The organism is Bradyrhizobium elkanii WSM2783, assembly GCF_000472865.1.
In the GTDB taxonomy this organism is placed as follows: Bacteria; Pseudomonadota; Alphaproteobacteria; order Rhizobiales; family Xanthobacteraceae; genus Bradyrhizobium; species Bradyrhizobium elkanii_A.
The window spans coordinates 56242-103969 of the sequence record NZ_AXAP01000029.1 but is presented as its reverse complement, the minus strand read 5'-3'; the positions used below and the strand labels follow the sequence as shown (position 1 = coordinate 103969).

General features: G+C 61.9%; 59 protein-coding genes and 1 tRNA gene (1 of these 60 cut by a window edge). 15 read left to right on the top strand and 45 right to left on the bottom strand.

From position 1 onward, the window contains the following. Positions 1 to 363: 363 nt before the first annotated feature. From YY7_RS0124300 to chpT, 6 genes are all read right to left on the bottom strand, one after another. Positions 364 to 1236 (bottom strand): CheR family methyltransferase, encoded by an 873-nt coding sequence (locus YY7_RS0124300; protein WP_028165521.1) that lies wholly within the window; start codon positions 1234 to 1236, stop codon positions 364 to 366. Continuing rightward, the gene (locus tag YY7_RS0124295) at positions 1233 to 2396 is read right to left on the bottom strand and encodes a protein-glutamate methylesterase/protein-glutamine glutaminase (RefSeq protein WP_028165520.1); all 1164 of its coding nucleotides are present in this window, start codon (positions 2394 to 2396) and stop codon (positions 1233 to 1235) included. Before YY7_RS0124295 ends, YY7_RS0124300 begins: the two co-directional genes overlap by 4 nt. An 85-nt stretch (positions 2397 to 2481) precedes the next feature. Next, positions 2482 to 2847: a response regulator gene (locus tag YY7_RS0124290; protein ID WP_028165519.1), complete on the bottom strand. Its 366-nt coding sequence runs from the start codon at positions 2845 to 2847 to the stop codon at positions 2482 to 2484. A gap of 81 nt (positions 2848 to 2928) precedes the next feature. After that, entirely contained in the window at positions 2929 to 3399 is a 471-nt protein-coding gene (locus YY7_RS0124285) for a chemotaxis protein CheW (RefSeq protein ID WP_027578765.1), read from the bottom strand. 28 nt (positions 3400 to 3427) lie between these two features. Beyond that, on the bottom strand, positions 3428 to 6166 hold the full coding sequence (locus YY7_RS0124280; RefSeq protein WP_028165518.1) for a hybrid sensor histidine kinase/response regulator: 2739 nt from the start codon (positions 6164 to 6166) through the stop codon (positions 3428 to 3430). A gap of 292 nt (positions 6167 to 6458) precedes the next feature. Then, the gene (gene chpT, locus YY7_RS0124275; protein ID WP_028165517.1) at positions 6459 to 7103 is read right to left on the bottom strand and encodes a histidine phosphotransferase ChpT; all 645 of its coding nucleotides are present in this window, start codon (positions 7101 to 7103) and stop codon (positions 6459 to 6461) included. Positions 7104 to 7243: 140 nt separating this feature from the next. Between chpT and YY7_RS0124270 the strand changes: the two genes are divergently transcribed. Beyond that, complete coding sequence (locus YY7_RS0124270; RefSeq protein ID WP_028165516.1) at positions 7244 to 8068, top strand: 3'(2'),5'-bisphosphate nucleotidase CysQ family protein; 825 nt, start codon at positions 7244 to 7246, stop codon at positions 8066 to 8068. Between the two features lie 10 nt (positions 8069 to 8078). Here YY7_RS0124270 and YY7_RS0124265 read toward each other — a convergent pair whose 3' ends face one another. Next, the gene (locus YY7_RS0124265; protein WP_028165515.1) at positions 8079 to 8585 is read right to left on the bottom strand and encodes a YHS domain-containing (seleno)protein; all 507 of its coding nucleotides are present in this window, start codon (positions 8583 to 8585) and stop codon (positions 8079 to 8081) included. A gap of 110 nt (positions 8586 to 8695) precedes the next feature. On the opposite strand from YY7_RS0124265, the gene YY7_RS0124260 reads away from it, so the two are divergent. The 4 genes from YY7_RS0124260 to YY7_RS0124245 all read left to right on the top strand — a co-directional run bounded on the left by YY7_RS0124260 (position 8696) and on the right by YY7_RS0124245 (position 11299). Next, a complete protein-coding gene (locus tag YY7_RS0124260; protein WP_028165514.1) occupies positions 8696 to 9301 on the top strand; it encodes a DUF1134 domain-containing protein in 606 nt (201 codons plus the stop codon). A gap of 117 nt (positions 9302 to 9418) precedes the next feature. Further along, positions 9419 to 10705, top strand: a complete 1287-nt coding sequence (locus YY7_RS0124255) for a hypothetical protein (protein ID WP_028165513.1) — start codon at positions 9419 to 9421, stop codon at positions 10703 to 10705. Positions 10706 to 10812: 107 nt separating this feature from the next. Next, positions 10813 to 10887: transfer RNA gene (locus YY7_RS0124250), tRNA-Val, on the top strand. A gap of 187 nt (positions 10888 to 11074) precedes the next feature. Next, a complete protein-coding gene (locus YY7_RS0124245) occupies positions 11075 to 11299 on the top strand; it encodes a hypothetical protein (RefSeq protein ID WP_028165512.1) in 225 nt (74 codons plus the stop codon). 12 nt (positions 11300 to 11311) lie between these two features. Here YY7_RS0124245 and YY7_RS56720 read toward each other — a convergent pair whose 3' ends face one another. Further along, complete coding sequence (locus YY7_RS56720) at positions 11312 to 11734, bottom strand: hypothetical protein (protein WP_051396874.1); 423 nt, start codon at positions 11732 to 11734, stop codon at positions 11312 to 11314. A gap of 317 nt (positions 11735 to 12051) precedes the next feature. Next, positions 12052 to 12255 (bottom strand): hypothetical protein, encoded by a 204-nt coding sequence (locus YY7_RS0124230; protein WP_028165510.1) that lies wholly within the window; start codon positions 12253 to 12255, stop codon positions 12052 to 12054. Positions 12256 to 12648: 393 nt separating this feature from the next. On the opposite strand from YY7_RS0124230, the gene YY7_RS0124220 reads away from it, so the two are divergent. Together YY7_RS0124220 and YY7_RS0124215 are read left to right on the top strand one after the other, a co-directional pair. Further along, complete coding sequence (locus YY7_RS0124220; RefSeq protein ID WP_155255304.1) at positions 12649 to 12981, top strand: hypothetical protein; 333 nt, start codon at positions 12649 to 12651, stop codon at positions 12979 to 12981. An 85-nt stretch (positions 12982 to 13066) separates the two neighbouring features. Continuing rightward, on the top strand, positions 13067 to 14002 hold the full coding sequence (locus tag YY7_RS0124215) for a sialate O-acetylesterase (protein WP_028165508.1): 936 nt from the start codon (positions 13067 to 13069) through the stop codon (positions 14000 to 14002). A 634-nt stretch (positions 14003 to 14636) separates the two neighbouring features. Here the strand turns inward: YY7_RS0124215 and YY7_RS0124210 are convergent. From YY7_RS0124210 to YY7_RS0124170, 9 genes are all read right to left on the bottom strand, one after another. Beyond that, complete coding sequence (locus YY7_RS0124210) at positions 14637 to 14882, bottom strand: hypothetical protein (protein ID WP_028165507.1); 246 nt, start codon at positions 14880 to 14882, stop codon at positions 14637 to 14639. Positions 14883 to 15190: 308 nt separating this feature from the next. Further along, a complete protein-coding gene (locus YY7_RS0124205; protein ID WP_245287375.1) occupies positions 15191 to 15496 on the bottom strand; it encodes a hypothetical protein in 306 nt (101 codons plus the stop codon). Between the two features lie 26 nt (positions 15497 to 15522). Next, positions 15523 to 15645 carry a hypothetical protein gene (locus YY7_RS64455; RefSeq protein ID WP_283807019.1) on the bottom strand — a complete coding sequence of 41 codons (123 nt, stop codon included), beginning with the start codon at positions 15643 to 15645 and terminating at the stop codon, positions 15523 to 15525. A 79-nt stretch (positions 15646 to 15724) separates the two neighbouring features. Then, positions 15725 to 16225: a hypothetical protein gene (locus YY7_RS0124195; RefSeq protein ID WP_028165504.1), complete on the bottom strand. Its 501-nt coding sequence runs from the start codon at positions 16223 to 16225 to the stop codon at positions 15725 to 15727. Beyond that, on the bottom strand, positions 16222 to 17133 hold the full coding sequence (locus YY7_RS0124190; protein WP_035690704.1) for an N-acetylmuramoyl-L-alanine amidase: 912 nt from the start codon (positions 17131 to 17133) through the stop codon (positions 16222 to 16224). The genes YY7_RS0124195 and YY7_RS0124190 overlap by 4 nt, the downstream gene beginning before the upstream one ends. 72 nt (positions 17134 to 17205) lie before the next feature. Next, a complete protein-coding gene (locus tag YY7_RS0124185) occupies positions 17206 to 18282 on the bottom strand; it encodes a phage late control D family protein (protein ID WP_028165502.1) in 1077 nt (358 codons plus the stop codon). Further along, a complete protein-coding gene (locus YY7_RS0124180) occupies positions 18279 to 18485 on the bottom strand; it encodes a tail protein X (RefSeq protein WP_028165501.1) in 207 nt (68 codons plus the stop codon). The genes YY7_RS0124185 and YY7_RS0124180 overlap by 4 nt, the downstream gene beginning before the upstream one ends. Beyond that, a complete protein-coding gene (locus tag YY7_RS0124175) occupies positions 18485 to 18871 on the bottom strand; it encodes a phage tail protein (RefSeq protein ID WP_028165500.1) in 387 nt (128 codons plus the stop codon). The genes YY7_RS0124180 and YY7_RS0124175 overlap by 1 nt, the downstream gene beginning before the upstream one ends. 2 nt (positions 18872 to 18873) lie before the next feature. Then, positions 18874 to 21252 carry a phage tail tape measure protein gene (locus tag YY7_RS0124170; protein ID WP_245287374.1) on the bottom strand — a complete coding sequence of 793 codons (2379 nt, stop codon included), beginning with the start codon at positions 21250 to 21252 and terminating at the stop codon, positions 18874 to 18876. A gap of 28 nt (positions 21253 to 21280) precedes the next feature. On the opposite strand from YY7_RS0124170, the gene YY7_RS63360 reads away from it, so the two are divergent. Continuing rightward, a complete protein-coding gene (locus tag YY7_RS63360; protein ID WP_245287373.1) occupies positions 21281 to 21598 on the top strand; it encodes a hypothetical protein in 318 nt (105 codons plus the stop codon). Here YY7_RS63360 and YY7_RS0124160 read toward each other — a convergent pair. From YY7_RS0124160 to YY7_RS0124040, 25 genes are all read right to left on the bottom strand, one after another. After that, positions 21595 to 21876, bottom strand: a complete 282-nt coding sequence (locus YY7_RS0124160) for a phage tail assembly protein (protein ID WP_245287372.1) — start codon at positions 21874 to 21876, stop codon at positions 21595 to 21597. The two genes, YY7_RS63360 and YY7_RS0124160, sit on opposite strands and share 4 nt — an antisense overlap. A 60-nt stretch (positions 21877 to 21936) precedes the next feature. Further along, positions 21937 to 22440, bottom strand: coding sequence for a phage major tail tube protein (locus tag YY7_RS0124155; RefSeq protein ID WP_028165497.1), 504 nt, complete (start codon positions 22438 to 22440; stop codon positions 21937 to 21939). Between the two features lie 12 nt (positions 22441 to 22452). Further along, positions 22453 to 23865: a phage tail sheath C-terminal domain-containing protein gene (locus YY7_RS0124150; RefSeq protein WP_028165496.1), complete on the bottom strand. Its 1413-nt coding sequence runs from the start codon at positions 23863 to 23865 to the stop codon at positions 22453 to 22455. Positions 23866 to 23943: 78 nt separating this feature from the next. Further along, a complete protein-coding gene (locus YY7_RS0124145; RefSeq protein ID WP_028165495.1) occupies positions 23944 to 24510 on the bottom strand; it encodes a hypothetical protein in 567 nt (188 codons plus the stop codon). Then, entirely contained in the window at positions 24507 to 25385 is an 879-nt protein-coding gene (locus YY7_RS60610) for a hypothetical protein (RefSeq protein WP_051396873.1), read from the bottom strand. The genes YY7_RS0124145 and YY7_RS60610 overlap by 4 nt, the downstream gene beginning before the upstream one ends. A 6-nt stretch (positions 25386 to 25391) precedes the next feature. After that, positions 25392 to 28586 (bottom strand): DUF4815 domain-containing protein, encoded by a 3195-nt coding sequence (locus YY7_RS0124135; RefSeq protein ID WP_028165494.1) that lies wholly within the window; start codon positions 28584 to 28586, stop codon positions 25392 to 25394. Further along, positions 28586 to 29284 (bottom strand): hypothetical protein, encoded by a 699-nt coding sequence (locus tag YY7_RS0124130; protein ID WP_028165493.1) that lies wholly within the window; start codon positions 29282 to 29284, stop codon positions 28586 to 28588. Before YY7_RS0124130 ends, YY7_RS0124135 begins: the two co-directional genes overlap by 1 nt. After that, a complete protein-coding gene (locus YY7_RS0124125) occupies positions 29268 to 30119 on the bottom strand; it encodes a hypothetical protein (RefSeq protein ID WP_028165492.1) in 852 nt (283 codons plus the stop codon). Before YY7_RS0124125 ends, YY7_RS0124130 begins: the two co-directional genes overlap by 17 nt. Continuing rightward, positions 30119 to 30973, bottom strand: coding sequence for a baseplate assembly protein (locus YY7_RS0124120; RefSeq protein ID WP_028165491.1), 855 nt, complete (start codon positions 30971 to 30973; stop codon positions 30119 to 30121). The genes YY7_RS0124125 and YY7_RS0124120 overlap by 1 nt, the downstream gene beginning before the upstream one ends. Next, on the bottom strand, positions 30973 to 31386 hold the full coding sequence (locus tag YY7_RS0124115; protein WP_028165490.1) for a GPW/gp25 family protein: 414 nt from the start codon (positions 31384 to 31386) through the stop codon (positions 30973 to 30975). Before YY7_RS0124115 ends, YY7_RS0124120 begins: the two co-directional genes overlap by 1 nt. 54 nt (positions 31387 to 31440) lie before the next feature. Further along, positions 31441 to 32298: a phage baseplate assembly protein V gene (locus YY7_RS0124110; protein ID WP_028165489.1), complete on the bottom strand. Its 858-nt coding sequence runs from the start codon at positions 32296 to 32298 to the stop codon at positions 31441 to 31443. A 3-nt stretch (positions 32299 to 32301) separates the two neighbouring features. Next, entirely contained in the window at positions 32302 to 32829 is a 528-nt protein-coding gene (locus YY7_RS0124105) for a hypothetical protein (protein ID WP_028165488.1), read from the bottom strand. Position 32830: 1 nt separating this feature from the next. Then, positions 32831 to 33202, bottom strand: coding sequence for a head-tail joining protein (locus YY7_RS0124100; RefSeq protein ID WP_028165487.1), 372 nt, complete (start codon positions 33200 to 33202; stop codon positions 32831 to 32833). Then, positions 33202 to 33645, bottom strand: a complete 444-nt coding sequence (locus YY7_RS0124095) for a hypothetical protein (protein WP_028165486.1) — start codon at positions 33643 to 33645, stop codon at positions 33202 to 33204. Before YY7_RS0124095 ends, YY7_RS0124100 begins: the two co-directional genes overlap by 1 nt. Beyond that, the gene (locus YY7_RS0124090) at positions 33645 to 34703 is read right to left on the bottom strand and encodes a major capsid protein (protein ID WP_028165485.1); all 1059 of its coding nucleotides are present in this window, start codon (positions 34701 to 34703) and stop codon (positions 33645 to 33647) included. The genes YY7_RS0124095 and YY7_RS0124090 overlap by 1 nt, the downstream gene beginning before the upstream one ends. Positions 34704 to 34739: 36 nt before the next feature. After that, complete coding sequence (locus YY7_RS0124085; RefSeq protein WP_028165484.1) at positions 34740 to 35102, bottom strand: head decoration protein; 363 nt, start codon at positions 35100 to 35102, stop codon at positions 34740 to 34742. 11 nt (positions 35103 to 35113) lie between these two features. Then, positions 35114 to 36436 (bottom strand): S49 family peptidase, encoded by a 1323-nt coding sequence (locus YY7_RS0124080; protein ID WP_028165483.1) that lies wholly within the window; start codon positions 36434 to 36436, stop codon positions 35114 to 35116. Then, positions 36433 to 38046, bottom strand: coding sequence for a phage portal protein (locus YY7_RS0124075; RefSeq protein WP_245287371.1), 1614 nt, complete (start codon positions 38044 to 38046; stop codon positions 36433 to 36435). The genes YY7_RS0124080 and YY7_RS0124075 overlap by 4 nt, the downstream gene beginning before the upstream one ends. Then, positions 38043 to 38249, bottom strand: coding sequence for a hypothetical protein (locus YY7_RS0124070; protein WP_028165481.1), 207 nt, complete (start codon positions 38247 to 38249; stop codon positions 38043 to 38045). Before YY7_RS0124070 ends, YY7_RS0124075 begins: the two co-directional genes overlap by 4 nt. A gap of 52 nt (positions 38250 to 38301) precedes the next feature. Continuing rightward, a complete protein-coding gene (locus YY7_RS0124065) occupies positions 38302 to 38577 on the bottom strand; it encodes a hypothetical protein (RefSeq protein WP_028165480.1) in 276 nt (91 codons plus the stop codon). 15 nt (positions 38578 to 38592) lie between these two features. Next, positions 38593 to 40539: a phage terminase large subunit family protein gene (locus YY7_RS0124060; RefSeq protein WP_028165479.1), complete on the bottom strand. Its 1947-nt coding sequence runs from the start codon at positions 40537 to 40539 to the stop codon at positions 38593 to 38595. 171 nt (positions 40540 to 40710) lie between these two features. Further along, complete coding sequence (locus YY7_RS0124055; RefSeq protein ID WP_028165478.1) at positions 40711 to 41295, bottom strand: terminase small subunit; 585 nt, start codon at positions 41293 to 41295, stop codon at positions 40711 to 40713. Continuing rightward, positions 41295 to 41528, bottom strand: a complete 234-nt coding sequence (locus YY7_RS0124050; protein WP_028165477.1) for a hypothetical protein — start codon at positions 41526 to 41528, stop codon at positions 41295 to 41297. Before YY7_RS0124050 ends, YY7_RS0124055 begins: the two co-directional genes overlap by 1 nt. Next, a complete protein-coding gene (locus YY7_RS0124045; protein WP_028165476.1) occupies positions 41525 to 42124 on the bottom strand; it encodes a deoxynucleotide monophosphate kinase in 600 nt (199 codons plus the stop codon). The genes YY7_RS0124050 and YY7_RS0124045 overlap by 4 nt, the downstream gene beginning before the upstream one ends. After that, the gene (locus YY7_RS0124040; RefSeq protein WP_196237313.1) at positions 42121 to 42858 is read right to left on the bottom strand and encodes an HNH endonuclease; all 738 of its coding nucleotides are present in this window, start codon (positions 42856 to 42858) and stop codon (positions 42121 to 42123) included. The genes YY7_RS0124045 and YY7_RS0124040 overlap by 4 nt, the downstream gene beginning before the upstream one ends. A 585-nt stretch (positions 42859 to 43443) precedes the next feature. On the opposite strand from YY7_RS0124040, the gene YY7_RS61975 reads away from it, so the two are divergent. The 7 genes from YY7_RS61975 to YY7_RS0124005 all read left to right on the top strand — a co-directional run bounded on the left by YY7_RS61975 (position 43444) and on the right by YY7_RS0124005 (position 46331). After that, the gene (locus tag YY7_RS61975) at positions 43444 to 43689 is read left to right on the top strand and encodes a hypothetical protein (protein WP_196237312.1); all 246 of its coding nucleotides are present in this window, start codon (positions 43444 to 43446) and stop codon (positions 43687 to 43689) included. 19 nt (positions 43690 to 43708) lie between these two features. Beyond that, entirely contained in the window at positions 43709 to 44344 is a 636-nt protein-coding gene (locus tag YY7_RS0124030) for an antirestriction protein ArdA (RefSeq protein ID WP_028165473.1), read from the top strand. A 15-nt stretch (positions 44345 to 44359) separates the two neighbouring features. After that, positions 44360 to 44737, top strand: coding sequence for a hypothetical protein (locus YY7_RS0124025; protein ID WP_028165472.1), 378 nt, complete (start codon positions 44360 to 44362; stop codon positions 44735 to 44737). Between the two features lie 139 nt (positions 44738 to 44876). Next, on the top strand, positions 44877 to 45506 hold the full coding sequence (locus YY7_RS62565; protein ID WP_210164705.1) for a hypothetical protein: 630 nt from the start codon (positions 44877 to 44879) through the stop codon (positions 45504 to 45506). Between the two features lie 9 nt (positions 45507 to 45515). After that, positions 45516 to 45800, top strand: a complete 285-nt coding sequence (locus tag YY7_RS52570) for a hypothetical protein (protein WP_028165470.1) — start codon at positions 45516 to 45518, stop codon at positions 45798 to 45800. Then, complete coding sequence (locus YY7_RS0124010; protein WP_028165469.1) at positions 45797 to 46039, top strand: hypothetical protein; 243 nt, start codon at positions 45797 to 45799, stop codon at positions 46037 to 46039. Before YY7_RS52570 ends, YY7_RS0124010 begins: the two co-directional genes overlap by 4 nt. 106 nt (positions 46040 to 46145) lie before the next feature. Then, a complete protein-coding gene (locus tag YY7_RS0124005; RefSeq protein ID WP_028165468.1) occupies positions 46146 to 46331 on the top strand; it encodes a hypothetical protein in 186 nt (61 codons plus the stop codon). Between the two features lie 626 nt (positions 46332 to 46957). Here YY7_RS0124005 and YY7_RS0123995 read toward each other — a convergent pair. Then, positions 46958 to 47146, bottom strand: coding sequence for a hypothetical protein (locus YY7_RS0123995; RefSeq protein WP_028165466.1), 189 nt, complete (start codon positions 47144 to 47146; stop codon positions 46958 to 46960). 269 nt (positions 47147 to 47415) lie between these two features. Beyond that, positions 47416 to 47728, bottom strand: the 3' portion of a protein-coding gene (locus YY7_RS0123990; protein ID WP_028165465.1) for a hypothetical protein. 11 nt of this gene lie beyond the right edge of the window; only the last 313 of its 324 coding nucleotides appear in the window; its start codon lies off the right edge, out of view; its stop codon occupies positions 47416 to 47418.

Below are 47728 nucleotides of genomic sequence, written 5' to 3'. Positions count from 1 at the left end.
CGCCGCAGGCAAACATCCTTGCCCGCAACCATGCGTTCGACGAGCGCCGCCCCCCTTTATCGAGACGACGATCCCCGAACCGGCCCAACGTCCAGTCAATCCGTGGCGACATCGCGGCACCTCCGTCAAATCGAAGTGCCACAATAGAAATCACACAGATTCCCGATTCTGGAATCCCTCAAACCCGCCCCGAGTCAATCCGCCGCACCGCACCACATCTGTGCATGCCCTAGTGCTTTCGCAGGGACGACAATCGTAGGATGCGTAGAGCGGAGCGAAACCCATCATTGGAGCCGCGCTCTCGTCGCGATGCGTTTCGCTGCGCTCTACCCATCCTACGGGACTGGGTGTCGCCGCTTAACTCTATCGCGCCGCGGAAGCGACCGCCTTGAGCCCGATCGGCGCGCCGGTGCGCGCGACCGGCGCGGTGCCCAGGCAATAGAGACCGCGGCGGTCCGGATAGGGCTTGAAGACGCTGCTGATGCCAACCACGGATTCGGCCGCCCCCAGCGCCAGCACGCCGTCGGGCTCGAGCATTTTTGCAAGCCGCGCGAAGATATCCGTCTTCGTCTCCTGATCGAAATAGATCAGCACGTTGCGGCAGAAGATCACATCGAACGTGCCGAGATGGGAGAAGTCCTGCAGCAGGTTGAGCTGGCGATGCTGCACCATGGCGCGGATATCGGCATTGAGCTGCCAGAACTCGCCGATCTGGGTGAAGTATTTCACCAGGAACTGGATCGGCAGGCCGCGCTGCACCTCGAACTGGCTGAAGATGCCGGCCTTGGATTTTTCCAGGACTGCCTGCGACAGGTCGGTCGCGACGATCTCGAGCCGCCAGCCCGCGAGCGCCGCGCCCATTTCCTTCAGACACATCGCGATCGAGTAAGGCTCCTGCCCGGTGGACGATGCCGCGCACCAGATGCGCAGCGAACGCCGCGCGGCCCGCGCCTGGATCAGCGCCGGCAGCACCGCCTGCTTCAAATGGTCGAACGGAATCTTGTCGCGGAAAAAGAACGTCTCGTTGGTGGTCATCGCCTCGACCACTTCCGATGTCAGCGCCTCGGCGCCAGCGCCCTTCATCTTCTGGACCAGCTCCGGAATGCCTGATAATCCCGATTTGCGCGCAAGCGGCACCAGGCGGCTCTCGACCAGATATTGCTTGTCGGACGACAGGTCGAGGCCGGACCGCTCCTTCAGGAGCTTGCGCAGATAATCATAATCCAACGGCGTCACGAACGATCTCCCGCAAACAACCGGTTAAGCTTCGGTCCGATCTCCTTGAGCGGCAGCACGGCCGCGCATATCCCCGCATTCGCCGCCGCGCCCGGCATGCCCCACACGACACTGGTCGCCTCGTCCTGGGCAATCACGCTGCCGCCGGCGGCGACGATGTCCTTGCCGCCGCGCATGCCGTCCGACCCCATGCCGGTCAGGATCACGGACATGATGCCGCCCTGCCAGACATCGATCGCGGACATGAACATGGGATCAACCGCGGGCTTGCAGAAATTCACCGGCGGTCCGTCATCGAGTGCGATCGCGATCTCGGCGCCGCGGCGCGCAACACGCATATGGCGGCCGCCCGGCGCCAGATAGATCTGGCCGGCCTTGACGATCTCGCCGTCAACAGCCTCATGCGCCGGCCGGCGGCTGGCACGCGCGAGATGCTCGGCCAGGATCGTCGTGAAGGTCGGCGGCATGTGCTGGGTGATCAGGATCGGAAAGCGGTCGATCACCGGTCCGATTTCGGCGACCAGCACCATCAGCGCCTGCGGGCCACCGGTCGACGAACCGATCAACAGCACCTTCGGCGCCAGCATGCCGAAGGTGCGGCGGACCAATGCCTGCTGCGAAGTCGCCGGGCGGGTCGCGGCTTCGCGCGCCTTGTCCTGCACCGGCGCCAATGCCGGGCTTGCGGCGACGGGTGTCGCGCGCCGGCGCACCTTGGCGCCGAGATGGCGGATCTTCTGGATCAGGTCGTGCCGGAAGGTCTCTGCCGCGCCGGCCTCGCGCGTGCTTTCCGGCTTGGGGATATAATCGGCCGCGCCGAGCGACAGCGCCTTCAGGCTGATCTCCGCGTTGCGACGGGTCAGCGTCGAGGCCATGATGATGACGAGGTCGCGTTTCTTGGCGAGCAGCTTCGGCAGCGCCGAGATGCCGTCGAGCTCCGGCATTTCGATGTCGAGCACGGCGACATCGGGATTGACGCGCTCGAGCTGGTTGACGGCGTCGAGACCGGTGCGGAATGAGGCCGTCACCTCCATGTCGGATTCCGCGCCGATCCAGCGCGAGATCATGCCGCGGATGACGACGGAGTCGTCGACCACCATCACCCGCAACGGCTCCTCTCGCGTCGAAGTCCGGGACGGGGCATTTGTCAACGCAACACTCATCAATTCACCAACGGCTCAACGGCACGCCTTCTCCGGATCATGCTCCCATGCCGATGGCTTTCAGCCGCCGGATCGAACACGACACTCAGATCAGGCCGACCTCCTGGAACTTCGCGGTAACGATGTCCCGGTCGAACGGCTTCATGATGTATTCGTTGGCGCCGGCATGCAGCGCGCGGGCGATATGCGCAACGTCGTTCTCGGTGGTGCAGAACACCACCTTGGGCTGATCGCCGCCGGGCATGCGGCGCAGATTGCCGAGGAATTCGTAGCCATCCATCACCGGCATGTTCCAATCGAGCAACACGGCGGCGGGCATGGCGCGCTTGCAGGCTTCCAGCGCCTTCTCGCCGTCCTCGGCCTCGACAATCTGAAAATCGAGGCCTTCCAGGATGCGACGCGCGACCTTGCGAATGACGCTGGAGTCATCGACGACAAGACAGGTTCTCATGTTGGGCCTCTACTTCCTCATCCCGCGAGGGACGTTTCCGTTTCAGTTCTTCAATAGGCATGCCCGCCTATCGCGCGGAGACTAGGCCGCCTTCGCATCCGGCATCAGTTCGAGCACGCGGTCGACATCGAGGACGACCATGAGCTGGCCGTCCAGGCGATGGACGCCGCCGGCGAGCTTGGCCATCCGCGGGTCGAGGTTGACCGGATTCTCCTCGCGGCTGTCATCGGGCAGCCGCAGCACCTCGCCGATCTGGTCGATCAAGAGGCCATAGGATTCGCCGCGAAGATCGACGCCGACCGCCATCGGCGGCTTGCCGTCGTCGTTCTTTGGCAGGCCGAGCCGCGCGCGCATATCGACCACCGTCACGATGCGGCCGCGCAGGTTGAGCACGCCGGCGATCTCGCTGGAAGACAGCGGCACACGCGTCAGCCGCTCCGGCATGAACACGTCCTGCACGCGTGAGATCGGCAGGCCGAACAATTGCCCGCCGATCACGGCGGTGACGTATTCGGCCATGGTGCCTTCGATGGTGTCGGTCTTGCTGGTCATCGTTTCAATTCCTTGTGCCCGACTCAACCTATGCCGCTTTCCTGATCTCGGCGGTCTGTTCCTTCAACGCCGCGATCAGGCCGGGACGGTCGAATTTGGCGACGTAATCATGGAAGCCGGCTTGCCGCCCGCGCTCGATCGCGGCCGGCGAGACCATCGCCGACAGCGCGATGATCGGAACGCCGCTCAAATGCTGATCGGAGCGGATGCTCTCGGCGAACTCGAAGCCGTTCATCTCGGGCATCTCGATGTCGGTCAGCACCACGTCGAACGCCTGTCCCGAACGCAGCGCGGCCAACCCTTCCTGTGCATTCGGCGCGGTACGCACCTTGTAGCCGGCGGCCTTCAGGACCGGGGCCAGCATGTTGCGGAAGAACGCGCTGTCGTCGACCAGAAGCACCGATTGCGCGTTGGAGGACGGCCGCATCTCCTTGCGGCTGAACCAGTCGGAGAAGGCCATCGGCAGGAAGTGACCGACGTCGATCACTTCGGTCGCCTGGCCCTTGATCACGGCCGAGCCGAGAATGCCATCCTGCGAGCCCGCGACCTCGATGTGCAGCCGCTCCTCAACGATGTCGATGATCTCGTCGACCACGAGCCCCATCGAGCGGCCGTCGTCGGCGAACACCAGGATCGGCTGCGAGCCGGAGGTCTGCACATTGACATCAGCCATCTGCACCAGCGGCATCAACTGATCGCGGTACTGCACCATGTAGCGGCCGTTGGAGAGCTCGATCTTGTCGGTGGCGATCTCCTCCAGGCGCGTGACGAGGCCAAGCGGCACCGCCTTGGGCTGGCTGGTGCCGGCACGGAACACCAGGAGCGAGGTGAGCTGCTCGCCGCTGACATGGGCCGCAGCGCTGTCGTCCGCCATCTCATGGGCGGCCGAGCCGGCAGCACCGAGCGCCTTGGCGATGCCGTTGGGGTCGATGATCATGATGACAGCGCCATCGCCGAGGATGGTGTTGCCGGAGAACATGTCGATGTGACGCAGCTTGGTCGACATCGGCTTGACCACGATTTCCTCGGTGTGAAACACGCCGTCGACCACGATACCGAAAGTCTGGCTGCCGACCTGCGTCACCACGATGAAACCGTTCTCGGGATCGCTCGACGAACCGTCATCGATCCTGAGCAGCTTCTTCAGGTGCATCAGCGGCAAGAGCTTGTTGCGCAGGCGCAGCACGGCGGTGTCCTTGATGCGCTCGATGCGGTGCTCGGAATTGGCCCGCGCGCGAACCAGTTCAACGACGGAGAGCTGGGGGATCGCAAAACGGTCGCCGCCTGCTTCGACGATCAGCGCGGACACGATGGCGAGCGTCAGCGGGATCTTGATGGTGACGGAGCAGCCCTCGCCTGCGACCGACTTGATGTCGATGGTGCCGCCGATCTGGTCGATATTGGTGCGCACCACGTCCATGCCGACGCCGCGGCCGGAAACCGAAGTAACTTGCGCAGCCGTCGAGAAGCCCGGCGCGAAGATGAACTTGTGGATCTGCGCTTCCGTCATCTTCTCCAGTTCAGCCTCGGTGACGAGGCCGTTGGCCAGAGCTTTCGCCTTGATCCGTTCGGTGTTGAGACCGCGGCCGTTGTCGGCGATGCAGATGATGATGTGGCCGCCCTCGTGATAGGCGGAGAGACGGATGGTGCCCTGCTCCGGCTTGCCGGCCGCCGCGCGCTCGGCCGTGGTCTCCAGACCATGGTCCGCGGAGTTGCGCACCATGTGCGTGAGGGGATCCTTGATCAGATCGAGCACCTGGCGGTCGAGCTCGGTGTCGGCGCCGTGCATCTCCAGTTCGATCTGCTTGCCGAGTTCGCCCGAGAGGTCGCGCACGATGCGCGGCAGCTTCTGCCAGGCGTTGCCGATCGGCTGCATGCGCGTCTTCATGACGCCCTCCTGCAGCTCGGCGGTGACGTTCGAGAGACGCTGCAACGGCACCTTGAACTCGGTGTCCTCGTTGCGGCGTGATATCTCCAGGAGCTGGTTGCGGGTCAGCACCAGCTCGGAGACCATGGTCATCAGGTGCTCCAGCGTATCCACGTTGACGCGGATCGACTGGTTGGCGACCTTGTCGGACTCGTGCATGTCTTCGGCGGCCGCCGTCTTCCTCGGTGCCTTCTTCTCCTTGGCAACCTCTGCGGCCGGCTCATGTGCGGCAGGCTTGGCTGCGGGCGCGGCAGCAGGCGCGGGCGGCGCCACTTCGGTGGCGGTTTCGCGGAACGCGCGCTCAAGCTCGTCGAGTGAGACTTCACCGGGACGCAGCGGACGCTCGAGCGTCTGTACCACCAGCGTGCCCTCCGTGGCCGCGGGTTGCAGCGGCGGCGCGGCCATGACAGGGGCCTCCGGCTCTGCGGCAGGTTCGGTACTGGCCTCGGCAGCCATCGATTCGAAACTGCGCTCGGCCATCTCGTGCAGCTTGACGATGAGGTCTTCGTCCGATCCTTCCGGCTCGGCCTCGGTTGCCTCCAGTCCTGCGAGGATCTCCTTGATGCGGTCGATGCTCGACAGGATCAGCGTCACCGCTTCCGCCGTGACCGGCATGCCGTCGCGGAATTTGCCCATCAAGGTCTCGCCGGCATGCGCCAGCGCTTCCAGTCGCGGAAGCCCCAGGAAGCCGCAGGTACCCTTGATGGTGTGCACCAGGCGAAAAATATTATCGAGAATCTTCGCGTTGTTCGGTTCTTGCTCGAACTTCACCAACTGATTGTCGACCGTGTCCAGGCTTTCGCTGGTCTCGGTCAGAAACTCTCGCATCAAATCGTCCATGAACCTGGCCTTCGTACGCAGCGGCACGCGACATCGACGCGCCTTACGGAACTTGGACCAGCTTCCATGCAAAGCGTTTAAGTTTGGTTGAGTATGTGGAAAAGAACGGGATCAACAAAGAGATAAGAAGAAAAGATTGAAATCAACGGCAAGTTGCAAACGATTGGTTAACGCTATGGCCGCCGTCGCGGCGCGCGGCGCATTCGCTTCGCGCCTCCGATCGCGCTCTACGTCGTTGTTTGCGCATGATCCCTTGGGCGGCCTGCGCGCCGTGAGATCATGCAGCAATTCGTCAGGACGCGCTGACCACCACAGTCTCGCCCTCGAGGGCGAGCTTGACGGTCAATCCGCAGGCCTGCGCCAACAGCCGCGTGTAATAGGGCTGCACCGCGTGGGCATCGACCGCGGCCGACGTGCTGCCGAGAATATCGACGATGTTCTGCGGCACGCGGGCGTTCAGCCCGGCCGAGGTGATGCGAAAGCTCATCGTCTCGCCCTCGCCGACCGGATCGATCGTCAGCGTGCCGCCGCGCGGAATCGTCTGCTGCGCGATCACGAGCATATTCAGGAGCAGCTTGACGCGATTCTTGGGCATGAGCAGCCGCGGCAGATTCCAGGTCAGCGTCACCTTGCCGTCCTCGATATGCCCCTTCGCCATGGCCTGCGCGTCGCCGAGATCGATCTGCGCACCGGCCGACCCGGCGGCACCGAAGGCAAGCCGGCAGAACTGCAGGCGGGCAGATGCGGTCTTGGCGCTCTTGCGGATCAGGTCGAGTGCAAAATCGCGGTCCTCGGGTTTCGGATTGTCGTCGATGACCTCAAGGCCATTGACGATCGCGCCGACAGGACTGATGAGATCGTGGCAGACGCGCGAGCACAACAGCGCCGCCAGTTCGAGGGCATCGGGAGCGGGACCGAGAGACGAAGTGCCAGACATGAAGTGTTCCTGGAATGCCGCAATACACGCGGACGGGAGCGAATCACGCATGCTTTTGGATTTGATACACTGGGGAAGCGCATGCTGCCAGCTTGCGGCGGAAGTGAGATGGGAACGGTAGTAGCCGATGAGAACCGCTTATGAATGAGGCATGCCCACCCCGGATCGACGGCAATGCCGCGGCCGCGCTGATCGAACCACTGACGGAACTGGTGATGCGGGCTGGCGAGGCCATCCTCGCGGTCAATCGCAGCGCCATGAAGGTTGAGGGCAAGAGCGACGGCTCGCCGGTGACCGAGGCCGATCTCGCGGCCGACCGCATCATTGCCGAGGGCTTGGCGCGGCTTGCGCCAAACGTGCTGTCGCTCTCCGAGGAGCGCACGCGTCTAGCAAGGCCGCCCTACAGAGACAGCTTCTTCCTGGTCGATCCGCTCGACGGCACCAAGGAATTCGTCGCCGGCCGCAACGAGTTCACGGTCAACCTCGCCCTGGTGACCGAAGGGACGCCGCTGCTTGGCATCGTCGGGGCGCCGGCCCTGGGCGTGATCTGGCGCGGCATTGTCGGCCATGGCGCGGAGCGGTTGATCGTTCGCGATGGCGCGCCACCAGTTGTCGAACCGATTCGTACCCGCCCTCACCCGCCGCGCGGAAACTCCTGGACCGTGGCGGTCAGCCGCTCCCATGGCGATCCGAGCACGGAGGCCTTTATCGCCAGGCGGGGCGGCGCGGTGCGGGTCGAACTCGGCTCAGCGGTGAAGTTCGGACGGGTGGCCGAAGGCAAGGTGGACGTCTATCCCCGCCTTGCGCCGACCTGCGAATGGGACGTCGCGGCCGGCCATGCCGTGGTCACCGCCGCCGGCGGCAAGATCACGGATTCGCACGGAGCGGCACTGCATTTCGGCCTGCGGGACGACTTTATCGTGCTGGAATTCATTGCCTGGGGCGATCCCGCAGCCGCCCCTTAGAGGCGGGCAACTACTGCGCCAGCGTCTGCTCCAACTCCGGCCAGCGGGCGGTGGCATCTTTCAAAAAACGTTGGGGATCGGCGACAAAGGCGTCCCGATTGTCCTCCCGGCCGAACAGATAGAGCCGCTGCCCGGCGACCGCCCAAAATCGTGGATTGCCGGCATAGGTGACGCCGCGGCCGAGATCGACCGGGTCATAGCCGCCGAATTGCGGACCGTAGATTTCCGGATGAGCGACAAAGGAGGCGCGGTTGCCTTCATTGCGGAAGCGCCAGACCGCGCCTGCCTGCGCAGCCTCAAAGTCCGGCAAACCCTCAAGGGCAGCGGCATCGGTAAAATATGCCACTGGGTCGAATCCCTCGATGGCGAGGCCGGAATAGTGATTGACCACCACCCGCTCGGTCGTGGCAGCCCGGACTGCCGAATCATTGCCGATCAAAGCTAAAAGACCGACGGCGAAGATGAAAAAGGCTATTCCGGGGCGCCGGCGGTATATTTCCTGCCGTTGTACCGTCATAGTTGATATCGATAACATTGGAATCGAGGGGACACTGGGCGCAAGCTAGAGCCGACCTTGTTGGCGTCAGGTTAAGGCGGCGACCAGAATTTCGATCGCAGGGGTTCTTTATGAGTTTCGCATCACGCCTTGCCGCGGCAGCGCTCGCTGCGCTGATGTGCTGGATTGCGCCGGTTGCCGCCCAGCAGGCCCCGCCGCCGCAATACCCGCCGCCGCAGCGCGAGCCCGGTCCGAGCACCTATGGGCCAGACGAACTTGTTACCGCCGGCCACAAATTCTTCGGTAACGTCTCGCGCGGGCTTGCCTCCGTCATCGAACGCGCGGTCAGCCAATGGGGTCTGCCCAATGGCTACGTGCTCGGCGAAGAAGGCTCCGGCGCTTTTGTCGCCGGCCTGCGCTATGGGGAAGGCACGCTCTACACCAAGAATGCCGGCGATCTGCGGGTCTATTGGCAGGGGCCCTCGGTCGGCTTCGACTGGGGCGGCGATGGTGCCCGCACCATGACGCTGGTCTACAACCTGCCCTCCACGCAAGCGATCTACCAGCGCTTCGTCGGCATCGACGGCTCGGCTTACATCGTCGGCGGTTTCGGCATGACCGCGCTGACGGCCAACAACATCGTGCTGGTGCCGATCCGTTCCGGCATCGGGCTCAGGCTTGGTGCCAATGTCGGCTACCTGAAATATACGCCGCGCGCGACCTGGAACCCGTTCTGACCCCGCCGTTAACGCCTTGACGTGAATCCCTCACCACGGACGGGCATTTGGCTGGCGTTTTGCCGGCCGCCCGTGGCATTGTGATTAACGAATTATTATCACGGGAGTAACCCATTCATGGTCGAACCGATCATGTATCTGGCGATCGGTTTTCTGGTCTCGATGCTGTGCGGTCTGATGATCGTGCCGCTGGTGCATAACCGGGCGGTGCGGCTGACGACCCGGCGTATCGAGGCCGCAACCCCGCTGTCGATGGCCGAGATCCAGGCGGACAAGGACCAGTTGCGCGCGGAATTCGCGATGTCGGCGCGGCGGCTCGAAATGAGCGTCGAGCAGCTCAAGAGCAAGACCACGAGCCAGCTCGCCGAACTCGGCAAGAAGACCGACGCGATCAACCGCATGAAGATCGAGCTCGGCGAAAAGAACGCCGCGATCTTCGCGCTCGAGGCGCGCGAAAAGGCGATGAAGGATCAGGCCCGCGCCACTGAAGAGGAGTTCGCCGCCAAGGCCGAGCAGTTGCGCGCCGTCGAGCAGGCGCTGACGAACAAGCAGAGCGAGCTCGGCAAGATCAATGCCGACCTGAACGACCGCTCGATGGCGGCGGATAGCCGCCAGATCGAGCTGATCTCCGTCCGCACCCAGATCGAGGAATTGAAGGACCGGGTCAGCCACGCTGAAAGGGACTTCGCCGCCACCCAGGCCCGCCTGGCCGAGGAACGCAGCGCATCCGAAGCCGCGACCCGCGAGCTCGCGGAGGCGCGAAGCCGGGCCGAGAGTCTGAACCAGCGCGTCACCGACCTCGACCGTCAATTGAGCGTCCAGGTCAATGAAGCCCAGATCCTCGGCAACCGCGTCAACCAACTGGAGGGGCGGCTTGCGAGCCAGGGCAAGCTCTTGGCCGAACGGGAATTCGAGAACAACCAGCTCCGGCAGGCCAATGAGGCAGCCGAGCGCACCGTGAAGGAACTGCGCGCGGCGATGAATGGCGGCAAATCGCCGGCCCTTGAAAAGCTAAAAAGCGAGAAGGCCGCTCTGGAAGAACAGCTCCGCATCATCAGCGACGAGCGGTCAAAGCTGCAGCGCGACATCAACGCGATCCAGGAACAGGCGGAGAACTCCTGGGCGACCGAGCGCATGGAGAACGCGCTGCTGCGCGAGCGCATCAACGACATTGCCGCCGAAGTAGCAAAGCTGGCGATCCAGCTCGAAGGGCCGAATTCGCCGATCGAGGCCATGCTGGCCGCGGAGCCGGCGGTCCCGGCCAAGGGCGGACCGAAGGCGGGACCGAAAGCTGCCAATGGTGTGCCCGCCGCAAGCGGTCTGCCCGAAGGCGGCGGAACGCTCGCCGAACGCATCCGAGCGCTGCAATCCCACGCTTCCCGCGCCCGCCAGCAGGGGGCATAAGGCTCTTTCACGCTTTGGGGTCGGCTTTGGCTTGACACCCAGCCCCTGCCCTTCGTAAATCGCGGCTCCGGCCGAAAGGCCGTTTCCGGCTTCCGCGCCGAGATCCCGGACGCATAGCTCAGCGGGAGAGCGTTCCCTTCACACGGGAGAGGTCCAAGGTTCGATCCCTTGTGCGTCCACCATCTAAACGCCTGAAATCGTTACATAATCTTTCTTGTTTCTGGTATACGCCGGGGCACACGGGGGCACAAAAGAGTAGAACAGGGTAGGAACATCCGTGCATATCCGTGCAAAATCCGTGCATAGCTTGTGCGATCTGTTCCCGGCCTGTTCATGCTAGCCACTCGCCAACGTGCTTGAGCAAAGAGTATGAGTAACGATATCCGCATCGACATCGAGACCTACGAGCGCAGGCACGGGAAGCCGACAGGCAAAGCCTATTGGACCTTCAAAATCATCTCGCCCACGGTGACGGCCAAGGACAAGGTCATCACCATGGATACGGCCGTACCGTTCAAGGCCGCCTGCGAGCGCGTTCGCCGGATCGCTGCCCTGCGCCGGTCGGAACTAATCGTGCTGGTGCCTGATGCGTAATCTACGCTGGCGCTACCGTCGCCCGACAGCGGCTGGCGACGGCGTCGGCTCGCTCGGCATGCAAAGAGCGACAAGGTTGGGTCGCCGCGTCGCGCCAGTTGCTGCTCGGCAAGGCCGACAGAACAGCACCTTGGCGAGCGTATGAATTGGCTTGTCACTCGGCCAGACGAGATCGGGCAGATAGACGCGCTCGCTGCGTCCGCAGGTCCCGCATTTCACTTCGAGCAAAGTGTAGCGCGCCTGGACGGCCGCTGCGATGGCCGGGGAAGGATCGGCATTGCCCCCGATAAACTGCCGGGCGTTCCACTCTTCGCAGGCCAGCCGGTGCGCGACCTCGTAAGCCGCCGCCATCCGCTTTTCCAGATCAGCGTGCAGACGTTCGATGCGAGCTAGTTCGCGGGCGTAGTGCTTGCGGTCGCCGCCAGACAGCGGCATGTGGATGATCCGAGGGGACATCCGCCTAGTTTATCTTCGAGGCCGCGTAAGGACCATCGCTAGGGTTTGTGGCGGGCTTCCGAGATTGGGCTAACGGTTGGTCTAGGAGATGGACTGCCGTCTCTTCCATCCCTGCGGCGGCGGGATCGCATCGTGAGCCTGAGCGAGTGTTTCGAGCCACGCGGCGACGCTCGCCGGGATGTCGGCTTCGCCGGACGCCCACCGGCGGACCAGTCTGTCATCGCATTCGAGAATCGCGGCGAGGCCCCGCTGCGTCCAGCGCAGCGAGGCCAAGCATTGAGTGAATCTCTTCGGTGTCATCCGAACAATTTCATGAAGGCCGCGCCCGCACCGAACAACGCGGCACCGGCGGTCATGGCGGTGACGACAAGCTGCCACGGCGCGAGAGCGACTTCGCGCCCGATCTTCCGCTGCTCGGCAGCGAACTTGCGGGTCTCTTCCTGCATGCGCTCGATGCGCGCGACCTGCTCTTGTTGATCCATCGTGGTAACTTCCGTCATCGGGGTTTCCCTCACAATCGGCCGGGGACAATCCGCTCAGCCATGTCCGCAATATGCGGACATTCGACGGCGTTGTCAATAGCAATGAGACCCGCTCGGGTCTCCCCGGCGGGCCTCTTAATGGCCGTGTCGCCCACGGCCCCCAACATCTTCTCTTTGGCTTCTTCTTCAGTTCACGACCGCGAACGGGTCGCCACTCTTCACTTTGCCGGGCGGGTACGAAGGCCGCCATCAAAACGAGATGCGGGTCTCAGATTTCCAAAAAGCGCGATCTAAGGTGGTATCATGATAGAAGGGTTTACTTCTTCATGGCGGTGCTCCAAGTCTGTTGCAGAACCGTTGGGTCCGCCCCAATGGCAGATGCCCTACCGTAGTGACTAGGAGCCGCGTTACATGCCCATTCGAGTAGCCCTTGCCGCCGCACTGTTGATCGCCGGAATCGCTTCCGCCCAGGCGAAGCGATTGGAGGTCGGGCAGTCCGGCGTCTTAACCTCGACGGCACTGGCCTGCTCGACGCTGGACGGCATGCGGGGCGTGCTGAAGACTGCCGCCGCCGATTTTGATGCTGGGATCGCCAAGAGCGCGGCCGAAGGGTGCGAGTCGTTCGGCAAGGGGACCGAAGTCTTTGTGGTCGAGGTGCCGAACACTATCTTCGCCTGCGTGCGCCCGAAAGGTCTGAAGTCCTGCGTGTGGACCGCGCAGGATCGCATTCACGCAATTGACTGATGAGGGACACCGAAACGGTCCAGACCGCGTGTAGGACGGTCGCTACCTTGGTCTCAATCCCAATGCTGATGAGGGTTGAGAGCCAATGTCCCCGACCGATTTTCTGCACGGCGTCGAGATTGCTGGAATCGATGCAGTGAAGTTAGTTCATTATGCCCTTCTGGCCTCAATTGCCTTGGGAGCGGCTGTTGCCGCGCGAGCCGTGATCTCGGCTACCGATCCATACAAAATTGTGGACGTTGAATCGCCTTCCATTGCGCCGTCGAACATCGATACAAGCGGGCTTACGCCGCGCTCGCTGGCGATCAATCCCGCGCAGAAAACGCTAGTCTTGATCACCGCCGGACAATCCCTGATGGCTGATGTTTTCGGCCCCACGGTCTATGTCCCCGCAAACGGTGCTGTCATCGACAATTTCAACATCTATGATGGAGAGGCTTATCCGTTCGGTCCGAAACCGGCTATCGGGACTGGCGGTTGGGGAGGGAATGTCGGGCCGTACCTTGGTGATCTGTTCATTTCGAACGGGGTATTCAATCGCGTGATCGTCGTTCCCATTGCTGTCACCGGCACCGCCATCGATCAGTGGGTCGGTGACGGCCCTTATGCGGGACGCTTTGCGGTAGCGATGAAGCGCCTAGCCTCTCGCGGCATCACGCCGAGCACGCCCGGCGTAACGTTCATGGTGGCGTGGGGGCAAGGCGAAAAAGATACCGACCTTGGGACGCCGCAGGCCCTCTATGCCGCCAACTTGAAAGCGTGGATTGCCCAGGTGCGTGCCGCCGGTTTCCCCGGCAAGATATTCGTCAACATCGAGACCATGTCATCGGGTGTGGTTTCGAGTGCCATACAAGCTGCACAAATGTCCGTCGTTGACAACGTCGGCGTCTGGCAGGGCGCGAATTGGGATGCCTTGGGGGAATCGTACCGCGTTGACGGCACCCACCCCAGCGACGCCGGGGCACCGACGTTCGCAACCAACCTTTACAACGCAATTTGCGGAAGCGGCGCGCTGTTTTAGCCGCCCCCTCAGTCTCGTCACGCCGCCACCTTGCGCGGCATGCTGCTAGGGCATGTACTCATAAACGCTTGCCGCTGATCAGCGCGTCGATGTCTGCTCTACGCCCGACAGCGGCGCAATAGCGGACATCCCTCAACCGCCGCTTGGGGCCAACAGCAGTCACCGTCAGCATTGTGGTTAATCGTCACTGAAGGCCCAAACGAGCATTGGGTCGTGAAGTCGTGATCCTCTATTAGAAGGGCCCGTGGTAAGTTGAATTATGCCCAGCCCTGAGCCACCAAGGGACGTGCCGAAGTCGCTCACCGACGATGCAACCGCTACAGCACCACGCATCGTCAATGGCTTGACGGTCCGTCCGCCCAAGAAAGTTAACGTGTGGCTATTCGGGCTTCTTTTACTGCCAGATTTCGTGGCACTCCCCGTTCTCGCCGGTCTCGGCATGCATCGGTTGCTGCGATACCTAGACACCCGGCGGAAGAAGACCAACGAGGCATGATTTCCGCAACGGGTCACACGCAGAAGAACTCAGGTTGAGCATAGCGAGTCCGCTTCACCCCCAAGGAGCAGACATCTAGCGGACATGCCGGTCGGCCGCTTGGGGCCAATAGCCGACGTGATAACCAAACGAGGCGATCTAGCGCACGGCGACGGTGATTGCTAAGGCGAGACCGATCAGCCAAGAAAGTGCGCCTATCCATCCGGCCGAATCCGCGTCGCACAGCAATGCGCCGTTGGGCAAGCGTTTAAAGCCTAACCAGTTGAACCCGGTTTCGCTTGACGAAAGAACGTCAACTTTGACCTTCTGAAAGGTCAAGGTTGGAAGCAATAATCGCGCTGTCGTGTACCCTACGACGTCAAGAATGAAATCTAAGAAAATCACCTCCGCCTCCAGCCAATCCGCAACCGCATATCGGGTGACCTCTCGTCCCCAGCAAGCGGAACTAGCACCTAGACTAACACATCGGTGGAAGCGCTGCGTCAAAGGCCGGGCAAATTAGAAAGCCCAAACTCACAGCGTAAACGTCAGCTTAACGCCGTCATTTCTGTTATGGGTCAAAAGCGGTGAGCAGCTTCAGACGGCCCGTCGCTTCGAGAACGGCAGAGCCCTTACCGCGATGCTCGGACCGATACGGCACGAAGCCCTCGCGCAGACAGGTCTCGATGGCTTCCTTACGCTGCTTGTCGTGGTCACTTCTCTTTGCCTTGCCTCAACAGAAACTGATCGAAGCGCGCGCCGATGCGATCCAACGCGCCAACCAGACGCTCTTCGATCCGGTCGATCAGTTGGACGGTCGCGTATTCTTGGGCGACTTTCTCGCGGAACTGCGCGAGATCGCGTTCGAGCGATGCGGCGAGCCGATGCGCTTCGGCGGCTGCGGCCTTCGCCTCATTGGCAATGGCCTGCCCCGCCTTCGCAGAGGCTTGGTTCTTCGTGTGCGCCACCGCGTTGCGGACAAGGAGCGCGATGATCGCGCCGGCACCGCTGCCGAGCAAGCCAATGAGCCATTCGGGGATAGTGATCATTGATCTTGGGCCGATGCTTTGAGGCGCACATAGCGCACGTTGGAACGAGAGATGCGGAGGCGCTTGTTCGCTTCCTTGCGCGCCTGCTCTTCCAGCTTCCATGCGACACGCGCGTCCATACCGGGGCCAACCTTCGGTGCGGGCACTTCGTCGAGTACGAGAGTGGACTCGTGCGGAACGCTGAAGCTCGGCGACGGCCTAACGCTTTCCGTCGTTTGACACGCGGTCAGGGAAATCGTCAGGAGTGAGCAGGCAACCAGCGTTAGGGCGAGCCTTGAGGCGTTGTTTATAGTCATCGATTTCGTCCTGAGCTTCCTTGGCGCGCTGCGCCGCTTCTTCACGTTGCTTGCTCGCCGTCTCGGCCGCTTCGAGCGCGAGATGCAGGTCGAAGTTCTTGTTTGCGATCACGCCATCCTTCGCGGCGATCTTCTGCCGAAGCTCGGCGGCTTCCGCCCGGCGGTCCGCCGCTCTAAAGCCGAGCAGGAAGACGAGAGCCGCCAGGGCGACGATGAAGACAAGCTTCGCCGCCTTGGCGTAGCCGCCGAGCAACGTGCTCACGATGGGCAGATAGCCGACGACTGCGGCCACGGCGATCAGCAAGCTAAGGGCAGACAGCGCGATCTCGGAAGTCGCCGCCGCCCAAAGGAAGTCGCTGATCGCCGTTGACTCGAAGCTATCCATGAAGAACTGCTTGATCACTTCTTCTCGCTCCAAATCCAGAGCGCGAGGCCGAGCAGGATGAACGTGCCCAGGGCGACGATGACCTTCCAATCCGTGAGCAGACCGAGGAAGGACGAGACAGACAGACCACCGAACAGGCCGGATGCTGCCGTGATCTTGCTCTTGATGAACGCCTTCAGCTTGCCCGGCGCGGTCGCACTCTCGTCACGAACATCGCTCGGCGGATCGAGCGTGACCTGTTCCTCCCCGGACTCGTCGGTGTCGTGGCGCTGGCCTTCGTCCGACTGAGAGATGAAGCCCATCGGCTTGTAATAGAGAACCGACTTCCGCAGCGCTTCGAGCGGATACAGCGGGTTGGTGTCGATCTTCCGGCCCGGCGAAATCATCCAGTGCGTCAGGATGTCTTCGATCTCGAAGGCGTCGCAGATGGCGTGGCACAAGTCCTTGACGGCCGCAATCTGCGCGTCGGTGTAGTGCAGCCAGTACCCCGCACCGTGCGCAGTGGTCTTCGCATACTCGACCTTCAGCGACGGGTTCTTGTTGGTGTCGATGGTGACGATGTCGTTCTTGTAGACGCCGTCCGAAACCTTCTGAAGCTTGCCGGGGTTGTCGATCTCGATGCCGACCGCGTAGCTGTTCATGAACTTCAGCCCCTTCCATTGGGACTGCCCGGCGTGCCACGCCACGACGTTGAACGGCACAAGTTGGGTGATCTTGCCGTCGCGGCTCACGACGACATGCGCCGAGACCTTGGCCTTCGGGTTCGTCAGCCAGGAAATGTCGCCATCGTCCTTCAGACCGGAGGCGGTGTCGTGAATCACGATGAAGCGCGGCTTCAGGCTGCCGCCACGGTTCGGGCTCTTGACGAACGGGAGCGGACGCCCGTTCTGATAACCAATACCCTTTTGAATAGTGATCTCCGACATCACACTCTCCAAGTTCTGTTGAGAGCATGATTGCCGACCGATGATTATTTGGCGGGACCGTTTGAGTCGCCCTTACTGCCCGCCCTCACCGCCCCAAAAATCATCGTTTCCTTCGCCGGAAGTCTCGCAAGAGATGCGCGTCGTGAGGCCCTGATCGTTCAGGCGATGCGTCGCCGACTTGATGATGTAGCTGCCGTCGCAATCGGGATCGAAGCCGACCGCCGTGAGACCGGCACCGGCGAACATCTCAGTGCGGCCGGGGAAGGTCGCGGCGAAGACCTTCTTGCCGCGTGCCAGCGCCCCCTTCGTGGCCTTTGCCTGCGCCTCTGCCTCTTCTTTCGTCTTGAAGAGCTTTCGGCTGCGGTAGACCGGCGAGCCGCCCCCCTCCTTCACCCACTCGCGTTCGCCCTTCTTGACGTTGTGCCACGCGGCTTCGACCGAGTTATAGTCGCCGCGCGTCGAGCCGGTGCAGTCCCATTCGGTCTGCCCGGTCTCGGTCAGCATGAAGGAAGGGGCCGCGCCGCCGCTGGGAAGGCTGCCAGAGCCCGCTTTGTTGAAGATGACCTTTTCATCGGCGAGCTTGAAATTCGCGCCCACACGGCTCGCTAGGCGCGTCAGGAAGTTCAAATCGGACTCACTCGACTGATCGAGATGGTCGATCTTGATCCCGCCAACCTCGCCGTTGACGATGGCCCCCAATCCGTTCCGACCAGCGATGTATTGGACGATCTCTTGGACGCTCTTCTCATGATAGGAGCGCGACTTCGGAGCCTTGATCTCGGTGGTCAGACCTGCGGCCTTCGCCGTCACGCTCATGATCTTCGGCCGCCCTTTCTTCGTCCACGAATCGATCAGGAAGGTGCCCATGTAGTTGACGCCGGTCTCGACGAAGCCAAGCGAGACCTGCAACTTCGATCCCTTGCCGGGCGACGGGATGTACTCCCGGTTATCCAGTTCTAGCTCGCAGCTATCGGACTTCTTACCCTCGTTGTCCTGAACGGTTAGAGAGAGCAGCGGCCCTTTTCCGAAGCCGAGCGCGCCGCCGGGAATGACGTGGCCGCCGCCTTCCAACGGCAGGCCGAAGGGCGCTGGGATCAGGTTCGCGGTGATGTCCCTGCCATCGAGCAGGATGCGCGCAGCGGGCGTCACGACCAAATCCTCGCGGCCGTTGAGACCTTCTTTACGGTGTAGTTGGGAATGTTGATGGTCATGCCTTCCGGCAGCTTTGTTCCGGCCGCAGCGAGGCCGGGGTTGGCGCGCAGGATCGCCTCCGTCGCGCCGTGCGTCACGCCGAAGCGGTTGTAGGCGATCAGGTCAACCGTATCGCCCTCAATCGTGGTATACTGTTCCATTAGGCGTATGCCCCAAGTTCAATCGTGAACTCGATCTTACGGGGCGCGCCGTCAGACATCAGGGTCTCTTGAGACTCCCTGATCTTCTCAATCACGTACATGCCGAGATACCGACCGAATCCCGTCGTGAGCGGGAGCGGCTGCCCGAGACCGGCTTGCGCGCGCATCTGATCGACCTGCCGCAACCCGCCGCGATAGTGGGGATAGATCGTGCCTTCGATGGTGATCGAGTCTTCACCGGGGCCGACATACTGCTTCGCCGGTGCCACGCCAATGCGATCCGTGGCAGGCCAGCGCCATGCAGAGGTCCGGTCGAACTTCTGATATGCGCCGGTATTGACCGAGAAACGATACGCCCCAAGCGCGAGAAGAACGGTGCTCTGCATGATCAGTCACTCAGAAGTCCACGCTGTTCGGACTCGAGCCGAGCGAAGGCCGCGTAGACCGCGTCTTCAGCCGCCCGCCGAACATCGTTGGGGTTGCCGCCTTGCACTTGGACGGTGACATGCGCCGTGTTGGTGCGCGACACCGCCGTATTGTTCTCGGACGAACTGGCGACCGCCGACGCGCCATCGGCCGTCAACCGGCGCAGCGTGTTATTGGTCTCGACGCGGCCGGATACGCCGGGCACGAAAAGCTCAGGGCCGTTCTCGCCGATAAGATACGGCTTGCCATAGGTCACAGGGCCGCCGAGAGCGCGAGCGCCTTCAATCGGATTCGAGGGGTTGCCAGAGTTGAGCCAAGACTTGGTGCTCGGCCCGCCAGTAAAGATGCCCTTGATCGCGCTGCCCAGGCTGATCGCCTTCTGGATTGCCGTCCCGAGGAACCCGATCAAGCTCTGGATCGCGGAGATGACGGTCTGCACACCCTGCGCGGCGACGCCGCCAACGGTTGCGCCCCACTCCCGCCACTTCGCCCCGGTTACGTCGAGAGGCCCGAGCAACTGACTCAGCCAGTTGTAGACAGAGCCCAGGCCATCGGCGAGAGCCTTTACAGCCGGACCGGCGGGACCGAGCCCCTGCATGAAGCCCTCACCGAACCCGGCGAAGAACTCTTTGATGCCCGCCCAATTGTTGTAGACCCACACGCTCAGCGCCGCGAGCGCGGCGACCAACGCCGTTATGATCAGACCGACCGGGTTGGCGATCAACGCCCACATGGCGAGGCCGATGGCGCGCAGCGCAGTGATCGGGAAGAGCAGCACGGCGCGGCCGAGCGCGAGCAGAGAGCCGCCCAGCGCCGACAACGTCGCCCCTGCACCAAGCGCGGTCAACATACGGAAGCCGACCGCCATCGCAGCCAAGCGGCCTACGGCGGCGGTTGCCTCGGCAGCGATAACGCCGCCGAGCAGCCGGAAGGGCAAGAGCAGCCCGAGCAGCGCGAAGTTGAGCCCGCGCAGGGCGAACATGCCAACGCGGCCGAGCGCGCCCAGGACGAAGAGCAGCGGACCGGCGGCGGCTGCCGCAGCGGCGAAGTAGACGCCGGTCTTCAACAGCGCAGGGTTCGTGGCCGACAGCTTTTGCAGCGTGTCCGCGAGCTTCGTGAAGGCATTGGCGATGTCGTTGCCGACCGATTCCACCACCGTGTTGCGGAACTTCTCCCAGGCAGCGCCGAGCTTCAGCAAGAGCGCAGGCAAGCCTTGGTTTGCGATCTTGTATTGCTTCTGCGAGTAGCCGTCCGACTTCTCTTCGACCTCCTTAATCATCGCGGGCAGATCGGCCTTCAGCAACGCCATGTAGCGCGAGATATGGCGCGCTTCGAGGATTTGCGCGATGTCGCCGGTCGTCGCAACACCGTCGTCCATCTTCTTCTTCAGGTCGGTCATGAACTTCGTGATGTCCACTTTCGACCCGGCAGCCGCGACGGCGTCGTTCACCGACTCCGAAATCTTGTCGGCGTCAACGGCAGACGAACTGCCGATCGCGCCCTGAACGGCCTTGGTGATCGCGGCCGACAACCCGGCATGATCACCCTGGTTGTTCTTGATCGCGTCGGCGATCTGACCCTTCACGCCGCTCGCGTCGATGCCGTCCGCCTTCAGGTTCTCAAGAACCGTGTCGGCGGTGACGGGGCGCGCTTGAGTATAGTCGCCCAGATTCATACCGATACGGCTCAGCGCCTTCATACCGCCCTTCGGCATCTTGACCAGACGCACGATGGCCGAGCGCAGCGCAACGCCCGCTTCCGAGCCGAGCACGCCGGCCTTCGCGAACGCCATGACCATCGCCGTGACGGAGTCGAGCGAGTTGCCGGTCGTCGCCGCGACGCCGCCCGCATACTTGAACGACTCCGAGATGTCCTTCATGGACGCGACCGTGGACACCGCCGCGTAGACCATGCGGTCGGTGACGACGGTCGAAGACTTCATCGCCTGCTCATACGTCTTCATGGGCATGCGGAATTGCGTGATCGTCTTACTGAGCGACGCGCCGACATCAGCAGGCGTCATATCGCCCGCCAGGGCGGACGCAGCCAAGACCTGTTCGAGCGCACCCTTGGCCTGCTCGAACGTAAAGCCCGCTTTCAGAAGCTCGGTCGCCGACTTCATGATGCCGGTCGCACCACCGGCGTCATACCGACCCGCCAAGTCCTGCGCCATCTTCGAAAGCTCGACGCGCTGCTCTTTCGTCGCTTCGCCTAGCGCCTCGACCATGTTGCCCGCCTTCGCGAACTCGGCGGCATCCTTGATCATGTTCGCGCCGAACCACGCGGCAGGCGTCGTGACGCCGAGCGTCGCGTTGCGTCCGGTGTGCTGGATTGCGGCCATCCGCTTCGAGGTTGCCGCGAGATGCTTGTTGACGGCCGCAAACGGCGCGTTCATGCGCGCGGCCATGCCAGCGAGCGAAGCCCCAAGGCTATTGACCTGGGTCTTCGCTGCGCTGACAGCGGCGTTGAGGCTGGGGCTGACCTTGCCCCCGATGTTGACGAATACGGAAAAGCCGGTCGCCATGCTACTTTGCCTTCATCGCCTTGTTGATGTCGGCTTGAAGCTTCGTCGCGTCTTCAAGCCAGCCGTAGAAGTCGTCGAGGGCCATTTCCTCGACTTCGCAGATCGTGACGCCGCCCTTGGTCAGCCGAATGAGCGTCAGAATCCCCTTGCGGAGATCGCTTAGCTCGACTGACCCCCACGAAAAGCATCGAGTTGATCGCTCAGCTTCTTCGCGTCGATCTCGTCAAGCTCTTCGATCACGTCCGGCGAAACGTTGCAGAGATCGGACAGAAGCAGGATGCCCTTGTCGGCATCATGGCCCTTGAATTTCGCCGCCTTCAGCGAGTCCTTCGTCTTCGGCCGACGCATGGTCAGCGTCTTGTAGGGCTTGCCGTCCACTTCAATCGGGAAGTCGAGCGTGATTTCCGCCGACAACCGCATGTCTTTCTTCACTTCAGTCACGGTAGTTCTCTCCCGCTAAGTTGCGGCCGACCCGCCGCGGCGCGGTCGGCTTGGTGGTAATTACATGCCCATCGCTGCGCGAATGGACGCAAGCTGATCCACGCCGTTGACGATGCGGACCATGTTGTCGATGTCGATCTCGACGACGACGGTGTCCTGAATCTGAATCTTCAGATACCGAATGGACATCTCAGCCTCGTTCTGCGTGAGGTCGCCGGCTTTCCAGTTGCCGAGAGTGTTCTTCTTGAAGCCGCCGTGCAGATCGACGATCATCGGGATCGCAGTCTCGCCGTCGCGCTGAAGAGCGCCGCGAAGCTGGATACGGGCGGCGTTACCATCCATGTTGCCCCAAAGGCCGAGAATCTGGTTGGCATACTCGCCGAACGTGAACTTGGCGCTCAAAGTCTCCAAGCCCATGTCCAACTCGACGTTGCCGTCCATGCCACCGCCTCGATACTCTTCGGTCTTGACCGAAAGCTCGGGCAGTTCGACTTCGGAAATGCGGCCGGCGTAGCCGACGCCGTTCACGAAGCTGTTGAAGTTGCGGAGTACGCGCGGGATCATCTTTCGTCCCCGTTATGCGAAGAGGTTGCGGATGTAGTCCGAGACGAGATGCGACCGGAAAGTCACACGCTCGGCCGGGTACGGCGGGGTGAAGTCATACGAGAACGTCGCGTGGCCCTGCGTGATGTCCGCTTCGGCGTTGAACTCGGGATCGACCCAGCAATCACCACCGAGGATCGCGCCGCGCGTGCGAAGCTGGCGCATGTAGGCGCGAACCGACGCGGTGACATCCTCGAAGTAGTTCTTCGTAATGGCACGGTCCACCGCCCAGCGGTGCGCCTTCGCGATGGAGATGTCGATCATGTCGGCCGTGCGGGATACGGACAGGAAGGCGAACTTCTCGTCTGCCGAGCAGGTGCGGTTGCCCCACAAATACCAGCCGTCGTCGCGAATGAACGTGGCGATCTGGTTCTCGTTGAGGATGTTCGCCCGGCTGTTTTTGTCGCCGTAGGCATAATCGATGGGTCGCCCGAGACCGCCGACGCCATAGATTTCCTTGTTCGACGGCGACTCCCAAAAGCCCATCTCGTTATCGACGCGCGAGATCAGGCCAGCGACGCGAGGCGATCCCGGTTCGAGGGCGTAGGTGTTGGTCTTAACCGACCAGCCGGACACCTTCGGATCGACGACGAACACGCGGCGGGTGCCGTGGTCGTTGCGATAGGCGAACGCAGCGGCATCGGTGGTCGAGGGACCATCGGCGATGATGTGCGCCTTCATACCATCGGCGAGTTGCTTCATCTCGCCAACCACCGGGTTCGCCGAAGCGCCGGTCTGGATCGTCACGGTCGCGCCTTCGCCGTCGCCGCCGATGGTAGCGGTGACAGGCGAGACGATGCCGTAGCCGAGTGATTGAAATTCCAGGCCCGTGATCTTGCCGTTGGTGATGATCGGGGTTGCAGTCGGGAGCACCGCACCTACACCACCGCCCGAGAAAGTCACGGTCGCTTGCGTGTAGTCCTTCGTGCCCTGATTAGTGACCTGATGACCGCTAACGCCAACCGGACGCTGATGCGTGAAGCCGGGCGCGATCAGGATCATCGGAGAGACGCCGCACTCGGCTTCGGCCGCGCGGAACGCATGGATGCCGGTGAACGCGCCGGTGGTGGCGTCAACGCCGCCGATGACCTTGGAAAGCTGCTCGTTCTCGGTCTCAGCGTCTTCGACGCGGACCACGACGATAAGTGCGCCGCCCTGGTCGAAGATCGCGTCAACGGCCTGCGGCAGGGTTCCGGTGCTACCGATGGTAGCCGCAGCCTGACGCCGGTTGACGAGCACCGGGGTGTCGAAGGGGAACGATGCCGAAAGGGCGGCGGGTGCCGTACCGATCAGTCCGATGACGGACGAGCGGACGGTCTGAATGGGCCGGGGGCCACGGTCAACGACGACAGTCTCGACGCCGTGCAGAAAGTCGGTAAGGGACATTTGTTCTCAATCCTCAGTGTGGGATTGAGAACAACCTAGCGACCGCCCTGCACGTCGTCGGGACCGTTTGAGTAGCCCTTACGTGAAGGTCTGCGCGAGCGTAAAGAGCGCCACAAGCTCTTCTTGGGACTTGTTCAACGCCTCCTTCGCACTAACGACAAAGGGGTGCGTGATGTCGAACTCGATCGTGAACTGCCAGCTATCACGCACGTCGATGGGTTGCGACGCGACCCACGCTTCAATCTCGTCACGCAGACCAAGTTGATTCATTGCGAGACGAATCTGGCGTGCAGAGGCGACCATCTTCACCGGCGTCGGCACATCGACGATTTCCCCGGTCGTCGCATCGTACATCTTTCCGCCGAAAGTCGCTTGCGGATCATCGATACTGTTGTCTTCGGTGATCTCAATAAGCGTGCAGTTCTGCGGAAACAAACGCGATACATCGCGCGTCGCGACCGTGACCCGGCCATCGTTGACGCTGGCCTTGATCGAGTTCGGCGCGAACACCGCGCCGTTGTAGATGTAATCGTACCAGTCAACGCCATCCACATCACGCTTGCAGAACATGATGCTCTCAGGAAGACCTTCAGGCCACACTTCCGGGACGTAGCGCGTCCATGCGCCGTGATTGATGATCGTCATGCGTAACCTGCCGTGTACCATGCACCGTTGATTGCGAATTGAAGATAGCGGAGGCGGATTTTGACAGCCGTCGAGCTAGCCCAATCAAACCCGGTCATGACGCAACCACCGTAGGGTTCCTGCATGCCAGAGACGGGTAGCTGGTGATCAGCAGCGTGGACCAGCCGAAGGCTGCTCACCAAGCTACCGAACGGGTTGCCGAAGTGCCCCGTGGTCCAGATGGTGCCCGCGCCAGAAAGTAAGTAGGAGCCACCGCCTTGCCACGCGATATAGCCGGCGCTGCCCGACGATCCGAAGCGGAGGTAGTTCTGCACAGCCACGAGTTCGCCGTTGACCGTGAGAGAGCCGGTGATCGTATCGCCGGCCTTATTGACCGGCGTGAAGCCAAGTGCCGTCTGATAGTTGCCTGCCGCCTGATAGTTGCCCGCCACCTGAGCACCGATGTTGGTGCGGGCCTGGGCTTGCTGCGTGGCGTCGAGCGTCTGCGCAGCGTCAAACCGAACCCGGTTGGCAATCGCGGACAGGATGCCAGCGATAATACCGTCGTTTTCAGTCAACTTCGCCGCGATCTCGACGAGCGTGTCGTATGCGCTGGAAACTCCCCCCTTCAAATCATCGATGGCCGTCGCGATCATACTCTTTACGCGAGCGACAACCGGGACTGCGTCGGTCGCCGTGCCAGTGGCCGCTTCAGCGGCCGTCGCGAGGCGAACGCTGCCGAACTCGGTCTCGGAGGCGCTGACGTTCCGCTCTTCGAGAGCCTGCATATCGGCGCTGATCTGGCCGATAGCATCACGGATGCGGCTGGCATCCTCGCGAGCGATGTTATCCGGATGCGGCAGCGGGTATCCCCGCTGCGTAGTATCGTTCGGCATGTGCTACTAACCCGTAGTGGACTTGACTGCGACGCAGCGGATGTTGCGAGCGTTGGAGCGCGCGCCGGGGCCTCCGGTGATCTTGATCTTCGCGCGCGAGACGTTGCTGTTGACGTGATCGATCATGTACTGGCGCTCTTCCCAGCCGTCGCCCAGCGGCGTCGCCTTTTCGAGCGTCAGGTTGGACCACACCGGCAGGCCAGTGTTTTCGGCCGTCTGCATCTTCGCTTCAAAGGTCGAGGTCGAGGGCAGATACACGTCAAGGATCAGGCGAATCTTCGAGTCGGTGCCCGCCTCGAACGCCCGCGTGATGTACTCGCCTTCCGACTGGATCGAGCCAGCGACAACCTGCACATACGGCACCATAAGCGGAGACAGCGCGACCGTGCCGATCAGGCGCAAGCGGACCTTCAGCGTGCCCGTGATCGCGGACGGAAGCTGGACGTTCACGCCGGGGGCGGTGATGTACTTCACGCCGTCCGGAGCCTCGAACTCGACTTCAATAGCCGTGTTCTCGGGGCGCTCTGCAACGAGCAGCGGCATCAGGTCCGAGCAGTTCGTCACATCGACCGTGCCCACTTCGACCGTGCGGACGCTCGGGTTGAACCTCGCGACCCGCAGACGGAAGGTCAGCGAGCGGCCCGGCTTCGGAAGCCAGGTACGGGCGTCCGAACCGTCGAGGAAGGTACCGAGCGGGAACGCGTTGCTCGTCACCCAGCCGTTGATCTGGTCGAAGCCGCCGAGATCGGCGATAGCAACCGAGTGGGCTGCGTCTTCGGTCAGAAGCGTGATTGAGTAGTTGCGATCCTCGCGCAGCGTCACCGGGCGGTCGAAGTTCGCAGCGGTCCAGTCGCTTTCGAGGCGCGGCGCGGTCGAGAGCGGGTCTATGGCCGTGACGGCGTGCATATCGAGCACGCATTCGGCCACAACACGCTCGGTAGGCACACCAAGCTCGACTTCACGAAGCTGCAAACGAACCGGCTTGTTCCGGTCACCGATCTTCGTGAACTTGATGTCAACACCGAGCGCCTGACGCGGCTCGGGCAGACGATAGGTCTGCGCGACCGGGTCGGGGTTGTACCAATAGTTCGTCGTGATGACGTTGCGCTCGTTGGTGATCGTCGTGAGCCAGCCGTAGGCGGTGTAGAGCGCGTTAGCCTTGGAGCCGCCGACGCCCTCGAAGCCGACGTGCTTCACGCCGACCGGGACGCCGGCCGGGATGTTAAACGCAGAGACGAGCGTACCATTGCCATCGGCGCGGATCGTGCCCGGCGGCGTAACGTCGATGTCGTCGAACGTGACCCTCTTCAGGACTTCGTTGTAGCCCCACTTGTTGATGATAAATCCGACCGACCGCTGCCGAATGGTCTCGATGTCCGTGGTGATGTTGCTCACCACGCGGTCAGCATAATCCGTCGTCTGCGCATACATGATGCCGCCCCAGCCGACTTGCCGAGCCGTATGAATCGAGGTCCACACATCCACGACTTCCGTCCACAGATCGACGGACGGATTGAGCGTGACATCGGTCGGCGGCGGGCCGAACGACTGGTAGGGATTGATCTTCGTCTCGCCGGTGATCTGGCGCTGCTCGAAGATGTTCTCTGACGTATAGTCGAGCGCCGTCTGCGAGACCGACAGCGTCGTGACGGTCGGCGTGATCGGCAGCCAGAGCTTGCCGCCGAAGATAGCGCCCGACTGTTGGATGCCCTGATCGCGCATGTCGTCGTCGAGCAGCGGATCGACGAAGACGCCGCGCTTGGACGATACTTCCTTGCGATCAACGTCGCGCTGAAGGCGCTCTTCGGCGACCAGCGCATACAGGTCGCCAACCATGCCTTCGAGGCTGCGCAGATCGTTGAAGGGCATGCGCACGGTTCCGACCTGCCGGACGGTCGGAGTCAATCCCCACTGGTTGTATACGTCGGCCAGCTTGACGAGCGTCGAGGCGACCGTGAGCGGCTGCGGCGCATAAAGCGAAGAGATACCCTTCAGGTAGGAGATAACGCCCGCCTGATCGACCACGACGGCATCGTATCGCGGCAACTTGGTCCGATATTTGACATAGGCCACGGTGCCATCGGCCGCGCCGGTGATGTTGAAGCGGTCGCGCTGAATGTTGGTCGGGGTCGCGTTGGTCAGGTAGCGATACGTGACCTGATAGGTCGATCCCGGTGCCATTTCCGCGCCGGTCGGCGACCAATCGATAGCCGCGCCCGACAGCTTGTAGTCAGCGCCCGCCTGATAGACCGTCGCCCCTTGCTTGACCTGCGAGATCGAGAGCACGGTCGGGTCGGGCAGCGCGTCGGACACTCCGGTATATGCGCCGTGAGTGAGCGTCACAGTCTTCTCGGCGATGATCGTGCATTCGACCACTTCGGCGATGGGCGCGAAGCGAACGACGATGGTCTGCACACCGGAATTGACGGCATGCGGCTCGTCATCAAGCAGCATGATCTCAGGCTCTTCGTCCACACGCAGGCGGTAGGACGCAGGCCGGGTCCGCTTGTAGCCGTAGACGTTGATCGTGCCTTCGGAGACAGAGAAGACCTGCTTGCCGTTTTCGAGGCCAAGGGCCTTCACCTGGAAGCCTTCGACGACGTAACCGCCGTGGGCCTCACGGTCATAGCGCGCGAGCAGGTTTGCCCATGCGTCGTCGATGCCCGGCTCGTTCGGCGTCTCGATCTCGCCGTCCTTGATGGTGTAAATGGGGAAGAAGTCGCCTTCCTCCCTGCTTCCCTCCCAATCCCAACGCCCCTTCATGACCAGTGCAGACGCGCCCGGCTCGCCCTGCGCGCGCGTTCCGGGGGCCATACCCTTCAGCGTCGGGTCTTCCTCGAACGTGACGGTGAAGGTGCGCAGGCGGATGCCGATGACGACGATGCCGACTGCGGACACAACGAGATTGCGCGCCTCGATGTCATGCACGGCACCACGGATGTAAACCTTCGCCGCCGCCAACTGCGCCTCGACCGTTCCGCTGGTGATCGGCCCGAGCACGATGGCCCCGCCGCTGACAAGCGAACCGTCGCGCCAGAAGGCGTCGGCAATGTTCTTGACGCGGTTCGCCTCGATATCCTGAACAACGTTGACTTCGTTGCTCGACATGAAGCGGTCGTAATGGAACGCGAGGCGCTGAAAGCCCTTCGCCGGATCGAAGCTATTGATGTAGGCCGGAAGATTGTCGCGTGCGTCGGACATTAGATCACCAGAACGTATGAAAAGCCTTGGCGCGAACTCGGGGAACGCGCGATGCCAGCGAAGCGGTCGAGCAGCAACAAGTATCCGGGTTCGGCGACTTCTTCGGGAGTCAAGTACAGTTGCCCTTCAGGCACCCCCTCCTTACGCACGGTGTCGATGAAGATGCCGACTTCTCGGATCGTATCGGCCTGCGCTTCGAGGTAATCAAACAAGACCTGCACATAGAGATAGCGGGTCGGCGTCGGCGACACGGTCCAACGATCACCGCCGGGCGTGTTGATGTTGCCGTTCGGGTCGGGCAACACGAACTCGACGGACGAAGCGATGCGGCGGCCAACTTCATCGACAAGCCCGACCTCCGACGACGCCAGCGGCGTGGTGCCGTAGACGACCTGCGCCTGAACGGTCGATCCCGGCGCAATGGCGCCCCCGTTGACGCGCGTCACGATGCCGGTGTTCGAGTCATAGGTGTAGTCGGCAGGCGACTCATAGACCTGCGCGTTGTTGCCGTTGCGCAGCGTGAGCGACTGCACCGGCGCGTGATCGAGCGTGATACGCTCGGGCGAGCCGGCGAACGTCTTGTTCACAACGTCCGTCTGGCCCCACCACGAAGCGCCACGGCCCCATGCGAAGTGCATCTGCCGCGCCTTGAGCGCCGCAGCCATGCCCGAGCGCCCGCTATTAACCAGAAGAGCCATCAGGGCCTCCATAGATGGTGAAAGGATCGAATCTCGACCACTGGACATTCGGCCAGTTGGTGCTCGGCCACATCATCAAGACTTCATCGGCTAGATCGATGATCTCGGACGAGAACGCAGCTTGGATCGCGATGACGGACGGCTCGACGACTTCTTGGTCGAGGATAGAACGGTCGAGCACGAAGCCTTCCTCGAAGCGCGCAACGCCGTCGAGGTAGCCGAAGTAGTTGGTGTGAAGCTCGGGGCCAAGCTCGATCGTGCCCCCATGGACGCCGCCGAACGAGAGCTTGGGCTTGATGCCGTCGAGGTAGACGCCGGACCAATCGTCGAGCAGAGCGCCGTCAAGGCGCATCATGTCGAGACGCATCGGCCGGATGTCATACCCGCCATAGACGCGCCCCAGGACACTGGACGCTCGCTTGGAGAGGTTCGCAAGGCCGATCAGATTGAGCAACGTCCGCATCTCGGGCTCGCCATCGAGACCGATCTGGAACAAACCCCAGCGCACGTCGCCGCGCGTGCCACGCTCATACACGCCGTTCAGGGCAAGCCACTCGAAGACGATCTCGAAGGCTTCCAGGCGGCCACGGACGGTCTGCCAGTGCTTGCCTTCCTTGTAGAGCCGTTGATGGTCAGCGACGAACGCAGCCGCGTCTTCGAGGCCCCAATGCCGCAACAGCCAAGGCAGGATGTCTTCTGGTATCGTGTCCTGATAGCGCACGTCGATAATCGACTGCACCAACCCCTTGTGGCGCGAGCGCGAGTCGATGGTGGCGACGACGGACCGTTGAAGCGGCGTCGAGTTGCGCGGGACGATGTCGATCAGGTCAGTCATCAGTAGGACCGACCCTTGTAGTTGAGCTTGACGGTGCCGAGCGCGACGGCCTCATTCGGCTCGGCGCGAGTGTAGTCGTCGGCCGCAGGCGTGATCATCACGATCCGGCGAACGCCGGACGTGCGCAGGGCGGCGATGACGAAGTCGGCGGTGAAATCCCAACCAAGGCGGCGCGCTGCGGCAAACTCGGTCGCGAGGCGCGTCTTGGCCGTTTCCAGTTCATCGGCCGGGGCTTCCGGCAACAACCAGACATCCGCCTCGACATTGACGACACGGATCACCGCCGGGACAACCTCGATATGATCGTTGTCGCCGAGAACGGTTGGCAGATTCAAGGCGGCGCTGACAATCGCGAGCAGTGCTTCGCTGGCGACGCCTTCGCCTTCCGTGGACAAGATCGAGACCTTGACGCCGCCCTTCGCGTCGCCGGTCACGCCAACGTCCGCCACGCGCGGATCGGCCGCGAACGCGAAGCGCTTATACCAGTTCTCGGTGAAGCCGCCCTGCCCCTTCTTACGCTCGCGCAGACGACGACGCAGATCGTCGATGGCCTCGCCCTCAAACGGGGTCATGCCCCAATCTGATGCCTGCGCGATAAGGTCTGCCCCCTGCGCGAAGTCGATCAGCGTCGCGCGGAACGTGTCGTTCAGCGAGGCGACATAGAGCAGATCGCCATAAGCCGCGTGGCGGCAGAAGTTATTGATCGGGTCCGACCGCAGCATGTAGGTGTCCCAATCGAGACCGGCGGTCTCAAGCAGGCCACGCATCTGCGTGATGCGGTTGTCGAACAACGTCTGGAATGCGGGCTCGCGCTCGATGACCGGAAGCGGCAGGCTCGGGAGCGGCGCGTCCATTAGACATAGCTCCCGACGATCAGGTTGTTCGAAACAACGACACGGCCGCGCGCATCTCGGGCTTCCGAATAGTCGCCGAGATGGCCGCGCGGGTAATAGATGCCGTCGATGTCGAAGACGGCGTTGCCCTGGTCGGTCATGTCGGCAAGCTCCATCTGAATGATGCGGAAGCGAGGCTCTTCGGCCATCAAGGACTCAGGGCTCTTGCGATTTATGGCTTCCGGCACGGCCGCGTAGAACTCGATCACCGTGACCTGCGACACGGCGCGGTCCACAAGGCGCGGCATCTTCGAGCCGAAATCGCGGGCCATAACGAGCGACTTCAACGTCGTGCTCAGAATGGTCGCAATCGACTGCCAGACATCGTCAATGCCTTCGAGAGGCTTGCCGTTAGTGAGGTCAATGGTCGCCATAAGGCGCACCGTGCCGCGTCGGCCGGGCCGCTTACAGTCTGATCCGGTCGCCTCTTAGCCCTTCTTCGCGAAGACCTGCTTGGCCGGGATGTCGGTGACGACTTCGACGCGGTCGGTCGGCTTCTCGCCAGCGCTATCGACGCCCAGGAAGGTCGCGGCAACGGTCACGAAGGCCGTCGCTTCATGGATCGACTCTTCTCCCACCTTCGTCGTGAAGTTCGAGCCCGCTTCGATCTTGACGTTCTCGCCCGCCTCAACCTCGACGTTCTCTTCCATCTCGACCTTCAGATTCTTCGCCTTCAGCGTGATCGTGCCGTCCTTCATGACGATCTTGCAGCCCGAGCCTTCGAGCGTGATCGAGCCCTTGGTTTCAATGCCCTTGATCAGCCAGTCGCCCGTACTGCGGTCATAACTGATCTCGCCGAGGATTTCGTCTTCCTCGCCTTCCTCGCCCCCTTCGTCGCCTTCGCCGCCCTGGTCGCCCTGGTCGCCCTCTCCATCTTCGCCGCCGCTCTTCGGCTTCGAGAAGATTTTGCGCCAAACACCCGCCTTGTCGGTGGTTTCCTTCTCGTCTTCATTCTCGAGCGTGTACGTGCCTGCCGGATAGACCTGCGCCGTCGCAAGCTCGCCGCCTTCGGCAAGCAAAACGACCTTCTCGCCCTTCTCAAGGAAATGCGTCTCGCGGTCGCCCTTCGCGCGCATGCCGCCCGCCGGGAGCCAGTCGGTGATGATATGGTTGTCTTCGTCGCTTTCGTCGCCGATCAGGACGCGATAAGACGGAGGCTGGCGCTTGTAGTCAACTTCCTTGATCTTGCCGAACTTGACGACATCCTGCGCGCGCCGGTCGATGTCGGACGCTTCCGGGTCGGACACGCCGCCGGTGCTCGCAGGATCGCGGAGGAACTTCACCATGGCTCACTTCCCCGCCAGGAAGTCGGCCATGGCGGCGTCGATGTCATTAGCCGTGGCGCGCGGACGCCATGCGGTGCGATAGATGACCTGCCAAACGAGGCCAATAGCGCCAATGGGGCGCTTGACCTGCTCGGTGATCACGTCGATGTCCGATTCCGTCAGGCGGATGCGCGCCGACTCGAAGCCGGGAATCACGAAGCCCTCTACGGCGGCTTCCATCTGTTCGGCGATGTCGTCGAGCTTGTCGTCAACGGTCTCGCCACCGAGCAGCATCGCCTCCGTGACAATGGTTAACTCGCGCTCGATATAGGTCGCGTCGCCCTCGACCCCATAGTCCTTCTCGGGGTTGTACTTCTCCATGCGCGCGTAAACGAGGATGGCGGCACCGTCCTCTTTCAACTCTTCCTCGTTCACGGGAGCCATGCGGCTCGCATACACGCGGCCTTGCGCGGCCGTGCGGTAGCTGCCATCCACATTCTCGGCGAGCCGGGCTCGGAACGCTTCGCGGATTAGCTTGCGAGGGTGTGCCATCTCAGTCGTTCGCCATGAGCAAGAGCAAGGTCATGCCGGTGCCGTCCGGCCGCTTGTCCTCGATCCGATATTCCTGCTCGACACCCAGCTTCTTGTTCTTGATGGTCAGCTTCTCGCCCTTACGACCGCCCTTATTGAGATCGGACGTGCGGCACAGAAACGTCGGCCCGGTGGACGTGACGCTCGCGCCCATCTGCATCTGAAACTCCGTCCCGTTCCAGCGGTTCGGATTCCAGTTGCTACCTTCGTCGTCGAACTGGCCGGGGATGTCCTTCGGCTCGACGGCTGGATCGCGGCACACATAACGCGCCTCAACCCCGAACTCGTCGGGGTTGAGAAAGATCAGAAGATCGTTGTCGGTCTCGACGGGCATTACAGCCCCGAGTCGCGCAGAGCCAACGCAGCGTCGATGTCGGCATCGGAGATGTCGAACCCGACGATGTCTTCAATCGGCTTTTGCTTCGGCTTGCCCGCTCGATGGCCGGACTTGAAGAAGTCCTTCTTTTCGTCGAGCAGGTCGATAGCCGAGGCGATGTCAGCGATGCGATTGCTCGCGCCGTCCGTCTGTTGTGAGGCGGGAGGGGCTTCAACAGCGGACGGCGCGTCGCCGGGAGCATTCCCGGCGGATTCGAGACCAGCAAGATGGCTGGTCGATTCGAGAGCAATCGCGGCGACGGCGGACACCTGATCCGGCGCGAGAACGACACGAGCAGGCCCGAGCGCCTTCGCTTCGTCTTCGGTCAGATCGAGCGGCGTACCGGGCGGCAGATACCGCCGGTTACGCTTGATCGTTACGAGGCCGCGATAGATCGGCATCACTTCACCTTCGCGCCCAGGGTGCCGTTCACGCGGTACGGCGCGATCAGCGGGGCCGACTGGCCGAGGATGTACCGAACGCTCGGGTCTTCCTCTTCCCACGACTTCACGAAGAAGTCGCGCGGCTGAAGCCCTGCCTTCAGGTCCATGATCGCGCCGAAGTGGCGGACGCCCTCGATCTCGCGCGAAGCCATCACTACCTCACCGGCCGGGAGCATCTCCTTCTCGACGCCATCGAGCGGATCGACGTACTTGTCGGCATGGACCCACAAGCGATAGTCGCCGAACACCGCAACCAACCGAACGCCGGGGGTGATCAGGATCGGGCCAAGCTCGGCGCGCGCGGAGGAAAGAGTTTCCTTCGTGGTGTCGATCTGAAGGCGCATCGCCTTGGCGACTGCATCGGTGTCGGGACCGAACATCTTCTCGCGGATGGTCTTCCACACGTCACTCGCCATGAACACGTCACGGCAGGTCAGCGCGGAGGCATCGAAGATCATCTGACCCCACTCTTCGATATCATCGAGCGGGTTCACGGCGGCATCCGACCACTTGTCCGATCCGGTCAGGACGATGCTCAGCGCGGCCTCGCGCTCGAAGTCCACGACCTGCTCGGGATAGTCGTCACCCTTCAGGACAAGTTTGCCGGTGCGCAGCACTTCGGCCGACATGACTTCCAGGCGGCGCACCCACATATCCAACTGCTCGGAGATCGCGAAACCGACAGATGCAGCGAGGCGCTGTTCCGGCGTCAGGGTGCCGCCGATCTTCTCGCCTGCGCGGCGCTTGAACTGCGCCTGCGGCTTGAAGACTCGCTTGTCCTTGACATAGGCCGGGGCCAGGGACGAGGTCTTGTAACCGGCCTCGCGGATTACCTTTCCCGCGATGACGGGCGAGACGAGCGGCGAAATCATCCGGCGACCCTTCACCGAGTCGAACTTGACGTCTTCGGTGTCGGAGGTCTCGACCGTGGTGAAGAAGGTGTTGAGGAAGAACGCCGGGTTCAGCGGCAGTTCCTCGACAACGCGGTTGAGGGCCGTGGTGGAATAGAGGTCCATAGTAGGGCTTCCCGTTTGCTTTGCTGGTTGTCTCGGTTAGCCCATCGGCTTAACGAGCCAGATCGACTTGGTGCGGAAGACCGCATCCACCGATCCGAGGGTGTGACCGGCACCGAGGATCAGCCTGTCCTGATCGAACTCACCGGCGATGTAGACGACGGCCTCCACGTCCTTGTCGGTCGCATCGACCGCTTCGGCGAGAATCGCGTCGGGCACCTGCGATCCATCCGTCGCGGCCTTGAGCGATTTCAAATACTTGGCGTCGGCCGTAACCAGGCCGAGCACGGTCGCAGCCGCGAGAACGCCAGCGCCCGACTTGATCGTCACCTTGCGGGCGCGCGTATGGCCGAGCGCCCACTGGTTCGGCAGAAACGAACCTTCGTTCTGAAACTTTGCCACGTTGCGGCTCCTTACTTGCCGGACACGAGCTTCATCGCGCCGAGAATTGCGTTTGCAGCGGCTTCGTCGCCCTGCGCCTTTTCCTGACCGCTCGACGGAGCGACGCCGGAATTGGCTTCGGTGTCCGTCTTGATGTCAGCAGCGCGTTCGGTGCGCTTGGCCTTTTCAGCAGCCACGATCATGGCCGAGAACTCATGCGCCGAAGAGCCCGTTTCGATAGCCTTCGCGGCGGCGGCTTCGTAACCCGGCAACGTCAGGCCCATGATCTCGGTGACGCGCTTGCGCTCAAGCGCAACCGGATCGTTTGCGGCGGCAGCGGCAGCCTCCGCATCGGCCTTGGCCTTCGCATCGGCGTCGGCTTTCGCCTTGGCTTCCATTTCGGCCTGCACGTCGGCGCGAATCTTCGCTTCGAATGCGGCCTTCTCTTCGTCGGTCATTTCGACATCTCCATCTTGGCCGGTCGCGGCCGGGTTAAAACCGAAGACAGCCTTCGGACTTTCGCCGCGAGACAAGCTCGCGAGAACCTGTTCAAACGTCGCGATGCCATCCGCCATCCCGGCATCGACCGCCGCTGCACCGATCAGCACATCGCCACGTCCGAAATGTTCGAGCGCGTGATCGACTGACACGCCGCGATAGCCCGCGACCGTCTCGACGAACACGGCGGCCATCGCATCGACGCGCGCCTGGACGCGGTCGCGACCTTCCTGCGTGTTGATATCGACGCGCTTGTAGGGAGACTGCGACGACACGAACTCGATAGTCTTGATGCCGCGCGCCGCGTCCTGCGCGGACGTATCGCGGTAGCCAGCGACGACACCCATGGAGCCGAGCGCAGCGGTCGGGCCGATCAGAAACTCGTCCGATGCAGTGCCCAGCCAGAAGGCAGCGGAGGCCGCCTGATCGCCTGCATAGGAGACGATACGTTTACGGCCGCGTACTTCGTGGACCGCGCTGGCAAGCTCGGCAACGCCAGCGGCCTCGCCGCCGGGCGAATGGATGTTGAGCAGGATCGCGGTGATCGACGCATTGTCCATCGCGGCCTGAAGATCGCGGCGGACGGTCTCGTATGCGGTCGCGCCGCAGAACGAAGTCATGAGGTTCGCGCGCTTGAACAGGGGGCCAGCCACGTCGATCACCGCGACGTTGCCGCGCCGAGTCGCACGCTCGGAACGCTCAAGTTCCTGACCGCGATAGGCTTCGAGCATCTGCGGCGTGATCTGCGTCTCGCGCGCGGCGATCTCCATGATCTGCCGCAGCGCGTTCTCGTCCATCGCCCAATCGGCGGTGAGCGCGGCGTCGAAGATCATCGGGTTGCGGACGTTGATGGTCATTGCTTCTTCTCGGGCTTCTTCGGCTGCGTCGGCTCGTCGTCCGGCTGATTGCTCACGTCTTCCTTGACCTGTGAGCCCATGCCGGACGGCGCGAGAATTTCGGGTTCGAGCTTCCCGGCGGCGCGCGCCGAGTGCTCACGGATGCGCTGCGCGGTGGTCTGCTCGAAGTCGTCGCCGCCGCGCTCGATGATCACGGCTTCGATGGTGCGCGCACCCAGGTTCACGGCTTCGGTCTCGGCCTTCCATTCCTTCAGCGGGTCGAGGATGATCCGCGCGGGTCCGATCCACTGAGCGCCGAGCCATGCGGCGCGGCGCACTGGATCGTTGAAGAAGGCGGGAGCCTCGATCAGGCCAGCGTTGATCGCATCGATCAGGAACCACTCGTAAACAGGCGCACAGAAGTTGCGGACAAGCCAAGTGCGTCGGTCGCGGAAGAACTGTGCTGCCATTTCCAGTGATGCCCTCGACGCGCTGTAGCTCGCCGTGAAGTGCATCATGAGCAGTTCGAACGGGATCGACAGCGCGACACCGATCTGGCGGACTACGGATTGGAAGAACGGATCGAAATTCGCGGTGTTCGCGGGCTGCGCCGTCTGAATCTCTTCGTCGGTGCCGATGTCAACGATGGTCCCCGGCCCCATCGTCACATCATTTGCGCCGATGCCGGGATACGCGCCCTGCGGCACCGCACCCGCCAGACCATCTTCGCCCGAGGTCTTTAGGAAGACCGTGAAAAACGACGATACGACGGCCTTCATCAACTCGGCTTCGCTGTAGCGGTCGAGTTGCTTCAGGATTTCGATGACCGGCGCAAGCTGGGGGATGCCACGGTTCAGGCCAGGGCGCAGCCGCTCGAATATATGGAGCACCATCTGCTCGCCGGACTTCTTGCCGAAGGCCGGGACTTCCGTGTAACCGTTGTAGGTTAAGGTGACGCGCTCGCCGGGGTGCTCGTTGAGCACGTAGTAGCTGACCGGGGCGCCGTCTTCGTCGATCTTGACGCCGTCGCGGATCAGATACTCGCCTTGCAATTCCTGGGGCGTGGCAACGCGGTCGGCCTCGATCACGTTCAGCGCGAGCGGCACAATCGCGTTAGGCCGCTTCGGGGTTCGGCGCAGAACGAAGGTGTCGCCAGACTCAAACACGGCGTTGAAGACGAGCCCCTGAAGCTCATAGAAATTCTGCGTCAGGGTGATGTCGCAGAGCTTCGACTGCGCCCACAAGTCGAACAGCGTCTCGGTCTTGCGCTCCCACAACTCGGCGGCTTCTTCCGAGAGGCCAACGAGCTTCGGGTTCAGCTTCGCGCGGACGCGCAGACCAGAGCCGACGACGTTGCTCTTCGAGGTCTGCCGAGCACCGGCGGCGATGGGGTTGTTGCGGCCGAGATCGCGCGAACGGCTGCGCAGCGCCGGAAGATCGCCGAGCGTGTCGGAATCCGCCGAGCCGGGATGCGTTTTCCATGCCTTCAACGCGGCACGGTTCGAGCGCGCACCGGCGTATTGGCCCATGTAGTTCAGAGAGAGGCGCGCGTGGTAGCGGCGCGTCGCGAAGTTCGGCGCGACACCCGCCAGGAAGCGGTCCATCAGAGTGGGGGCGAGAGGCTTGATCACAGCGGGATCACCCGCTGGATACGGATGCCACCACGCTTCGCGCGGGCCGCTTGTTTTTCGAGGCGCTGAGCACGCTGGTCAAGCTGGCGCAGATCGCCACGCCAAAGCTCACGATCCTTGATCGTGTAGCGCTGCCCGTTCTGCTCGACCTGTTGGATCGAGGTCAGGGTGCTTTCAAGCTGCTCTTCGATGCTCTTTGCCATGCCCCGAAACTACGGGACATGGTTCACTCCAAAGAGATCGTTCCGGTCGCCCTTAACGCGCTCGCTTGCGATCAGTCTCTTTGAAGATCACAACATCGTCGGGCGGCACACCCCCGGCGAGATAGATGCGCAGCAACATCTCAATGGTGCCGGACACCGCCGACTTGCCCTTTTCCATGTTGTAGACGTGGTCGGTGCCGTGCACTTCGGACAAGCCAAGGGCGCGCACAAGCTCTTGAGCCGTCAGCGGGGCTCCGCCGGGCTTCCACATCTTGCCCAGCGTTACGCGGGCAGCGCGAACATCGTCTCCGGTCATCATGCTTTTCATCTACCCGCCCAATCGTTAACTTTCAACGCCACGGCTGCGAATGCGACGCCGCCCAGGAACCGCCTGGGGCGTCGCAGCCACCGGCTCTTCTCGCGAGACGGACGGACGCGGGGCAGCATTGAGCGCGTTCGCTGCCGCAGCCCGCAGCGCCATAAGGCGGCGTTCCATGTTGATGCCGAGCGAGAGCCGCGCCGCGATGTTGTAGACGCGCAGATCGAGCGGTTCGTTACGCTGATGGACTTTGTGCCATTCCTTGACCACGAAGCCTCGCCTATCGGTCTTCAGCACGGCCTTTTCGGCGGTCAGGCCCTCGAAGAACTTCTTGTCGTAGTTTTCGAGCAGCGGGTAGTGGCAGTAGCCGGGGCCGGGCTCCTTGGTCTCGAGTCGCTTGTAGTGCATATCCTTGGCCTGATCGACGCCGAGCACGAAGATCGTGACGTTCTTCGCCTTGTTGACGGTACCCTTCGCGGGCCAGATCGGGCGGCCGGGACCGGCCATACCTTTGATCGCGTAGACCCGCCGGGCGATGCGCGGCCGGACGAAGTTGTAGACGTGCTGCGTAAAGTGGCCGCCCGAGTCGATGCAGGCCGCTTCGACGCGCATCTCGATTCCGGCCGGGTGCTTGAACGTGCGCAGCAAGGCGCTATCGATCACCTCCCAAAAGCCGGGCGTGTTGGGCGCGCCATAGTGGACCTTGTAGTCGAGCGACCACGACTCGTCGTCGGCCCCCCAACCGACCCACTCGATCTCCGCGCGATCATCCTGAATATCGACCGAGCTAGTGATGCAGCCGACGCCGCTGGGCAGCAAGATCGAGGCGTCATACTCTTCGCGACGGGCATAGATCGAGTCCGGGTTGGCGCGCTCGCCTCGCTCTTCCCACGTCTCCGCGAGGCGCGTGTTCACCCAGGTCTTCAGACGCTCCGGGTGCTTCTTCACCAACACGAAGTCGCGCGCCATCTCGCCGAGAGCGCGCCAGGGCGACGCGATCCGGTTCAGGTGGAACCCAGCGTGGCCCTTCACTTCAGGGCGCGTCGCGATCCAGACGCCGCGAGCGATTGCCTTCAGCCGTTCAGCCTCGCTCCATCCGTGATCGCAAAGCTCGCCGGTGTCGGGATCGCTGTATTCACAATGATAGCGCGCCGCGAGGGGATCACCTTCCGGCCATCGGACCTGCGCCCACCGCAGATGTTGCATATGGCCGCACTTCGGGCACGGCACGAAGAACCGACGCTGATCGCTTTCCTCGTAGGAGGACTCGATGCGCGACGCGCCCTTGATGGTCGGCGTCGAGACGAGCGCGATCTTACGATTCCAGAACGTCGTCGTTCGCTCGATGGCGAGCGAAACCGGATCACCTTCTTTGCCGGCGCTCGCCTCATAGCGATCAACTTCGTCGCAGAGCAGGATGCGGATCGGACGCGATGCGAGCGACGCGGGCGAGTTTGCGCCCGCCATCGTGATATGACCGCCCGCATATTTCTTGTGGAGGATCGTGTCTTCGGAATCGCGCGCGTGGTTACCAAGCTTCGCCGCGAGAGGCGGCGTGTCGCGGATCATCGGCGCGAGACGATCCTTCGAGTACGCTTCGGCCATCTGCAACGTCGGTTGCAGAATGAGCATCGGGCAAGGATCGAGATGGACGTGGAAGCCAGCCACGTTGTTGATGACTTCGGTCTTCACCGTCTGCGCCGCGACCATACAAGTGATGATCTCGATCTCAGGATCGGCGAAGGCATCCATGATGCCGCGCGACGGCTCGACGCGCGCAGTAGACCACTTACCGGGCTCCGAAGACGCTTCCGGCGAAAGCACGCGGTATTCGTCCGCCCATTCGGAGACGGTCAGCTTCGGCGGCGGACTGAAGCTCTGCGCGATGATCTCGCGGACCTGCGCGCGAAGCCGAGCTCCATATGCGCTATCCTCGTGAAATTCATCGACGACGGCGACGGCTGCGGTCATCAGGCATCCGGCTTGCGCTGATATTCAGGGCAGCGCTGACGCGCGTCGGTGGGCTGGTCGAAATGGATCGATGCCGCACGCTGGCACACGCCAACCCACTCCCCTTCCCGCTTCCAGGCGGTGCAGACTTCGCAACTGTTCGGGGGCCACTTCAACCACGAAGGCTTGAACTCACTCGTCGTCATTTTCTTCTTCGTCTTGCTCGACAGTCTCGGACGGCGGCTCGGCGTGAGGCTCTTCCTCGACCGGCTCGTCCGTGGTCATCTTGATTTCGTTCAGCGCTTCGAGGATCAGCCGCTCAACTTCGTTGACCAGCTTCTTCGTGCCTTCGGGCGCGCCGACTTCGAGTTGGATCGCAGGGCGCAGTTTGGATGGAATGCCGAGCAGACGCGCGCGCGCATTCGCAATTTCGTTCGAGAGCACCTTGACGATCATGTCGATGGGGCGAACAAGCTCCATCTTCGTCGCCAACTCCAACTCGGACAGCTTCGCTTTCGCGATCTCGTTGCGAAGGCGCGCCTTGTCGATGGTGATGTCTTCGCCGCCTTCCTTCAGCGTCGCAGCCGTATGCGCCTTGCGCTCGGAACGCTCGCGCGCGAGCAGCCACTTCAGCACGTCTTCAGTATCGAACTCGAACTGCTTGCCACGCCCACCATGAGACTTGACCGGCATTCCGTTCTCGACCCATGCGGAAATCGTCGGCAGCGAATAGCCGAAGATGTCCGCAAGCTCTTGCCGGTTGACGACCTTGCCCATTATTCGTCGATCTCGATGCCCATAGCGATCAGTTGGGCGTCGATGGCCGCGATGCGCCGATTAAGCTCGGCGACAACAGCGGCCTTGACCGCTGCGACCATCTCGGCGTCCTGATACGTGCCCCTGATCGTCACGCCGAGCCCGTCGCCGTGATCTGCGATGCGACGCGCTCCGCATAGTTCGTCGCGTTGCTTCAGAAGGCGCTCGAAGTCGTATGCCTGGGAGAGCTTCATTGGCGCACCGCCTGGGTCTGCATCGGGGGCAGGCCATTGGGCCTCGCGAATAGGCGAGCGAGCAGTTCATCGACCTGCCGATACGTCTGAGTGAGACGGCCAACCTCATTGATGAGGTATTCGTGCGGGCTGATCTCAACCTGCGTTCGCTCGGTCGGATGATCCTTCGGCACCAAGCCGGGGCGAATGATCTCGATGACACGGCCCTGCATGCGGTCGATCGCTTCGGCCTCGTTCCGATGCCGGACATCCTCGAAGACGACGCGCTCGGGCTGGTCGATCCAGAGCTTGTCGGTCTCGGTGGCGATCCAAAGATCGGGAGACATCCAGTCTCGGCCCCACGGTCCGCCGAGACCTTCCATTGCGTGACGGGGCGTCTTCCCGTTCAGCCATTCGGACGGCAGTTCCTTCAGATCACCATCGATCATCCGCTCGATGGTGCTCGGTTCGCACCCACGATAGCGGAGATAGGCGCGCAGCATTTCCTTGAGCGCGCCAGCGATGCGGCCACGGACGAACCCGTGCCGTTCAACGAGGTAGTTTGCGACGGTGGACTTACCGGACCCGATAAAGCCCTTGATGCCGATAACGATCATGCTGCTAATGCTCCTGATTGGAGCAGTACGGTCTCAGACCGGATATTGTCGTTCGAGGCCGTTTCGGTATCCCAAGGATGGAAAGGCACCGCTGACGGCGTGAGCGAGTGTTCGCCGCCCAAGCGCGTCTTGATCCGGTGGCAGTTGGCGCAAAGAAGCTGCGCGTTGTCTTCTTCGCCGCGCAGGATCGCGCGATAGAAGTCGAGGTTTTGCCAATTGGTGATTCCGTTAGTGCGGCGATGCACCGGCTTGATGTGATCGACCTCAAGGCAGAGCGGTTCGTCGAGACCGCACCATTCGCAGCACCCACCCAAGCAGTCGATGACGAGATCGCGGAGCTTCCTGCGGTACCGAGCATTCTTGTCCTCGCTCGGCGGGTTCTTCTTGAGATACGCAGCGATGTTTGCCCTGAACAGGCTCATGATGCGGTTTGCGAGCTTCTGCTTTTCGACCCGCTTGGCCTCCGCTTCGGGCTTCCCTGCGCGGTATTTGCGGTGGTGTTCGTTCTGGCGGTCGCGGTTGGCTCTGCGCCACGCGCGCTTGGCTTCAGGTCCTTGAAGGGCATCTCGGTCGCTCCAAATTGCGACCTGAAGAAAAGCGGACCGTAACGGACGTGTCGGGTCTGATCCGGTCTCCCATCCGGTGTAATCCGTCAAAGTTGCTTTCGAGACCGATCCGAGCAGGCCGGGGTGTTTGAGGTCAAAACATCCGCTTAAGTCCGTGGAAATCGCCAATCGGAGTTTATTGCAGCCGCCTGGAACCCCTCTCCCACACAACCCATCCGAGAACAGAAAGTCACTTTTGAAATTTTATATCTAGCGGGATCGGGCGGTCGCACGTCACCCGCACGGGGGAGCGCCCCAGAAGGACCCAAATACCTTCGTGCGCTGCAATAAAAGAATAATCTTCCAATGACTGCGGCTTTGATAGAAGAATGCAGCTGTTTCCGTTCGATCGATCCCAATGCGGCCGTAACCATCGGTTGTATCCCCGACACAACCGCGCGCATGTTCTGCCATCGCGATAGCCGAAATAAGATAACGATTTCAATGCATTGAAAGGCGCTTCGCTTTCGATCTTGCGCGCTTTCGCAATCATTCGAGACTGCTTGAAACGGCTTGGTTCAATGCAGTCTAGCTCATTGATATTGCTGCGCTTTCGAGCACAAAGCCGCCCTGTGCTACGCGCTTTCCGGTTTTAGATCGGATTACGATGGCCCATCCGCGTTTCATCCGTTGAAATCGATTGACGCCCGCCGGTTTTAATCGGTATGGACTGTCTAACGACGGATGGCCCGTCGCAATCAACGGATGGAAGACATGCTGCAAGCTATCAAGACAACCCGGTTTAACGTCACAGTCCGCCGCATTGCGACGGGTTGCGACTTTCACGTTTCCCTTTTCGCGAAGGATGAGGCGACCGCATGCGACCGCGCGAAAGATCGCGCGCGCTTCGCCGAACGGATTCCCCTCTCGAAGCTTGCGACGCTCGAAGCAAACGGCATTGCCGTTTTCCGCGTCGTGTCATGCGCCGTATCGGCCGACCAATCCCGCCCCATCGCCTAAGCACACAAGGACTCGACCAATGCGAATCTATGTCGCCTGTCTCGCCAGCTATAACAACGGGGTTTTGCATGGGGCTTGGATTGATGCCTCAACCGACGTTGACTCCATGCAAGATGAAATTAACGCGATGCTTCGCGCGTCGCGCTTTCCTAACGTCACTGTCAAATGCGTCGAATGCGAGGGGAGCGGCGAAAAGACGTTCCACAACTCCGAAACTGGCGCGACCCGTCAAGACAAATGCCCGACATGCAAGGGCGCTGGCAACGTCCCCAGCGCGGAGGAATGGGCAATTCACGACCACGAGGGTTTGGGCGCTATCTCCGAACATTGCGGACTCGCGGCCATCGCGGAGCGCGTCAAGCTTGCCGAAGTCGCAGACGATAGCGGCATTCCCTTGGAAGTCGTCTTAGAGGTCGCGGACGACAACATAACGAACGACGTTGAATCGTTCATTCGCGACAACTATCGCGGCCAATACGACTCATGGGCCGACTTCGCCGAAGAGTTTACCGAAGAGACAGACGGCCTTAGCGGCGTTCCCGACCATATCAAGCCTTACATTGATTTTGAGGCGATGGGTCGCGATTGGCGCATCTCTGGCGATTTCCATTATGTGGAGCGTGACGGTTCGCTCTTCGTGTTCTGGAATCACTGAGGGGAGCGCGCAACAATGACTGATCTTGAAATCTTCGAACCCGCGCATTTGAAGCGTTGGACTATGCCGCGAAACTACGTTGGCGAAGTTTGGCCCGCGTACTATTCGGCCGGAGTCGGGCAGTCGCGCGACAGCGACGCGCTAGAGCGCTCTAACTTCCGTTGCATGCTTAAAGCTATCGGAGGCGAAAGCGAAACCGTTCACGTTGTCCGCGAGTCGCATTGGGCAGTTGGTTGGATTGAGTGGATTGCCATCCATCAAGACGACGAAACCGCGCTCCGCAAGGCGGATGAAATCAAATCCGCCTTGGAAGACTACCCTGTCACGAAGACGATTGGAGCAACGAAGAGCAGGCCGAAGCGGATGACGTTTGGCGCGAATGTTACAGCGTAGCGGAGCGCGTCAAATACATCCGCGACCACGACTCGCAATTCGAGTTTCACGACTGGCGCGACATGCGCGCGTGTGTGCGCGGCGATTTCTTCGCCGGTTATGCCTCTGACCTGCTCCGTTGATCCAAGGACTCCACACAATGACGATTTCCGCAGAAACCGCTAACGATATCCGCAACCGCGAAACCGCGCTCCGCGAATGGTTAGGGGACCGCACTAGCTACCGCTCCGAAGAGTTGCCAGCGAACATTAAGCCGCCAACGAACGAAGAGCGGAGCGCGCTTGAGGTATTCGAGTTTCTACGCGACAAGCCCGAGCGCTATTTCCTGTACATCAACCGCGACAAGGGTGTCGCGACGACTTGGACAGGCGAAGAGCTTGGCCGCGTTACCTTCGGCCGCGAATACCGCGACAATTTCGGAGGCAAGCGCGTAGCTATCACGGTTCACGCCATTACAGGCGATACCTACCACGGCACATATTACAAATCGTCGGGGGACTACGCGCGAGTCAAAAAGGCAATCAAGCGCGAAACGTTCAAAATGGACGTTGAATTTACCGATACCTTCGGAGGCGAGGCTAACTATTCATGGGTTAAGCGCGCGACTCTAACCTTTCGGGTTGGCGCTTCGGACCGGGCCATTATGCGCGCGGCAAAAGCCGCAATGGGCCTTAGCACCGTGCGCGGCCGTCTCGCCTCGCATGGGGACTCTTTCGAGTTTCGGCCGTATCGCTCCGCAACCGTCATGTTTGTAAACACCGTTTATTGAGGCCCGACCATGCCAGCTATCAAAACGATTTCCGACTTCCGCGCGGCTTTCCGTAACGGGCCTTATGCATGGCCCGGCGGTTATCCCCTCTACTTCATTACGGCAGACGGTGCGGCGCTATCGTTCAAGGCTGCAAAGGCTGAACGCCGCAACATTCTTGAGGCTATACGCGACGACGACAAGCGGAGCGGATGGCGCGTCGTCGCAATAGAAATCAATTGGGAAGATGGCAACTTGATTTGCGACCACACAAGCGAGCGCATCGAGTCGGCCTATGCGGAGCCGGAACAATGACGCGCGTTTACGTCAAAGAGTTGGCGACCACGGCAGAGATTTTTAGTGGTCCTGTTATCGGCATTGAATGGCAACGCGATCCATTAGAGCCGGGTTTCGCAGTCTACAAACGACATGACGACTCGCCAGACTTCAAACCGGCTCAATACGTGGAGTCGTTTCCCGACATGACGACCGCGGAGCGCGCGGCGTTGAAGCTAGGCAAGGCTTATTCCGTTCCTGTGACGCGCGCCGACTAGTGCGGCGCTTCCGGCTAGGGTCGCATCGCGGCCCCATGGGAAGCGCCCCCAGGGCGATTCAGTCTCACAAGGGAAAGGGAGTCCTATGCCTTTATCAGAACGTCAAATGAACCATCCGCAATTTGTCGCGGTATCGTCCGCAGTCAATGCGGCCCTTGCCGACATTGGCGCGCGGTTTGGTTTCGACCTTGCGCGCATGCCTCATTTGGAAACGCAAGCGAATCGCGCGGTTGACGATATGACGGCGCTTGTTCTGCGCGCGCTCAATTTCAGCGGAGGTCGAGAGTCATGATGAAACGACTCGCGGTCGCGGCCGTGGTCGCGCTCGCCAGCCCTGCCAGCGCGTCAACCGTTTGCCTATGGGGCAAGCCCGTGTCGCTGATTAGCCGCATGCCTAGCGGTCGCGCGGGCTTTGACGCGCTCCTAGTCGAGCGACCCGACGCGAAAGCCCCTTTCTTCGTTCTGTTAGAGCGCGGAAAGGATCTAGGACCATGCCGCTAGACGCATAGGAGAACGGCCGCAAACACGATCTTACGGCGGGCAGCTACGGCTTACCCGCCTTTAGGTGTTAGAAGCGCCGCTGTTGGCGTTTCATTATGAGGAAGGCGAATGATGACGCCAACATACCAAGAAATGATTGAACATATCGCGGCAGTAATCAGACTCCACTTAGCCGCGTCCAGCACGGGGTCGCCAAGCATACCGGAAAACCAATATCTATCATTACAGACAGGTTGGAGCGCGGACCAATGCCGTCGATTGGTAAGCATCCTTGAAAAACTACCCGCGAAACTAACCGACGACGACAAAGCGCTTATCACGGAAATGTACAATCGGAGTGCGCACCTATCAGTGACGCGAGGGGCACCGAACTAACCGACGCATAGGAGAACGGCCGCGCAAGTTGCGGCCGTTTCGCTATGTGCCGCAAGGCATAGAACCGAAGGAGTCCGAATCGTGCGGCGTCATTGCCGCGCGCTTGATGGCCCGCGCGATGATTTGCGCGGCCGTCGCGAGCGCGCGCGCGTTCACAAGGCTGTGGCAAGTCGTCGCGTCGTCGCGCTTTCGAGCAGTTGCGACACGGTCGCGCGCGCGTTTTTCGACCATGCATCAATCGCAATTAGAAGCCCGTACAGCGGCGCGCCGTTTGGACTATGCGAGTAGCGGGCAGTTCAAAATATCGCATGGGCGGCGCGTTTGCGCGCGATGGCGACGCACGCGAACAAGTGATTTTCGGTCGCGTCGCGAGACCTACTTTTGCGAGCAAGAAGGAAATTCTCGATCAGATCGGCCCGATTTTCAGGATCGGTGATGACCTAGCGAGAACAGTTGACAGAAGTCCGAGAGGGCGGCCCGGCGTAAGGAGTCGACGTAGCCTAAAAATTTTTTTCCCGCACGAAGTTTTCGCGGTGGTCCGCGAGGTCCACGCCACTTTCCATTAGCTGCCATCCCTTCTGACGACAATACGAACGAACGCGCTCGATCTGCCATCCACGCATGTAGCGAATGATCGGCGCGACATCGCCGGACACGATCCCGCCGATGACATCCGCCCCAGCGCAGAAGTGCGGCGCGTTGATCCAGAGCAGGCCGGTGTTGTTCGGCATAGGGGCGGACATCTTCGAGATCGTCGTCGGCGTAGTTGTTTGCGCTTTCTGCAAAGAAGTCTGGATCGCTATGCTGGTCGCC

Excerpts from the sequence above, each read along its gene's own strand:
- YY7_RS0124295 (WP_028165520.1), bottom strand. The coding sequence starts at position 2,396 with ATGAGTGTTGCGTTGACAAATGCCCCGTCCCGGACTTCGACGCGAGAG.
- YY7_RS0124290 (WP_028165519.1), bottom strand. The coding sequence starts at position 2,847 with ATGAGAACCTGTCTTGTCGTCGATGACTCCAGCGTCATTCGCAAGGTC.
- YY7_RS0124285 (WP_027578765.1), bottom strand. The coding sequence starts at position 3,399 with ATGACCAGCAAGACCGACACCATCGAAGGCACCATGGCCGAATACGTC.
- YY7_RS0124280 (WP_028165518.1), bottom strand. The coding sequence starts at position 6,166 with ATGGACGATTTGATGCGAGAGTTTCTGACCGAGACCAGCGAAAGCCTG.
- chpT (WP_028165517.1), bottom strand. The coding sequence starts at position 7,103 with ATGTCTGGCACTTCGTCTCTCGGTCCCGCTCCCGATGCCCTCGAACTG.
- YY7_RS0124270 (WP_028165516.1), top strand. The coding sequence starts at position 7,244 with ATGAATGAGGCATGCCCACCCCGGATCGACGGCAATGCCGCGGCCGCG.
- YY7_RS0124265 (WP_028165515.1), bottom strand. The coding sequence starts at position 8,585 with ATGACGGTACAACGGCAGGAAATATACCGCCGGCGCCCCGGAATAGCC.
- YY7_RS0124260 (WP_028165514.1), top strand. The coding sequence starts at position 8,696 with ATGAGTTTCGCATCACGCCTTGCCGCGGCAGCGCTCGCTGCGCTGATG.
- YY7_RS0124255 (WP_028165513.1), top strand. The coding sequence starts at position 9,419 with ATGGTCGAACCGATCATGTATCTGGCGATCGGTTTTCTGGTCTCGATG.
- YY7_RS0124245 (WP_028165512.1), top strand. The coding sequence starts at position 11,075 with ATGAGTAACGATATCCGCATCGACATCGAGACCTACGAGCGCAGGCAC.
- YY7_RS56720 (WP_051396874.1), bottom strand. The coding sequence starts at position 11,734 with ATGCCGCTGTCTGGCGGCGACCGCAAGCACTACGCCCGCGAACTAGCT.
- YY7_RS0124230 (WP_028165510.1), bottom strand. The coding sequence starts at position 12,255 with ATGACGGAAGTTACCACGATGGATCAACAAGAGCAGGTCGCGCGCATC.
- YY7_RS0124220 (WP_155255304.1), top strand. The coding sequence starts at position 12,649 with ATGCCCATTCGAGTAGCCCTTGCCGCCGCACTGTTGATCGCCGGAATC.
- YY7_RS0124215 (WP_028165508.1), top strand. The coding sequence starts at position 13,067 with ATGTCCCCGACCGATTTTCTGCACGGCGTCGAGATTGCTGGAATCGAT.
- YY7_RS64455 (WP_283807019.1), bottom strand. The coding sequence starts at position 15,645 with ATGGACGCGCGTGTCGCATGGAAGCTGGAAGAGCAGGCGCGCAAGGAA.
- YY7_RS0124190 (WP_035690704.1), bottom strand. The coding sequence starts at position 17,133 with ATGTCGGAGATCACTATTCAAAAGGGTATTGGTTATCAGAACGGGCGT.
- YY7_RS0124180 (WP_028165501.1), bottom strand. The coding sequence starts at position 18,485 with ATGGAACAGTATACCACGATTGAGGGCGATACGGTTGACCTGATCGCC.
- YY7_RS0124175 (WP_028165500.1), bottom strand. The coding sequence starts at position 18,871 with ATGCAGAGCACCGTTCTTCTCGCGCTTGGGGCGTATCGTTTCTCGGTC.
- YY7_RS0124170 (WP_245287374.1), bottom strand. The coding sequence starts at position 21,252 with ATGGCCGCAATCCAGCACACCGGACGCAACGCGACGCTCGGCGTCACG.
- YY7_RS0124155 (WP_028165497.1), bottom strand. The coding sequence starts at position 22,440 with ATGATCCCGCGCGTACTCCGCAACTTCAACAGCTTCGTGAACGGCGTC.
- YY7_RS0124150 (WP_028165496.1), bottom strand. The coding sequence starts at position 23,865 with ATGTCCCTTACCGACTTTCTGCACGGCGTCGAGACTGTCGTCGTTGAC.
- YY7_RS0124145 (WP_028165495.1), bottom strand. The coding sequence starts at position 24,510 with ATGACGATCATCAATCACGGCGCATGGACGCGCTACGTCCCGGAAGTG.
- YY7_RS60610 (WP_051396873.1), bottom strand. The coding sequence starts at position 25,385 with ATGCCGAACGATACTACGCAGCGGGGATACCCGCTGCCGCATCCGGAT.
- YY7_RS0124135 (WP_028165494.1), bottom strand. The coding sequence starts at position 28,586 with ATGTCCGACGCACGCGACAATCTTCCGGCCTACATCAATAGCTTCGAT.
- YY7_RS0124130 (WP_028165493.1), bottom strand. The coding sequence starts at position 29,284 with ATGGCTCTTCTGGTTAATAGCGGGCGCTCGGGCATGGCTGCGGCGCTC.
- YY7_RS0124125 (WP_028165492.1), bottom strand. The coding sequence starts at position 30,119 with ATGACTGACCTGATCGACATCGTCCCGCGCAACTCGACGCCGCTTCAA.
- YY7_RS0124120 (WP_028165491.1), bottom strand. The coding sequence starts at position 30,973 with ATGGACGCGCCGCTCCCGAGCCTGCCGCTTCCGGTCATCGAGCGCGAG.
- YY7_RS0124115 (WP_028165490.1), bottom strand. The coding sequence starts at position 31,386 with ATGGCGACCATTGACCTCACTAACGGCAAGCCTCTCGAAGGCATTGAC.
- YY7_RS0124110 (WP_028165489.1), bottom strand. The coding sequence starts at position 32,298 with ATGGTGAAGTTCCTCCGCGATCCTGCGAGCACCGGCGGCGTGTCCGAC.
- YY7_RS0124105 (WP_028165488.1), bottom strand. The coding sequence starts at position 32,829 with ATGGCACACCCTCGCAAGCTAATCCGCGAAGCGTTCCGAGCCCGGCTC.
- YY7_RS0124100 (WP_028165487.1), bottom strand. The coding sequence starts at position 33,202 with ATGCCCGTCGAGACCGACAACGATCTTCTGATCTTTCTCAACCCCGAC.
- YY7_RS0124095 (WP_028165486.1), bottom strand. The coding sequence starts at position 33,645 with ATGCCGATCTATCGCGGCCTCGTAACGATCAAGCGTAACCGGCGGTAT.
- YY7_RS0124090 (WP_028165485.1), bottom strand. The coding sequence starts at position 34,703 with ATGGACCTCTATTCCACCACGGCCCTCAACCGCGTTGTCGAGGAACTG.
- YY7_RS0124080 (WP_028165483.1), bottom strand. The coding sequence starts at position 36,436 with ATGACCATCAACGTCCGCAACCCGATGATCTTCGACGCCGCGCTCACC.
- YY7_RS0124070 (WP_028165481.1), bottom strand. The coding sequence starts at position 38,249 with ATGGCAAAGAGCATCGAAGAGCAGCTTGAAAGCACCCTGACCTCGATC.
- YY7_RS0124065 (WP_028165480.1), bottom strand. The coding sequence starts at position 38,577 with ATGAAAAGCATGATGACCGGAGACGATGTTCGCGCTGCCCGCGTAACG.
- YY7_RS0124060 (WP_028165479.1), bottom strand. The coding sequence starts at position 40,539 with ATGACCGCAGCCGTCGCCGTCGTCGATGAATTTCACGAGGATAGCGCA.
- YY7_RS0124055 (WP_028165478.1), bottom strand. The coding sequence starts at position 41,295 with ATGGGCAAGGTCGTCAACCGGCAAGAGCTTGCGGACATCTTCGGCTAT.
- YY7_RS0124050 (WP_028165477.1), bottom strand. The coding sequence starts at position 41,528 with ATGAAGCTCTCCCAGGCATACGACTTCGAGCGCCTTCTGAAGCAACGC.
- YY7_RS0124045 (WP_028165476.1), bottom strand. The coding sequence starts at position 42,124 with ATGATCGTTATCGGCATCAAGGGCTTTATCGGGTCCGGTAAGTCCACC.
- YY7_RS61975 (WP_196237312.1), top strand. The coding sequence starts at position 43,444 with ATGCTGCAAGCTATCAAGACAACCCGGTTTAACGTCACAGTCCGCCGC.
- YY7_RS0124030 (WP_028165473.1), top strand. The coding sequence starts at position 43,709 with ATGCGAATCTATGTCGCCTGTCTCGCCAGCTATAACAACGGGGTTTTG.
- YY7_RS0124025 (WP_028165472.1), top strand. The coding sequence starts at position 44,360 with ATGACTGATCTTGAAATCTTCGAACCCGCGCATTTGAAGCGTTGGACT.
- YY7_RS62565 (WP_210164705.1), top strand. The coding sequence starts at position 44,877 with ATGACGATTTCCGCAGAAACCGCTAACGATATCCGCAACCGCGAAACC.
- YY7_RS52570 (WP_028165470.1), top strand. The coding sequence starts at position 45,516 with ATGCCAGCTATCAAAACGATTTCCGACTTCCGCGCGGCTTTCCGTAAC.
- YY7_RS0124010 (WP_028165469.1), top strand. The coding sequence starts at position 45,797 with ATGACGCGCGTTTACGTCAAAGAGTTGGCGACCACGGCAGAGATTTTT.
- YY7_RS0124005 (WP_028165468.1), top strand. The coding sequence starts at position 46,146 with ATGAACCATCCGCAATTTGTCGCGGTATCGTCCGCAGTCAATGCGGCC.
- YY7_RS0123995 (WP_028165466.1), bottom strand. The coding sequence starts at position 47,146 with ATGGTCGAAAAACGCGCGCGCGACCGTGTCGCAACTGCTCGAAAGCGC.